Source organism: Saccharothrix mutabilis subsp. mutabilis, from assembly GCF_039521145.1.
Classification (GTDB): Bacteria; Actinomycetota; Actinomycetes; order Mycobacteriales; family Pseudonocardiaceae; genus Actinosynnema; species Actinosynnema mutabilis.
Window position 1 is genome coordinate 57672 of the sequence record NZ_BAAABU010000015.1, and the last position, 57671, is coordinate 115342.

General features: G+C 73.3%; 50 protein-coding genes (2 of these 50 cut by a window edge). 27 read left to right on the top strand and 23 right to left on the bottom strand.

Annotated elements, in window-relative coordinates:
• The 6 genes from ABD126_RS26640 to ABD126_RS26665 all read right to left on the bottom strand — a co-directional run.
• On the bottom strand, positions 1-378 hold the start of the coding sequence (locus tag ABD126_RS26640; RefSeq protein ID WP_343936677.1) for an ATP-binding protein. The gene continues 4167 nt to the left of window position 1, outside the view; only the first 378 of its 4545 coding nucleotides appear in the window; its start codon is at positions 376-378; its stop codon lies off the left edge, out of view.
• Positions 375-2489 carry a CHAT domain-containing protein gene (locus ABD126_RS26645; protein ID WP_343936678.1) on the bottom strand — a complete coding sequence of 705 codons (2115 nt, stop codon included), beginning with the start codon at positions 2487-2489 and terminating at the stop codon, positions 375-377. The genes ABD126_RS26640 and ABD126_RS26645 overlap by 4 nt, the downstream gene beginning before the upstream one ends.
• A 14-nt stretch (positions 2490-2503) precedes the next feature.
• Positions 2504-3841, bottom strand: a complete 1338-nt coding sequence (locus ABD126_RS26650) for a hypothetical protein (RefSeq protein ID WP_343936679.1) — start codon at positions 3839-3841, stop codon at positions 2504-2506.
• A 329-nt stretch (positions 3842-4170) separates the two neighbouring features.
• Positions 4171-5454, bottom strand: a complete 1284-nt coding sequence (locus tag ABD126_RS26655) for a hypothetical protein (RefSeq protein ID WP_343936680.1) — start codon at positions 5452-5454, stop codon at positions 4171-4173.
• Positions 5451-7877, bottom strand: a complete 2427-nt coding sequence (locus ABD126_RS26660) for a CHAT domain-containing protein (RefSeq protein ID WP_343936681.1) — start codon at positions 7875-7877, stop codon at positions 5451-5453. The genes ABD126_RS26655 and ABD126_RS26660 overlap by 4 nt, the downstream gene beginning before the upstream one ends.
• Positions 7874-9652, bottom strand: a complete 1779-nt coding sequence (locus ABD126_RS26665) for a caspase family protein (RefSeq protein ID WP_343936682.1) — start codon at positions 9650-9652, stop codon at positions 7874-7876. The genes ABD126_RS26660 and ABD126_RS26665 overlap by 4 nt, the downstream gene beginning before the upstream one ends.
• Before the next feature lie 597 nt (positions 9653-10249).
• On the opposite strand from ABD126_RS26665, the gene ABD126_RS26670 reads away from it, so the two are divergent.
• Positions 10250-11365, top strand: coding sequence for a hypothetical protein (locus ABD126_RS26670; RefSeq protein ID WP_343936683.1), 1116 nt, complete (start codon positions 10250-10252; stop codon positions 11363-11365).
• Positions 11366-11469: 104 nt separating this feature from the next.
• On the opposite strand, the gene ABD126_RS26675 is transcribed toward ABD126_RS26670, so the two are convergent.
• Positions 11470-11979 carry a MarR family winged helix-turn-helix transcriptional regulator gene (locus ABD126_RS26675; RefSeq protein WP_343936684.1) on the bottom strand — a complete coding sequence of 170 codons (510 nt, stop codon included), beginning with the start codon at positions 11977-11979 and terminating at the stop codon, positions 11470-11472.
• A gap of 80 nt (positions 11980-12059) precedes the next feature.
• Between ABD126_RS26675 and ABD126_RS26680 the strand changes: the two genes are divergently transcribed.
• The 3 genes from ABD126_RS26680 to ABD126_RS26690 are packed head-to-tail and all read left to right on the top strand — an operon-like array spanning position 12060 to position 13506.
• A complete protein-coding gene (locus tag ABD126_RS26680; RefSeq protein ID WP_343936685.1) occupies positions 12060-12587 on the top strand; it encodes a cupin domain-containing protein in 528 nt (175 codons plus the stop codon).
• Positions 12580-13134 carry a dihydrofolate reductase family protein gene (locus ABD126_RS26685; protein WP_343936686.1) on the top strand — a complete coding sequence of 185 codons (555 nt, stop codon included), beginning with the start codon at positions 12580-12582 and terminating at the stop codon, positions 13132-13134. The genes ABD126_RS26680 and ABD126_RS26685 overlap by 8 nt, the downstream gene beginning before the upstream one ends.
• A gap of 27 nt (positions 13135-13161) precedes the next feature.
• Positions 13162-13506, top strand: coding sequence for a DUF1801 domain-containing protein (locus tag ABD126_RS26690; protein WP_343936687.1), 345 nt, complete (start codon positions 13162-13164; stop codon positions 13504-13506).
• Between the two features lie 66 nt (positions 13507-13572).
• Here ABD126_RS26690 and ABD126_RS26695 read toward each other — a convergent pair whose 3' ends face one another.
• Together ABD126_RS26695 and ABD126_RS26700 are read right to left on the bottom strand one after the other, a co-directional pair.
• Positions 13573-14439, bottom strand: a complete 867-nt coding sequence (locus ABD126_RS26695; RefSeq protein WP_343936688.1) for a hypothetical protein — start codon at positions 14437-14439, stop codon at positions 13573-13575.
• Positions 14440-14739: 300 nt separating this feature from the next.
• Complete coding sequence (locus ABD126_RS26700) at positions 14740-15390, bottom strand: DUF2202 domain-containing protein (RefSeq protein ID WP_343936689.1); 651 nt, start codon at positions 15388-15390, stop codon at positions 14740-14742.
• A 145-nt stretch (positions 15391-15535) separates the two neighbouring features.
• Here ABD126_RS26700 and ABD126_RS26705 point away from each other — a divergent pair, with 145 nt between their 5' ends.
• Entirely contained in the window at positions 15536-16225 is a 690-nt protein-coding gene (locus ABD126_RS26705; protein WP_343936690.1) for a response regulator transcription factor, read from the top strand.
• Positions 16215-17543 (top strand): HAMP domain-containing sensor histidine kinase, encoded by a 1329-nt coding sequence (locus ABD126_RS26710; protein WP_343936691.1) that lies wholly within the window; start codon positions 16215-16217, stop codon positions 17541-17543. Before ABD126_RS26705 ends, ABD126_RS26710 begins: the two co-directional genes overlap by 11 nt.
• On the opposite strand, the gene ABD126_RS26715 is transcribed toward ABD126_RS26710, so the two are convergent.
• Positions 17527-18042, bottom strand: coding sequence for a DUF302 domain-containing protein (locus tag ABD126_RS26715; protein ID WP_343936692.1), 516 nt, complete (start codon positions 18040-18042; stop codon positions 17527-17529). The two genes, ABD126_RS26710 and ABD126_RS26715, sit on opposite strands and share 17 nt — an antisense overlap.
• A gap of 414 nt (positions 18043-18456) precedes the next feature.
• Here ABD126_RS26715 and ABD126_RS26720 point away from each other — a divergent pair, with 414 nt between their 5' ends.
• From ABD126_RS26720 to ABD126_RS26730, 3 genes are read left to right on the top strand one after another with little or no spacing between them, the layout of a single operon-like run.
• Positions 18457-19362, top strand: coding sequence for a hypothetical protein (locus ABD126_RS26720; protein ID WP_343936693.1), 906 nt, complete (start codon positions 18457-18459; stop codon positions 19360-19362).
• Positions 19363-19379: 17 nt separating this feature from the next.
• The gene (locus tag ABD126_RS26725; RefSeq protein ID WP_343936694.1) at positions 19380-19958 is read left to right on the top strand and encodes a hypothetical protein; all 579 of its coding nucleotides are present in this window, start codon (positions 19380-19382) and stop codon (positions 19956-19958) included.
• A 12-nt stretch (positions 19959-19970) separates the two neighbouring features.
• The gene (locus tag ABD126_RS26730) at positions 19971-20810 is read left to right on the top strand and encodes a hypothetical protein (protein WP_343936695.1); all 840 of its coding nucleotides are present in this window, start codon (positions 19971-19973) and stop codon (positions 20808-20810) included.
• On the opposite strand, the gene ABD126_RS26735 is transcribed toward ABD126_RS26730, so the two are convergent.
• Positions 20775-21380 carry a nucleoside monophosphate kinase gene (locus tag ABD126_RS26735; protein ID WP_343936696.1) on the bottom strand — a complete coding sequence of 202 codons (606 nt, stop codon included), beginning with the start codon at positions 21378-21380 and terminating at the stop codon, positions 20775-20777. The genes ABD126_RS26730 and ABD126_RS26735 overlap by 36 nt on opposite strands.
• 980 nt (positions 21381-22360) lie before the next feature.
• Between ABD126_RS26735 and ABD126_RS26740 the strand changes: the two genes are divergently transcribed.
• The 3 genes from ABD126_RS26740 (at position 22361) to ABD126_RS26750 (ending at position 25182) form a co-directional block, all read left to right on the top strand.
• Positions 22361-23392 (top strand): hypothetical protein, encoded by a 1032-nt coding sequence (locus ABD126_RS26740; RefSeq protein WP_343936697.1) that lies wholly within the window; start codon positions 22361-22363, stop codon positions 23390-23392.
• A 264-nt stretch (positions 23393-23656) separates the two neighbouring features.
• A complete protein-coding gene (locus ABD126_RS26745; RefSeq protein WP_343936698.1) occupies positions 23657-24334 on the top strand; it encodes a hypothetical protein in 678 nt (225 codons plus the stop codon).
• A 56-nt stretch (positions 24335-24390) separates the two neighbouring features.
• Entirely contained in the window at positions 24391-25182 is a 792-nt protein-coding gene (locus ABD126_RS26750) for an MBL fold metallo-hydrolase (RefSeq protein WP_343936699.1), read from the top strand.
• A 57-nt stretch (positions 25183-25239) separates the two neighbouring features.
• On the opposite strand, the gene ABD126_RS26755 is transcribed toward ABD126_RS26750, so the two are convergent.
• The 5 genes from ABD126_RS26755 to ABD126_RS26775 form a co-directional block, all read right to left on the bottom strand.
• Positions 25240-25632 (bottom strand): hypothetical protein, encoded by a 393-nt coding sequence (locus tag ABD126_RS26755; protein ID WP_343936700.1) that lies wholly within the window; start codon positions 25630-25632, stop codon positions 25240-25242.
• Between the two features lie 70 nt (positions 25633-25702).
• Positions 25703-26758 (bottom strand): AI-2E family transporter, encoded by a 1056-nt coding sequence (locus tag ABD126_RS26760; protein ID WP_343936701.1) that lies wholly within the window; start codon positions 26756-26758, stop codon positions 25703-25705.
• A gap of 70 nt (positions 26759-26828) precedes the next feature.
• Complete coding sequence (locus ABD126_RS26765) at positions 26829-27239, bottom strand: Hsp20/alpha crystallin family protein (protein ID WP_343936702.1); 411 nt, start codon at positions 27237-27239, stop codon at positions 26829-26831.
• Between the two features lie 207 nt (positions 27240-27446).
• Positions 27447-28814: a hypothetical protein gene (locus ABD126_RS26770; protein WP_343936703.1), complete on the bottom strand. Its 1368-nt coding sequence runs from the start codon at positions 28812-28814 to the stop codon at positions 27447-27449.
• Positions 28815-29077: 263 nt separating this feature from the next.
• Positions 29078-31813, bottom strand: a complete 2736-nt coding sequence (locus ABD126_RS26775) for an AfsR/SARP family transcriptional regulator (protein WP_343936704.1) — start codon at positions 31811-31813, stop codon at positions 29078-29080.
• A 95-nt stretch (positions 31814-31908) separates the two neighbouring features.
• Here ABD126_RS26775 and ABD126_RS26780 point away from each other — a divergent pair, with 95 nt between their 5' ends.
• From ABD126_RS26780 to ABD126_RS26810, 7 genes are all read left to right on the top strand, one after another.
• Positions 31909-32346 (top strand): RICIN domain-containing protein, encoded by a 438-nt coding sequence (locus ABD126_RS26780; protein WP_343936705.1) that lies wholly within the window; start codon positions 31909-31911, stop codon positions 32344-32346.
• 273 nt (positions 32347-32619) lie between these two features.
• Positions 32620-33738: a hypothetical protein gene (locus ABD126_RS26785; protein WP_343936706.1), complete on the top strand. Its 1119-nt coding sequence runs from the start codon at positions 32620-32622 to the stop codon at positions 33736-33738.
• A gap of 405 nt (positions 33739-34143) precedes the next feature.
• Positions 34144-34263 (top strand): lasso RiPP family leader peptide-containing protein, encoded by a 120-nt coding sequence (locus ABD126_RS26790; RefSeq protein WP_343936707.1) that lies wholly within the window; start codon positions 34144-34146, stop codon positions 34261-34263.
• A gap of 16 nt (positions 34264-34279) precedes the next feature.
• A complete protein-coding gene (locus tag ABD126_RS26795; protein WP_343936708.1) occupies positions 34280-36124 on the top strand; it encodes an asparagine synthase-related protein in 1845 nt (614 codons plus the stop codon).
• The gene (locus ABD126_RS26800) at positions 36121-36381 is read left to right on the top strand and encodes a lasso peptide biosynthesis PqqD family chaperone (protein ID WP_343936709.1); all 261 of its coding nucleotides are present in this window, start codon (positions 36121-36123) and stop codon (positions 36379-36381) included. Before ABD126_RS26795 ends, ABD126_RS26800 begins: the two co-directional genes overlap by 4 nt.
• Complete coding sequence (locus ABD126_RS26805) at positions 36378-36830, top strand: lasso peptide biosynthesis B2 protein (protein ID WP_343936710.1); 453 nt, start codon at positions 36378-36380, stop codon at positions 36828-36830. The genes ABD126_RS26800 and ABD126_RS26805 overlap by 4 nt, the downstream gene beginning before the upstream one ends.
• An 11-nt stretch (positions 36831-36841) precedes the next feature.
• The gene (locus ABD126_RS26810; RefSeq protein WP_343936711.1) at positions 36842-38578 is read left to right on the top strand and encodes an ABC transporter ATP-binding protein; all 1737 of its coding nucleotides are present in this window, start codon (positions 36842-36844) and stop codon (positions 38576-38578) included.
• A 76-nt stretch (positions 38579-38654) separates the two neighbouring features.
• On the opposite strand, the gene ABD126_RS26815 is transcribed toward ABD126_RS26810, so the two are convergent.
• Together ABD126_RS26815 and ABD126_RS26820 are read right to left on the bottom strand one after the other, a co-directional pair.
• The gene (locus ABD126_RS26815) at positions 38655-39521 is read right to left on the bottom strand and encodes an ABC transporter permease (protein WP_343936712.1); all 867 of its coding nucleotides are present in this window, start codon (positions 39519-39521) and stop codon (positions 38655-38657) included.
• Positions 39518-40402: an ABC transporter ATP-binding protein gene (locus tag ABD126_RS26820; protein ID WP_343936781.1), complete on the bottom strand. Its 885-nt coding sequence runs from the start codon at positions 40400-40402 to the stop codon at positions 39518-39520. The genes ABD126_RS26815 and ABD126_RS26820 overlap by 4 nt, the downstream gene beginning before the upstream one ends.
• A 207-nt stretch (positions 40403-40609) precedes the next feature.
• On the opposite strand from ABD126_RS26820, the gene ABD126_RS26825 reads away from it, so the two are divergent.
• Positions 40610-41344 (top strand): MerR family transcriptional regulator, encoded by a 735-nt coding sequence (locus ABD126_RS26825; RefSeq protein WP_343936713.1) that lies wholly within the window; start codon positions 40610-40612, stop codon positions 41342-41344.
• Here the strand turns inward: ABD126_RS26825 and ABD126_RS26830 are convergent.
• Both ABD126_RS26830 and ABD126_RS26835 read right to left on the bottom strand, forming a co-directional pair.
• Entirely contained in the window at positions 41326-41778 is a 453-nt protein-coding gene (locus ABD126_RS26830; protein ID WP_343936714.1) for a winged helix-turn-helix transcriptional regulator, read from the bottom strand. The two genes, ABD126_RS26825 and ABD126_RS26830, sit on opposite strands and share 19 nt — an antisense overlap.
• Before the next feature lie 11 nt (positions 41779-41789).
• Positions 41790-43385 carry a (2,3-dihydroxybenzoyl)adenylate synthase gene (locus ABD126_RS26835; protein WP_343936715.1) on the bottom strand — a complete coding sequence of 532 codons (1596 nt, stop codon included), beginning with the start codon at positions 43383-43385 and terminating at the stop codon, positions 41790-41792.
• Positions 43386-43547: 162 nt separating this feature from the next.
• Here ABD126_RS26835 and ABD126_RS26840 point away from each other — a divergent pair, with 162 nt between their 5' ends.
• A complete protein-coding gene (locus tag ABD126_RS26840; RefSeq protein WP_343936716.1) occupies positions 43548-45311 on the top strand; it encodes a non-ribosomal peptide synthetase in 1764 nt (587 codons plus the stop codon).
• 73 nt (positions 45312-45384) lie between these two features.
• Here the strand turns inward: ABD126_RS26840 and ABD126_RS26845 are convergent, their stop codons facing one another.
• Positions 45385-46653, bottom strand: a complete 1269-nt coding sequence (locus tag ABD126_RS26845) for a cytochrome P450 (RefSeq protein WP_343936717.1) — start codon at positions 46651-46653, stop codon at positions 45385-45387.
• A gap of 148 nt (positions 46654-46801) precedes the next feature.
• Here ABD126_RS26845 and ABD126_RS26850 point away from each other — a divergent pair, with 148 nt between their 5' ends.
• From ABD126_RS26850 to ABD126_RS26865, 4 genes are read left to right on the top strand one after another with little or no spacing between them, the layout of a single operon-like run.
• A complete protein-coding gene (locus ABD126_RS26850; RefSeq protein WP_343936718.1) occupies positions 46802-47551 on the top strand; it encodes a thioesterase II family protein in 750 nt (249 codons plus the stop codon).
• Positions 47544-48302 carry an SDR family NAD(P)-dependent oxidoreductase gene (locus tag ABD126_RS26855; RefSeq protein ID WP_343936719.1) on the top strand — a complete coding sequence of 253 codons (759 nt, stop codon included), beginning with the start codon at positions 47544-47546 and terminating at the stop codon, positions 48300-48302. Before ABD126_RS26850 ends, ABD126_RS26855 begins: the two co-directional genes overlap by 8 nt.
• A gap of 26 nt (positions 48303-48328) precedes the next feature.
• Positions 48329-49594: a pyridoxal phosphate-dependent aminotransferase gene (locus ABD126_RS26860; protein ID WP_343936720.1), complete on the top strand. Its 1266-nt coding sequence runs from the start codon at positions 48329-48331 to the stop codon at positions 49592-49594.
• Positions 49591-50286 carry a tryptophan 2,3-dioxygenase family protein gene (locus ABD126_RS26865; RefSeq protein WP_343936721.1) on the top strand — a complete coding sequence of 232 codons (696 nt, stop codon included), beginning with the start codon at positions 49591-49593 and terminating at the stop codon, positions 50284-50286. Before ABD126_RS26860 ends, ABD126_RS26865 begins: the two co-directional genes overlap by 4 nt.
• 220 nt (positions 50287-50506) lie before the next feature.
• Here ABD126_RS26865 and ABD126_RS26870 read toward each other — a convergent pair whose 3' ends face one another.
• Positions 50507-50992: a winged helix-turn-helix domain-containing protein gene (locus tag ABD126_RS26870; RefSeq protein ID WP_343936722.1), complete on the bottom strand. Its 486-nt coding sequence runs from the start codon at positions 50990-50992 to the stop codon at positions 50507-50509.
• 326 nt (positions 50993-51318) lie between these two features.
• Here ABD126_RS26870 and ABD126_RS26875 point away from each other — a divergent pair, with 326 nt between their 5' ends.
• The gene (locus tag ABD126_RS26875) at positions 51319-52392 is read left to right on the top strand and encodes an ornithine cyclodeaminase family protein (RefSeq protein WP_343936723.1); all 1074 of its coding nucleotides are present in this window, start codon (positions 51319-51321) and stop codon (positions 52390-52392) included.
• A gap of 247 nt (positions 52393-52639) precedes the next feature.
• Here ABD126_RS26875 and ABD126_RS26880 read toward each other — a convergent pair whose 3' ends face one another.
• Entirely contained in the window at positions 52640-53797 is a 1158-nt protein-coding gene (locus ABD126_RS26880) for an LmbU family transcriptional regulator (RefSeq protein ID WP_343936724.1), read from the bottom strand.
• On the opposite strand from ABD126_RS26880, the gene ABD126_RS26885 reads away from it, so the two are divergent.
• On the top strand, positions 53796-57671 hold the 5' portion of the coding sequence (locus ABD126_RS26885; protein ID WP_343936725.1) for an amino acid adenylation domain-containing protein. It continues 6837 nt past the right edge of the window; only the first 3876 of its 10713 coding nucleotides appear in the window; its start codon is at positions 53796-53798; its stop codon lies off the right edge, out of view. The two genes, ABD126_RS26880 and ABD126_RS26885, sit on opposite strands and share 2 nt — an antisense overlap.

The following is a 57671-nucleotide window of genomic DNA, read 5'->3' on the forward strand; positions in this document are numbered from 1 at the left end:
GCGGATCAGGTCGCACAGCCGCTCGTACTCCTGCCGCACCACCGCCCCGCCGAGCCGCTTCCGCACGTGATCGCCGACTTCCCGCCGGCGCCGGGCGCGCACCCAGAACGCCTCGTGCGGTGCGCCGGAGCGGTCCCCGCCTTCCGGGTCGATGCCGCGCTCGACCAGCCCGGCCGCCTCCAGGCGGGACACCAGGTCGTCGAAGCCCGGGGCGGGCACGAGCCCCAGATCGGCCGCCAGGTCGGCGTTCCACCGCGGCACCAGGCTCGCCCGGCACAGCGTGCGTGCGTCGAAACGGCCGAACGAGTCCGCGTGAGCCTCGCGGTTCAACCGGGCAAGGCCTGTGCGCAACTGCTCGCCCAAGCCGCCCGCGTTCACGAGTAGCGCTCCTCGTACCGCGACCACGCCGCCTCGTCGTCACCGGTCACGAACACCTCGACGCTCTCCAGCAGCCTCGCCACCTTGTACAGCACCGGATCGCGCACCACGGTCGGCCTGCCGTCGAAGATGTCGAAGGACTGCGCCAAGACGTCGTACCGGGCGTCGGGACGGGCCGCGTAGACCGTGGCGTCGTCACCACCGCGCGGCGACGACGGGTTGAGCAGCACCCATTGGAAACCGATGACGGCCTCGTCCACCGGGAGCGGCCCCAACTTGGGGAACACATAACCGGGCATGTTCGCCATCCGCTCGCAGAACGACTTGACCGCCGCGCCGCTGGGCACCCCGGTGGAGGCGGTGAACACCATCGGCACCGGCGAACCATGCCCGCCGAAACCGTTGCGGCCGAACGACCTCAGGTGGTCGAGCAACTCGGGGAGCACGCCCCACCGGTGGATCTCGTCGCCCAGCAGCACAACGCTGGTGTGCGCGCCGAACGGCTCGGGCAGTCCGCGCGCGGCGGTCGCCAGGGCACCGAGGTCGGCGGCCAGCATCGTCGTGGCAACGCCCCGGTCCAAGGGGGCGGACAGCGCGCCGAATCCCGCTTTGGCCTCCTGGAACGCGAGGCGCGACCCGTACGGGTCGTCGGCGGCGGTGGTGTAGTGGGGCTCGAGGAGCCTGAACCGGGGCAGGGTGATGTCCAGTTCGGTGGCGAGCAGGCCGACGCAGTCCAGCAGGGCGAGCAGCATCGCCCGCAGGTCGTTCGGTTTGGTCGTCGTGGGGTCGAACGGGCCCAGCAGCAGCGGCAGGTGCCCGCGCAACAGCAGCAGGTAGCCCATCTCGCGCAGCAGGCGCGTGCCACCGAGGCCGGAGATGTCGTCGCCCACCGCGCCGATCACCGAGAGCCTGCGGTTGGCGTCGGACGCGAACAGGTCGTCCACCAGGTCCAGGATGCTGGTGCGGCCGATGAACAGCGGCCACTCGCGCAGCTTCAGGCTGTCGGCGACGTCCACGATCCGGCGGGCGCCCGCGTCGACCGGGCGGAACGACGAGGGAACCGACTCGGCCACGAACAGCGACGGCATCGCCCAGTCGAGCTGGTCGCGCGGGCTGGTCGAGTCCAGCAGCGCCGCCCGCCGGCCTTTGGCCGCCGCCACCGGCAACGGGGTCCCGTCGCTGATCGCTTCCACCAGTCGGCGCGTGTAGAGGCGGCAGGCCTGCTCGCTGACCTCGCCGGACACGGCGGAAACGATGGGGATGCCTTGCTCCACCAGTTCCGCCGCGAGGGGGCCGCCGCCGGCCGCCGAGGACGACCCGCTGCCGCAGGCGCTGAGCACCACGGCGAGCGGCCGGTGGGCGGCGGTGAGCGCGGGCGCCAGCTTGTCCGCGGTGACCTGTTCGTCCTCGCCGAGCACGATGCTGCCCCGACCGTCGACCGTCTCGCCGTGCGCCACGAGGTGCACCAGGTCGGGGCGGAACCGGGCGCAGTGGTCGGTGAGGCTGCGCAACGACACCGTGTGCGCCGCCTTGGCCGAGCACACGCCCCGCGCGTCGAACCCGCGCAGCAGTCCCATGAACATGGCGCCGGGGCGGATCACCTCGTCGACCAACGACCCGCCGACGGCGAACAGCACGCGCGGGGTGCGCTCGATCGTCTCGACGGCGGCCGTGGAGACCGGCACGACACGTGTGATCGCCACCAGCAGGTCGGGGTCGCCCGCCAACGGCCCCCGGTCGTCGTGCACGGCCTCCCAAACCAGGCGGTGCAGGTCGGACTGGTCCACCGGCCAGCGCAACGCCAGTTCCACACCGCGGGCGGCGAGGACGGCGGGCGCGGTGCGGACCCGTTCCCACACCGGGCCCAGCAGCCCGTCGAACAGCCAGCGGCCGTAGCGGCGCACGTCACCGTCCTGAGTGGACCGTGTGGCGACCCGGTCGAGCAGGTCCGCCAAGTCCTGGGCGGGCATCGTCGAAGCGGGTACCCACTGCGCCCGCACCCCCGCGCCGATCCGTTGTGCGGGCAGGAGGTACTCGGCCTCGACGCCGGCGCCCCGAACCCGCACCGACCAGCCGCCCGCGTCGGCCGTGGGCGCGAGGTCCAACACCACCCGCGGTAACGGCATCAAGCGCCGCCCAGCAGCAGGTCGGCCAAGTCGTCGGCCAATCCGCCGAGATCACGGTCCGGGGTACCGGCCAGGAGTCCGGGCGCACCGCTGCGGGTCAGCGCAGCCACCAGGTTGCGCCCCGACAGAGGGGGGTCGGCGTCGTCGGTCGTGCGGTGCCGGTGCACAGCGGCGGCCAACAGCACACGGGGTGCGGCACGGGTGTCCAGCGGCGTGATCACGGGCTTGACTCGGCCCAACTGCTCGGCCCACCTCTCGACGCGGCTGGTGTGCGACAGGACATCCCGGTCCACCAACGAGCGTAGTGCCTTCTCTCCCAGGGGAATCCCCAATAGTGCGGAGACGACGTCGGACACCGCGGCCAAGTGCCTCAGCGCCCGGTCCCGCAGCGGGCCGGTCCGCCCGGTGAGCCACTCCCGCGCCGCGTCGACCCCGGCCGCCGGCGTTCCCATGCCGATGAGCACCTCGCCGAGCACGGCGGAGCGCACCACCGGGGGAGGGTACGGCCCCACCGGCCGCAGCAGGTGGTCCGGCGACCCGAATTGCAACTCCTCGACCGCCCACGCCGCGGCGCCACCCACCATGAGCACGGAGAACACGTCGGCGAACACCTCACCGCTCCACGTCCGCCACTCGCGCTGGAGGTCGGCGGGTGCGGCGTCGCGCACGGCGTCCACGGTGGCGGTTACGAGGTCGAGGTCGTGCTGGACGTGGTGCCCGGTCTCGTGCGCCGCGACCACCAGCCACCACGGCTCCCGGGCGGCGACCTCCGGCAGCGCGACCACCGGCACGGGCAGGCGCGCGACGAACTCGGCCAGCGGGTCGTCCTCGGGGACGCGGAAGTCGGCCGGCACCGAGCACCGCCGCACCGAATGGCCGTCGGTGCCGGTGTCGAGGAAGCACACGGGACCGGTCGGCGGGGTGACGCCGGCGACGACGAATGCCGCCTGCCAACAGCCGCGCACGACCTCGTCCGCCGCGCGCATCAAAACGGCGTGCGGGTGGTCGTCCAGCCGCTGGTCGTACTTGACCGCGTACCAGTCGAACAGGCGGCGCACCACGGCGAGTCGCCCATCCAGCCACCGGCACCGCTCGTAGCACTGGCCCGGGTCGGGCGGCGGGTCGGCCAGTTCGGCGTCGAGGCGGTCGAGCATGCGCAGGAGCACGGCTTCGAGAGCGTCGAAGTGCGCGGTGAAACGCCGGAACCGCCGATCGGCTCGTCGTTGTGCCAACCACGCGGCCACCTCGGCCCGCAGCGCCGCTGACGAACCCGCGGTGCGGCGCAGTCTCGCGGCAGTGCGCGGTGCGCTGAGGGCGACCATCTTCGTCCCGTCCATCTTCTCTTCAGTCGCGCCCGGCTCACCGTCGGTTACGGCGCGGGGACGGCCCGATCGGGTGATGTTGTACGCACACCTGATGCGCGGCTGTTCAGCGGTCGGTGTCTCTACGAAGGGTCGAACGTCTCGTCGAGTTCGGGGAAGACCTCCGCCACAGCCGTCCGGCAGACCTCCGGGTGCCGGCGGACGGCCGGGGCTTCGACCGGCGCCGCCCGAACGAAGGCTGACTGCCGGTATCACCGGACAGGAGTCGGCGGTGTGCCCGAGCACCGCGCGCGGAGGCCTTCGGCTCCGAGCGACCACGCGGATCTCCACGTTGACCGCAGGGGTCACGGTAGTCGGCCGCTTCGACCGGGGTTCCCGCCGTGGCCGATGCGCTCGACTATGTACGCCCGCACATCACGAAGGTCCGGCGGAACGCTCTCCCGGGGCATCTCGACGAGTCGCCGCAGCCCGTCGTCGTAGAGCGTTCGCGCGGCGTCGGGGTCGGCGAACCGCAGGAACCCGTAGGTCTCCGCGAGGATCTTGTACGTCGTGGCGTGGCCCCGTCGGTAGTAGTGCTCGGCAGTGGCCAGCGCGTCCCAGCACATCGCCACGGCCTGGTGGCGATGGCCGGCAGCCGCGTAGGCGTAAGCGAGGTCGACCTGGATCTCCAGGGTGACGGGATGCGCGGGTCCCACGACGTAGCGGCTGCGGTCCAGCAGTCCGACCACCTTGTCGACGGCGGCATGGAGGTCGTCCGCCATGTACCGCCTGACGGCGTGCCAGGCGGTCAGGAGCGCCTGCACCCGGGTGTCCGGGCGGGGAACACCGAGCGGTGTCGCCGGGGGTTCCGCCGTCGCGGTCGGCGCACCGCGTCGAGGCAGCTCGACCTCGTACATGTAGCGGCCGGTCACCCGGTACCGGCCGACATGCTGGGTGAGGTCGGCGAGCCGGTCGAAGAAGGGCTCGTCCGGGTCGGTCGCCCGCCGCCGCCAGTCGGCCAGCCACAACGCGAAGCGGAGGAGGTGCTCGTCCAGAGCGGCGTGTTCGGGATCGGGGGCGCGGTCGCCGGACGCGTCCACGGTGAACATGATCAGCACACCGGCCACCCTGAGCAGTTCCGCGCGGTGGCGGTCGAGAACGGCGCCGGGAAGTTCGATGAACGTGCCCGGGTTGAGCGTGGAGTTCCTGATCATGGCGGCGTAGTACGCGAGCTGGTTGAGCATGACTCCGAGGTCGTAGTAGCGGCGCCGGATGCGCGGCAGGAGCGCGCGGACGTCCCCGATGAACGCGTCCAACCGCTGGGCGACGTCCTGCTGACCTGCCATCCACTTGTCGAGGTCGGCGAGGCGGTGATCGCCCTTGCGCGTCAGCCGCCGGATCGCGAGGTTCAAGACCTCAAGGCGGTCGGGACGCATCCCGAGGTCGGCCAGGTGGTTGGTCAGCCGGCGTCCCTTCTCGGCCAGCTCGTCGACCTGGTGGGAGTGGATGCCCCGGGTCAGGAACGTGAGCGTCCCGGCGTAGTGCTGGTAGAGGTGCTCGAGGTCCCACCCGATGACCAGTTCCACGGCACGGTCGGGTCCCGGGCGTGCGGGCTCGGGCGGCTGGAGGTCGCGGTCCGGTCCGGTCACGGGGCACCGAAGATCCGGAAGCCCGCCCAGTGGCGGGGATCGGCGGTGAGCGGGTCGGACCGGAGCCGGCTCCGTGCGTCGCGCAGCGCCGCGGCGCTGTCCCCGGTGTGGGCGAAGGCGCGGTGGAAGTGGTCCATGAACGCCGCGGTCACCCGGTCGTCGACGGCCCACAGCGGGGCGACGACGGCACGGGCGCCCGCGGCGAGGAACGCGCCCGGGAACCCGACGTACTCCTCGCCGGGCAGGACCCGCCCGGTGCCCGCGTGGCACGAGGCGAGGACCACGAGCCTGGCGTTGAGCCGCAGCCGTGCCAGGTCCGCGTACCAGAGCACCTGCGGTCGGTGGATCGGCCCGGCCAGGTGCAGGGCGGCGAAGTCGGGGTGCTCGGGGAAGGCCAGGCCGTGGCAAGCCAGGTGGAGGACGTCGGCGTCGGCCATGTTGGCGACCACGGGGTTGAACTCCAGGTCGTCGCCGACGCGAACCATGGTGTCGACGAAGAACTCCGCTGCCCCACGCAGTTCGTGCCGTGCGTGGGGCAGGCTTCCGTCGGGGTCCCCGAACCCGACGAAGCGCGGTATCAGCCGTTTCAGGCGTGGTGCCGCCAGCACGTGCCCCAGCAGGGTCAGGTTGGGCACGCAGCTCACCGCGTGGGAGTCGCCGAGCGGGGCGGCGCCGAGGTGTTCCAGCGGTACCCGCCACAGGTCGCCCATGGGGACCAGGAAGACGCGAGAGCCCGCTCGGAGGTGTTCGCGGAGCGGGTCGACGACGCGTTCCTCCAACCGGCGGTCCTCCGCTGCCGGCGGCTGCGTCCCCGTCAGGGTGGGCAGGACCTCCTCGACGAGGTCACCCATCTCCTCCGGCTCGAACGTGGCGATCTTCCGAGTGTCGTCGTGCGTAATCAGGTAGATCACGCCGGTGCCGCCGTAGACGACGACGCGATCGTCTTCTCGCAGCAGCGAGCGCAGTCTGCCCGTCGGCAGCGGACCGCTGATGATCGGCGCCGTCCGGTCGTCGTCGGTCAGCGCCAGTTCCTGCCGTTCACGCCGCACGCGCTCCCGGCCGAACGCCGCCATGAGCACACTGCGGTTGCCGACGCTGCGATCGGCCAGGTACCGGCCGAGGCACTCCTCCAGCGCGGTCGGCCGCGGCTCAGCGCGCGACCACGGGTGCGCGAGCGCGTCGGCCCACAGCTCGTGCGACCACAACTGGGCGACCAGCGCCCGGCTGGTGGCCGCCTGGATGACGTCGACCGCCTGTTCGCCGCCGACCAGCCGATCGAGGTTGCGCGCGTGCAGCCGGTAGGTTCCGGCGTATTGGCCGGACAGTTGCCGCTGGACGCGCTGAGTCCGGTTGCGGCGGCGGAGCTTCTCGGCCTCCCGCACCAAGGCCTCACCGCGCGCGATGACGGCACGCCCGCCCTCCTCGTCCCGGACACCGACCTCGCCGAGGAGGGTGACCGCGGCGAGCGCGGGCGTCTGGTCGGGCACGACGTCGCCCGGTCGGAACTCCAGGGCCGCGAGCTTGCCCTCGCACATCCGCCGGTAGAACTCGGCCTGCCCGCCCAGCAGGTCGGCGGAGTCCCGGCACCACCGGAGGCGCTCGATGAGCGTTTCGACCTCCCGGGCGCTCATGGCCTCGACGTACTGGTGCCACCACCGCGCGACAGGTTCGTTGGCGACTTCCAGACTGGTCAACACCTCGCCGGCCGCTGTCCAGTGGTTGTGGTCGACCAGGACGGTGAGCTGGGCGACGAGCGCGTTCTGCACGCCCCGCTCGTCGTCGGCCGCGCGGTAGGCGGCTTCGGCCGCCCTGGCGTGCGCAAGCATCAACGCCCACTGCTCGGACGGCTGCGCGGTCCGCTGCTCACCGACCCCGTGCCCGGTGCGCATCCAGACCTTGAAGAGCGCGATCTCGGCGTCACCCTCCACGTCGGGCCGGCCGGCGGCTCGGGCGGCCGTCACCGCTCGGAACAGGGCGGCTTCCGCCGCGTCCAGCCTGCCGTCGTCGAGCAGCCGTCGTCCGTGCTGTTCGATCACGCGGGGATCGTCGTCATCCGGAGTGGGGAGCGGCTGCCCGCCCTGGATCCGGCGGACCAGGTCCGCGTCCAGTTCCCCGGCCCGGACGGCCTCCACCAAGCCCAGCGCGCCGCGCAGGTACGCGCCGACCTTGCCGTCGGCGAAGACGTCCCTCGACCGCTGCGCGTGGACCAGCGCGACGCACCGCGCGACGAGCCACTCCGCCTCGTCGGTGCGCAGCAGGGGGTTGCGCTCCACGAGCGCGACTTTCGACTCGGCGTCGGGCGCGGTGACCAGTTCGGTCACAGCACGCACGAGACCGGGCCCACCGCCCAGCGCCCCGAGGTCCTCGTTGGCCCGCCACACCACCGCCGTGAGCAGCTCCAACCACTTCTCGTGCCTGATCACCGGGTCACCTCCGGACTGCCGGCGGGGTGCAGCGGGAAGTCGATCCTGGCCGCGCGGAACCCGACGGGCAGCGTGTCGTGCACCGCGACCTCACGGAGGTTCGAGACCGGGCCGGAGGTGCTCTCCAGGACCGACAGGTCCACCGGCCGGTACGCCGCGAGGACCAGCAGGGTCTCCCGCCGCGGGCCGGACCGCGGCGCGTCCGAGGGCCACGACAACACCATCCCCCGGCGTCCACCGACCGTGTGGACGTCGTCGGGTGCGCCGGCCAGCATCAGCGGCCTGCCGTCCGGCTGGTCATTGGTGAGCAGGGTGACGCGGCCGTTCACGCCGATGTCGAAGAGCCAGGTGTAGAGCCGGAACGGCGACAGGTTGGCCAGCCGGACCGCCAGCCGGTCACCCGGGTGGAACGCGGTGCCGTCGGGCACGTCCACGCCCACGCCGTCGACGCAACGAAGAAGACGCAACGCCACCACCGGCGGCTCCTCCGCGACGTCGGCCAGTGCGCGGACGCGTTCGGCGTGGACGAGCCCGTCGAGCACGTGCCGCACGCGCTCGACCGATCCGGGGACGGTGGTGTGGAGCGTCCGTCCGCCGGCGTTGCGGATCTCAAGGCCGTCGGAACCGACGGTGAGGGTGAAGGCCGCCTCGGCCGCGGTGTCGACGAGTGCGAGCTGCGGGGACTCGGTCACCAGCCGCCGCAGGTCCGACCCGAGCCGGTCGTCCACGTGGACGGTGAAAGGGCGAGCGCTGGTCACGACACGGGCGGACACCGCGTCGTCCGCCGGACCGCTCGCCTGGAGCACCGCGTCGACCCCGGTGAACGCGGCCACCACCGCGTCCTGGCCCGCCGCGGTGGTCTCCGAGGCGACGAGCTGGAGCCGGTCGCCTTCGTGCAGGCCGAGCAGTCGCCCGGCTTCGACCACCAGCCTCCCGCCACGTCGGGACACCGGGAACGCACCGGACGCCGGTTCCTCGTCGAGGGAGAAGGGGTGCCGGGCCGACGGTCCCTTGACAGCGGGGCGCTGTCCCAGCGCCCGTTGCCGCATGTCTTGTCGGACGCGGTGCAGCACACGCCGCCACGAGATCCGTCGATCGTCGACGTCCTCCAGCACACCGACCAGGACGTCGGTGAACAGGCCGCAGCGTCGCCCTCCTCGACCGGGCCCCTCCCACGCGACCTGATCGGGTTCGGCGGCCACGAGCCGGACCGCGTGCGGATTCACCCGTTCGGCGACGTCCCCGAGGGAGGCGTCCCGGTCGAGCAACGCTCTCACGGGCACCACGCGCTCCAGCGACCGGGACCGCAGCAGGGGCTCCCGGCTCATCGCGCCGGCGAAGCAGCAGTCGAGGACCATCGTGACGTTGCGCGTCCGCTCGGTCAGCCTTGCCTGGACGGTCGAGAGCTCGGCGGACAGCACACCGCGGAAGTCGTCATCGGTGGAGTCGTCGAAGTCGATCGGCACCAGGTAGGTGATGTATGCCGGCTGGCCGCGTGCCCTGCGCTGCACCCAGTCGGCCCGCAGCTGACGGCCGCCGTGGCCGGAGTAGTAGACCACCACGGCGTCACGGGGTTCGGTTGCGCGCGTCAGCCTGTCGAACGCGGAAAGGATGCCGCCGTAGGTGGCTTCCGGTCCTGCGCAGCGCTCGACGGCGAACCCCTTGGACCGCAGCAGCCCATCCATCGAGTCGAGGTCTCGGACCACCCCGGACAGCCCGAACGTCTCGGCGCCGATCAGCAGTGCTCTGCGACGCCCCGGCGAGCGACCTACCATGCCGGTTGCTGACGGACGAACGCCCACGCGCCGGCGCGCAGCGGAATTCTCGCCCTGCCTGTTCGCCGCGACGTCCGTGCTGGTTGGTCAGCCGGTCAGGCTGTCACCGGCAACTGCTCTTCGCGTCGCCTCTGCGCACATGCCACCAACGCCGACGCGGTGCCGTGCCGCTCGCGCAGTCCGGTTCCTCGATGGTTGTTCGCAGAGATCCGGCGTCACCGTGTGGCAGGTCCCGCGGCGGAAGTGCTTCGCCACGACCGCCTCTCACACGTCCCACCACCATGCGATGGATTCGACGGCAACTGGTGTGTCGGCGGTGTCGATCGGTTCTGCCGCCAACCCGGGCGCGGTGTCCCGGTGGTGTCGGGTGTAGCGGGTGACTCGGCTGGCCCAGTCGATGTTCCCGCGGATGGTGTACCCCGCCGATCGGGTGAAGCTGTGCCGGCTTGCGTCGGCCACGACCTCGCGCTCTTCGGGGGACTGCGTCGACGAGATCGGGAGCGCGTCAGCGGTGCGCCGACAGGTGGACGCACGGGGCGCCGGTCGCCGGTAGCGTTCGGGGCAGGGCCGCCAAGTCCTTCCAGCAACGGAGCGACCATGCCCTGGTTCAGACCCCTCGTCGCGGTCCTGCTGGCCGTCGTGCTGCCGGTGCTCGCCGCGCCGGCCGCGCGGGCGGCCGACCGCGTGCCGGCCACCGCACTGCCCGGCCTGTCCGCGCAGGACCCGACCAGGGTCCTCGACCTCAACGACGCGGGCCAGATCATCGGTGAGAGCGGCTCGACGCCCGTGCTGTGGCGGCGTGCACGCGTCACCGCGCTGCCCGGCAGCTTCGCGACCTCGATCAACCGTCGCGGCCAGGTGGTGCTCACCGACTCCCGGATCGGCGGCGGTGATTACGTCCAGCACCCCAAGATCTGGCACGACGGCACGACCACCGGCATCGCGCCCGAGGGTGCGGGCATCGTCGCCGCCGGCGCGATCAACGACCGCGGTTGGGTGCCGATGACCTACTCGGCGTCACCGGCGGGCTGGCACCTGGAGCGGGCCGCGGTGTGGCGGGACGGCCGCGTGCAGGTGCTCCCGGTCGGCGACGCGGGCCCGCACCTGTCCGCCCGGGTGATCAACCACTACGGCCTGGTCGCCGGCGCCCACACGCCGATGATGGGCGGCGCATCCTTCGGGTTCCGCTGCCGAGAGGGCTCCTGCGACCGGTTGCCCGACGCGCCGGGCACGTCTGGCTCGTACTCGGTGAGCGCGGTGAACGGCTCCGGCGTGATCGTCGGCAGCCGCGGTCTCGTGCCGTTGCGCTGGCAGGGCGACACCGTGACCGTGCTGCCGGGTGGTGAGGGCCGGGTCGCGGACAACCGGCGCGCGGTCAACGAGCGCGGTGACGTCGCGGGGTGGACCAAGGACGCCGCGGGCGTCCGGCGGGCGACGGTGTGGCGCGGCGGACAGCAGGTCGTGATCCCGGTGGCCGGGCCCGCCGAAGCGCTGGCGGTGAACGACAACGGCGACGTGGTCGGCCGCAGCACGGCCTCGGGCGCCGATCGCGCGTTCCTGTGGCGCAACGGGCGCGTGATCGACCTGGGCACGCTGGGCGGTGCCTACAGCACGCCGGTGGCGTTGAACAACACCGGCACGATCATCGGCCTGGCGACGACGGCGGACGGCTCGTACCGCGCGGTGCGGTGGCAGGTGGGTCCGGCCCGGTAGGGCCCGTCCGGGCGTGGTGTGCTTCGACGGCAGCCCCGGGATCGGGTCTGCCGTCGTCCACCGCCGCGGCTCGCCGGCTGTCGCCGGCCTCGTGACTCGCGGAACTAGGCTTCCAGAGAGCGCAGCAGGGTCCGCAGGAGTCCGTCGAGTGCTTGGAGTTGCTCCTCGTCCAGCCCCGACAGCAGCCGGGTGACGTTGGCCGTGTGCGCCGTCATCGCTTCGTCGACGATGCCGTGACCCTTGTCGGTGAGCCGGACGCGGAAGCTGCGGCGGTCCTCCGGGTCGAGGGTGCGCTCGACGAGTCCGGCCGCCTCCAGGCGGTCCAGGCGGTTGGTCATGCCCGCGCGGGTCAGCATCAGTGCCGCCGAGAGTTGTGACGGCCTCAGCGTGTACGGATCGCCGGAGCGGCGCAGCGACGCCAGGACGTCGAACTCGCCCTTTTGCAGCCCGAACCGGGCGAAGACCGCTTCCTGCGCGGGCAGCAGCAGGAGGCTCACCCGACCCAGGCGGCCGGCCACGGCGATGGCGTCGAGGTCGAGGTCCGGGCGTTCGCGTGCCCAGGCCGCGATCACGCCGTCGACGGCGTCGGGGTGCTCTTGGCTCGTCTCACTCACACTCGCACTCTATTCGACCCTGGCTCTATCCGACAGTTGATAGTTTGACACCGTACTATCAGTCGTGTGACTATAAGGCCATGAGCACACCACGTCCCACCGGTCTGGGGGTTCCGCCGCTGGTAGTGCGGCGGGGCGAGGCGGAACTCCTGGGAACGGGACCGAACACGATCTCGCTGCTCGCCGACGTGCCGGCGACCGGCGGTGCCCTCAGTGCCACGCGGACGACGCTGGGCAAGGGCCAGGACGGGGCCGTACGGCACTACCACGGCACATCGGCGGAGGCGTTCTTCGTCCTCGACGGAGTCCTCCAGGTACTCGTCGGCGAGGACGTCGTCACGGCGGGGGAAGGCGACCTGTTGTTCGTGCCGCCGCACACCGTCCACGCCTTCGCCGCGGCACCGGGCTCCGGGGCCGACCTGCTCATCGCGTTCATCCCCGGTGTCGAGCGGTTCGGGTATTTCCGGCTCCTCGACCGGGTCCGCAACGGCGACGCCACACCAGAGGACCTCTTCGCCGCCCAAGAGCGCTACGACAACCACTTCGTCGACAGCACCACCTGGCACAACGCCCGCCAAACCAAACGACTGGAGACAACCCGTGCGTAAGGTCATCAACTCCACCTACTCCACGCTCGACGGCTTCATCGACAACCCGCACGAGTGGTCGCTGCGCTACTCCAGCGAGGAAGCTCAGGCGTACGCCTTCGCGATGACCACGGCCGCCGACGCGCTGCTGCTCGGCCGTGTCACCTACGAAGGCATGGCGCAGGCGTGGCCGCACATGGGCGGGAACCCGTTCTCGGACCACGTCAACCGCATCACCAAGTACGTCGTCGCGTCGCAGCCGGTCGACACGTCGGCGTGGAACCCCACTGTCGTCATCCCCGGTGGTGATCTCGTCGCCCGGGTCGCGGAACTCAAGGAGCAGCAGGGCGGCGACATCCTGATCTGGGGCGCCGGCCGCGTCACCGACGCGCTGGCGGCGGCCGGTCTCCTCGACGAGTACCGGATCTGGCTGTGCCCGGTCGTCAAGGGCAAGGGCGAGCCGCTGTTCCGCGAGGACAGCGCCACGACCCTCGACCTGCTCGACGCGACGACGTTCGCCAACGGCGCCGTCGTCCTCACCTACCGGCCGACGACGGCCGCGTCCTGACCACTCCCCACCACGAAGGAGAAAGCCATGAACGACGAGGTCACCAACTACATCGACAAGACGCTCCCCTGGCAGGCGGAGGTGTGCGGCAAGCTGCGGGCGATGGTCCACGCGACCATCACCGACGCAGAGGAACAACTCCTGTACGGCAAGCCGCACTTCCTGAAGAACGGGAAGCACGCCGCCGTGATCCACGTGGCACCGAAGAAGGTGTCGTTCATGGTGTTCGAGGCCGGTGACGTCGAGCCGGTGAAAGGTGTCCTGCGTTCCTTGGGCAACGGCGACCGCAAGGCGGCCGACATCAGCGAGGGCGGGCACGTCGACTACGACCTGCTCGCCGCCGTCCTCGCCAAGACCGCAGGCAAGCTCTGACACCGGCACCGCCCGCATCCCCCTCGCACGGTCTCCGCGGCGGCCTTCGCGCCGGTTCCCGCCGCGCTACTCGCCCGCGGCGGAACGCTTCTCGCGGTGCCAGAGCATCACGGTGGCCGCTGCCAGGAACGCGCCGGCGATGACCGGTTCCAGCGGGTCGAAGGCGGTGGCTCCGGCGATGCCGGTTGAGGCCTGGACGACCAGGGCCACCATGTAGGCGACCTGGTGCAGCACCCCGGCCAGCAGCAGTGCCGTCGCTGCCGGGTACGCCCAGGCGACGCCTCGCCACAGCGCCACGGCCACCGCTCCGTAAGCGGGCACCAGCACCGCCAGGTCCACGGCCGCGCCCAGTTGGGTGAAGGCGGCGGGCACGACCAGTTTCGACGGCTCGCTCAGCGGGGTCTGCCCGGACACGGCTGCGGCGATCCTGGTCAGCCACATCGCTCCCAGGGAGACCGCCAGCACCGCCAGTACGACGGCGACGGCGCGAACGGGTGTGCGGCGGCGGTAGCGGGCGGCGATGACGCGGTTGTCGGTCGCGAGCAGCAGCGCGACCAGTCCCGTGACTGACAGTGCGACGACGGCCGCGTACAGGCCGAACAGGGCGTTCAGGCGGGCGCCGAACAAGTAGTAGGCGTAGTTGTATGCCGCGTAGGCCAGCATGCCCGCCCACAGCAGCACGGCGTGGACGGAGCGAGCGAACAGCGCGACGACGAGCAGCAGCACCGCCGCGGCCAGGGCGACGGCGTCGTAGGCGCGGAACAGGGCCACGATCTCGTCGGGGTCGCGGTAGACGGGGGAGAGGAGGCCCGCGATGGCGCAGACGGCGATGGCCAGGGCCGCAGTCGCCGACACGGCACGGGCGACCCGCACTGTCGTCCCCCGGTCGGCGGCCCCGGCGTCCGGGGCGGCGCGGAACAAGGGGGCGCTCACGGCGGCCACCTCCCACCCGTTGGTCGACCCGATGGCCACCTCGCACACTAAACGCCGTCCCGACGAACCGCCGGCGAGGACCGTGGGGAGAAACCCGTTGGAGGGCAGGTGGACCGTCGGGGCGGCACCCGGGACGGCTGCGCGTGGTGCTCTGCCGCGCTGTCCTGCGACGTGGCGGCCGAGGCCGGAGGGGAGGTGCAGTGGCCCGACCGCCGGAGGACGCCGACGATCGACGACGGAGCCTCGCCCGGGGACCCTTGAACGGTGGTGGCGGCCCGGAGGAGGGCCGCCACCACCGCCTCACCGGCTCAGATGACGGTCGAACGCGGCCAGGTGGTGCTGCGAGGCCGTCAGCAGGCCGTCGTAGACGCGCTGGACGTCGGGCGCGGTGAGGTCGTCGAGCGACTCGCGCAACAGCGCGATGTCCGCTGTCTCCACGGTGCGGCCGGCTTCGAGCGCGGCGTCCTGGCCCGCGGACCCCTCGGCCAGCAGCCGGTCGTAGGTCGCCTGCACGGCCGGTGTCGCGAAGTGACCGGGCGCCTGGTCCGCGGTGGGGTCGGCGATCCCGTAGCGGCTCAGCAGCGTCCGGACCGCCTGGAGGTGCGCGGTCTCCGACGCGGCGATGCGGTCGAAGACGCGCAGGTCGTAGCGGTTGGCGAACTCGGTGTACAGGTCGTGCGCCAGCTTCTCCTCCTCCGCGTTGGCCGCGAGCGCGGTGCGCTGGGCCTCGGTGAGCGTGCCGCTCGGGTCGACGATCGCGGGGACGGCGAGGCATCCGCCGTCACGCGGCCCGCCGCGCGGCATGGTCACCGCGCCGGGGTCGGAGCCGCGGCCGGCGCCGGGGCCGTGCATCGCCGGGGAGTCGTTCGCCAGCGCGAAGGTCGTGGCGAACGCACCCGCCGCGACGATTCCGGCCGCCGTGATCACGGCGATCCGGGTCCGGGTCTTCATGGCTCCTCCTTTCCTCGTTTCCGCTGTCGATCCTCTGCCGCGCCCGAGCAGGCCGTGTGCAGGTCGTGTGAAGGACCGATGGAGCCGGCCACGACGGGTACTTCGCCTCTCGAAGCGGCCTGACCTGCGTGCTTATCGTGAGTTCGTGGGAGACACCGTGCTCGTCGTCGAGGACGAGAAGGAGATCCGCGAGCTGCTGCGCCGATATCTGGAGCGAGCGGGTTTCACCGTGCTGACGACTGGTTCCGGTGCGCAGGCGCTGAACATGGTGGCCGACGGGGTGCCCGCGCTGGTGGTGCTGGACCTCGGGCTGCCCGACGTCGACGGTGTGGAAGTGCTGCGCGCGGCGCGGCAACGCGGACAGGCGCCTGTCATCGTGCTAACGGCACGCGGTGAGGTGGAGGACCGGATCCGCGGCTTGGAACTCGGCGCCGACGACTACGTCACCAAACCGTTCAGCCCCACCGAACTGGTGCTGCGGGTGCGGGCCGTGCTGCACCGCGCCGGCGCCACCGCACAGCCGGCGGCGGCGTCCTTCGGGGACGGTCGGCTGCGGATCGACCAGGGGCGGCACGAGGCGCGCTGGGACGGCGAGGTGCTGGACTTGACGCCGACCGAGTGGGGAATCCTGGCGGCGGTGGCGGCGGTCCCCGGCCGGGTCTACTCGCGCTACGAGCTGATCAACCGCGTGCGCGGCTACGAGTTCGAGGGCTACGAGCGAACCATCGACTCGCACGTGAAGAACCTGCGCCACAAGCTCGGCGCGAGCGGACCGGACGTGGTGCAGACGGTCCTCGGCGTCGGCTACCGGCTGGGGTTGCGCCGTGACCCGTGACGACGCCGCCGCGTGGGGGCCGTTGAGCAGACGGCTGCTGGCCGCGTTCGTGCTCGTGGCGCTGTCGTCGGTGGCGGTGCTGACCGGCGCCGCGTTGTGGGGGACCGGGCAGGGGCTGGAATCGGCGCAGGCGGAGGCTCGCCGGCAGGCGGCCGAGCGGGTGGCCGCGGCGGTCGCGACGGCCTATGGCGCCGCCGGCGGCTGGGACTCGGTGGACCTCGCCACCGCGACCGACCTGGCCACGGGTGCCGGTGCCCGGCTCGTCGTGCGGACCGCCGACGGCGCGAACGTGACCGGTCACGGCCGCGGCATGCCGATGAACGCCATGCCGGGAACCGGGCGGGTCGAGGTGCCGGTGGTGGTCGGCGGCGCCGTGGTCGGCTCGGTCCAGCTGGCCTTCGGTTCCCCGGCCACTCCCGTGGCGCGAAACATCACCTGGGGGTGGATCGGGCTCGCGGCGGGGATCGCGCTGGCCGTCGCCGGGGTCACCACCTGGTTCGTGGGTCGGCGGATCGTCGTGCCGCTCGGTCGCCTGACCCGCGCCGCGCGCCGCATCTCGGCGGGCGACCGCACCGCCCGCGCCGGGGTGCGAGCGCCGGGCGAGCTGGGCGAGCTGGCCGCGGCGTTCGACCACATGGCCGCGGAGGTGGCCCGGGCCGAACGGGCCAGACGGGACCTGACCGGCGACGTCGCGCACGAGTTGCGCACACCGCTGGCGACGTTGCAGGCGGGTCTGGAGGAGCTGCGGGACGGGATGGCGCAGCCGGACGCCGAACGCCTGACCAGCCTGCACGACCAGGCACAGCGACTGGGCCGGATCGTGCAGGACCTCAGCGAGCTGTCCGCGGCCGAGGCCGCCGCGCTGTCGTTGCGGCTGCGCGACGTCGACCTCGCCGAGGTGGCCGCGACGGCCGTCGAAGCGCACATCGCGCACCTGCGCGCCGCGAGCCTGGAAGTGCGCACCGAACTCGCGACCGGTGTCGTGGTGCGAGCCGACCCCGATCGCCTTCACCAGGCGCTGGGCAACCTGCTCGCCAACTGCGCGCGCTACGCCCGGCCGGGTGACGTGGTCACCGTGCGCGTCCACCGCTCGGCCGACACGGCGTTCGTCGACGTCCACGACACCGGGCCGGGCATCCCCGCGGCGGAGCTGGGGCACGTCTTCGAGCGGCGCTGGCGCGGCCGGGCGGGACGCGCCGTCGCGGGCACGGGTATCGGGCTGGCCGTGGTCAGGGAGCTCGTGACCGCGCACGGCGGAACCGTCACCGCCACGTCCGACGGCGGCGGCACCCTGCTCACCGTCAGCCTTCCGCTGTGACCGACGACGCGAGCGAGTCCAGCGCGGCGCGCAGGCGCTCGGCCGCGTCTTCGGCGACCGGGCGCAGCTCGTCCCGCCCGGTCAGCTCGGTCATCACGTTCGGGTCGAGCGCCTGCACGAGCGTGCGCCCGCCGCGGTCGCGGACGACGACGTTGCACGGCAGCAGCAGGCCGATCGTCCGGTCGACCTCCAGCGCCCGGTGCGCCAGCGGCGGGTTGCACGCGCCCAGGATCACGTAGGGCTCGACCTCGGCATCGAGCTTCTCGCGCATGGTCGCCCGGACGTCGATCTCGGTCAGCACACCGAAACCCTGCTCCTCCAGCGCGGTCGCGGGCAGCGCGCCCGGTTGGGCGTAGACCCGGCCGCGGCCACCCTCGGTCGGGTACCCCAGGGGGTATCCAGTCCAACGTCGGCCACCGGCTGGTTGTTCCGACATCCGGGTGTGGACGTGGGCGAGGACGGCGGTGGCGTGGCGGGCTGCGAATTCGGCTGCACGCACACCGCGTCCTCTCCACTGTGCTCTTCAATTTTCGGATAGGGCTCGCAGTGCCCCGTCCAGCGGAATGGACGCACTCTTTCGGGTGCCACGATGCCGAAGCCACATAACTGCGGAATTCGGCTCCGTCGCGTTGCTAGCATCGGCGTCACGCTGGTCGGGGGTGGGTATGGGGGTCGGTTCGCGGCTGGAAACTTGCCGAGGTGGGTGATGGTCGCCTCGGTGACATCGGTGTCCGCGAAGCGGACGCAGCTCGTCGCGAGTGTTCGCGACGCCTACGTGGCGGGCCGGGACATCCACTTGGGTGTCCAACCGGCCAGCGCTCCTTACAGCCGGAACCGGCCCGTCTTCGTGCAGTATCTCAACCCGGAGATCCTGCGCTGCTACGGTTTCCCCGCTCGAAACGGGAAACCGCGATTGACCACCGCCCAGGCGTTGTACGCGACGCGACTGGCCGTGCTCGCGACCGACGCGTACCTCGTGATGCCCGCTTCGTACCTGTTCGAGGTGCCCGGCCTGCCCCGCATCCTGGAACGGCTGCGCGAACTGGTCTCACTGCGGCAGGTCGCCTACTGCGCGCCGACGCGGGACGTGATGCGGTACGGCGAGCGGAAGGCCGCCGAGTACCGCGCGGACCCGCGGAACCCCTACGTGGCCCCAACCTCTCTCGCCGTGGCGCGAGACCTGGTCTGGAGTCCCCGGGGTGCCGGCTCCACCGCCGATCACATCGCCCACCGGTGGGAGGCGGCGCTGGACCGGGACGAGGAGTTGGGCAGGCTGGCGGTGAGCCTGGCGAGGCACTGGCCGCCCGGTCACCGCAAGCCCGAGCGCGAGTTGCGAGCCGTGCCCGAGCGGCTGGGGGAGCAGGCGTTCGTCAGCAGGTTCATCGCGCGGGTGATCCCGGTCCGACCCCGACCCGACGAACTGGCGCGCATCGCCTGGTTCGTCTCCCGTGCCTACTTGTCGAGCTACCTGCGAGAGCTCGACGCCATCGTCCTGAGTGACTTCCCGTTCGGCGGGCTGTCCTGCGGCGTGGAGGCGGAGCCGGGCGTTTCCGCCGTGTCCGGACGGGCTCTCGACCGCACGCTCCACTGGCTCGGGTTGAGCGATTTCGTCCACGCCACCGCCACCTGGGCCGATTTGGTGCAACTGCGGTCCAGCGCGGAATTCGGCTCGGTGGCCGTGGCCGACCAATCCCCGGATCGGGTCGATGGTTTGCGCCGGGCGGTGGTGCGCTCACGCGCGTCCCGACCGGTCGAGGTGAAGTCCCTGGCTCAAGCCGAGTTCGCCGTCCGAATGGCGGCGGATGCGTTGTACGGGTGATTCGAAATGGGAGATCGATGATCGTTTCGGTGTACTGCTCGGGTTCCATCGCCAAAGGCGTGGGCGATGAGCGGAAGTTGTGCTGGACCGACCGGGAGCGCGAGCGGGTCCAGGAGGGGGCACACCCGCTGGAGGTGGTGTTCCTGAACCCGGACGACCCGATCACGGACCCGACCAACGTGCTCGGCCAATTCGGTCGCGACATGTACCAGGTCCTCATGGCGTCCGCGGTGGTCGTGGACGCGCGGGAACGGCGGGGTCTGGGCATCGGCGTGGAGATGGCCGCCGCGGCCGCGCTGGGCACGCCGGTCATCGTGGTCGCGCCGCGCAACTCGAAGTACCGCCGCGACCACCTCGTCTACCGGGGAGCACGCGTCGAGGGCTACGTGCACCCGCACGTCGCGTCGCTGGCCGTGGCGGTGGTGGACGACTTCACCGAGGCGGGTGAAGCGCTGAAAGGGCTTCCGGTCGCTCCGCGCGGCTCCCTCGTCACCCCCGCGTGGCTGCGGGAGCCGATAGACGAGTACCGGTCCAACGTGTTGGCGGGCGACCGGCCCATGCTCGACGCCCTGCACCGGCTCGGCGTCCACCGGTGACGGCGCTCAGCGATGCGCCCTGACGTGGGGGAGAGCCGGGTCCGCACCGTCGGTCCCGGCCTCCACATCGTGGAGAACGAGCCGTTGGAGCGCATCCTGTTCGAGCGGGGGTTGATCGGCCTGCCCCACCGGAGGGCGTGCTTCGCGGCCAGCCGGTTGTTCCTGGCGCACCTGGCCGATGACCTGACCGACGCCGCCGAACTGTTGATCCTGAGCAAGGGACTGGCCTACCAGCTCGCCGCGGCGGCCGACTCCGTCGAGATCGACCTGCCGACGAACCTCGTCGCGACGACGAGGGTGGACGTCGTGGCCGACGACGCCAAGATCGACGTCTCGTACGCCCGGTTCGACGCGGGCAAGCCGTGCCTGGTCGTCGGCGACACCGTCGCGTCCGGCGCCACGGTGGTCGCGGCACTCGACGCGTACCGGCAGGTGCACCGCCTCGAACGGCTGTTCCTGCTGTCGTACGCGGGCAGTGCCGTGGGGGCGCGGCGGATCGCCGAGTTCTGCGCCCGGTCGCGGATCGAGTGCACGATCCTCTACGGCTTGGCGGCGTTCGGGCTGGGAGCCAACGGGTTCGACCTGTCGTTCACCCATCCGGACACGGTGACCGCCGACGTCTACCGCGAGCGGGCCCGGCGGCTCTACGGCGACCGGCAGGTGTCCAGCGTCGGCTGGGACTTCGGGTCGCAGTCCATGGCACCGGACAAGTACCGCGAGCTGTCCTGGCTGGAAGCACGCGCTCACGGCCTGCTGGACAGCCCGGAGTTCTCCTTCGCCCGCGAGCCGCGCGACCTCGCCCGCCTGGCTCGCGAGTCAGCGGCGTTCGGCGACCCGGTCGACCCGTGCTGAGAGCGCCGCCAAGGCCGCGTCGACCACCTGGGCGATGCCGTCGGTCGCGTCCAGTTCGACGTAGGGCCAGCGCGTGGCGAACGCGGTGGCGATGTCCGTGGATCGCCGGACGTGGGTGGACAGCCGCGTCCGCGCCAGGTGCGCGGTGTCCTCGGCCCGCTCGCCCCGGCGGCTGATCCGGTCGATCGACACGGTCGCCGGCACGAGCAGCCCCAAACCCAGCACGTCGGCACCCGGCACCCCGGCCGCGTCGAGCACGGTCGGGATGGCGAGGCACTGCTCCAAGGTGCGGGGGAAGCCGTCGAAGACCACACCCTTGTCGGCGGGCCCCACTTCGCGCCGCACGACCCGGCAGTACAGCGGCACCGGCATGGTCTCGTCCCGGGACAGCCGGTCGGCGACGTCCCGACCGACCTCGTCGTCCTGCTCCGCGGTGCGTCGGAGGACGTCGCCGCTCAGGAACTCCGCGCACCCCAAGCGCTCGGCGAGGTGCCGGGCAACGGTGCTCTTGCCTGCTCCCGGTGCTCCGACGACGAACACGACGAGCGGCACGGCTTCCCCTGATCGCACGACGCCATCGAACCATCGGCCGACGGGGAAGTCCGTCGCCTGATCAGGTGCCCTTGATCAGCTCCGGTGACCGGTGGCGGCCGATCGCACCGGGGTCGGCGGAGGGGTGCCTTGCTGGACAAGTCCGCAGCCGAGCGTTGCCGCGTCGTCCAGTCGTGAGGTGGAAGGGGACGCGGTCCCCGCACGTGCCGTCCGACTCGGCTCAGCCGCCGGGAACGCCGCGACCTCCAGCGGGCCGCAGAACCATCATGGCGGCTGAACCCCAAGCCCTGGCGGCAACAGGGCAACGCACCGCACCAGGCGCAGCCGCCGACTGCGTCGGTGGCGATCGTCAGTCGCCGCCCTTCGCTCATACGGCCGGTTGCGGTGGGAACGCGGGATCCCGCGCTCCCACTCGTCGATCACGGGTAGTAGACGGTGCCCTTCGCGTGGACGAGCGGTCCGCCGGGCCCGCGCGTGGGGTTGGCCTCGAACTTGTACTCCCGCCGCTGGTGTGCCAGATCAGGTCGTCCGCGCCGTCGCAGCCGTTGGCCGTCTTGGTAGCCAGGCTGTACCAGGACCGCGTCCTGCCGGGCGGCAACACCGCACCTGGGAGAGAGGTGAAGGCGAGCCCGCGCCGTCATGCGAAGGTTCGGCGGCAAGAGTTCATGCGCAGCTGGCCGGTCTTGTTGTCCATTGCCACGAATCGCCGCGCCGAGCAGGAGATCGACCCCGTCGCGTCCCTCGCCGGCAACGGACGCAGCGCAAGACCACACTGCCGATCGAGGCGGCTTGATTTTCAGCGGTAGACCGGCCCAGGGCGCTGACCGATGCTCGCTCCAACGAACACCTGGTTGATCAGCACCGCGCGGCCACGGCCTGACATGCACCCGACTTCCGGGCTGAGTGGCACCGGGCGGTCAGGGACCTTCGCCCCTGATCGGCCGGATTCGGATCAACCATACTCAAGCGAACGGGGTGGCTCGTCGTGGGGAGTGGCCATGGTCTACTGGGTTGATCAAGTCCGATATGAGGAAGATGACAGCAATCACCCCGGATCGGGCGAGACCGAGAACCAGACGTGCTCCATCGAGTTGCAACCGACTGACACGCCGGTGTGGCCGGAAGACGAATCGCGTGAAGACGAGCAGCGAGCCGTAGACCATCTCCCGCCGATTGAGCCGGCACCTCCCGGCGACGTGCCGGAGATCCTGAGAATGTTCGATCTTCGTCTGCCGAAAGTGCTGACGGTCCATGAGGAGGCCGGCGCGGCACCCGGCCGCCGTCGTGTCAAGGTTCAGATTCCGGTCACCGTCATGCTGTACAGCGACTACATCGTCGCACGCAGACTCGCTTTCACGGTGCACCTCCAGACGGGCTCCGGGGACACGGTGGCCATCGCGTACGAACTGGAGCCGCCGTCAGACTACGACGAGTCGGTCACGCCGGTGGGCGTCGAACTCGAAGTCAAGGCCCTGGACGTGGCCTCGGCCAAGGTCAAAACTTCGCTCGACGTCAAGTCGGGTACTCCGCGCGTACAGGTCGGCGGGATCAACACTTCCGACTGCCGGTGGATCGTCGCCGACCAGAAGAAGATCCTCGGTTTCGAACCCAAAGTATTCGTGGAAATCCCGGACCAAGAACAGTTGCGGCTTGAGGCGGGGCTGCACATCGAGGTGCATCGTTACCTGCTGAGGGCGGTTCACGTGCCCATCCACCGTGCATACGGGATCAGTAGAAGTCCTCACGCGTATGTGTCCACGACAAGCTTCACTGAAATGCTCACGGCCGAGGTTCTTTCCGTTGACGACCTCGCGCACGAGGCGAAGTTCGAGACATTGCTGGAGTTCATCAATCGAACCGCCGGGCCGCCAACTCGCGTGGCACCCTCTTACCGCCGCCCCGCGACGACCGCTGCTCGCTCGGCGCCCAACCACGAAAAACGTCGTCGAGTGCTGGTCTGGGGGATTGTCGCACTGTTTGTCATCGTTGCGGCGCTGGCCATCATTCTCGGCATCGTCCAAGGGGTGTAGCCCTTCATCGACAACCCGCACGAGTGGCCGCCCCCGGCGAGAACCGGAGGCAAGCACCGCACGCACCGTCCTCGCGCGCGGTTGTCGGTTGTGACCAGCAGCGCCACCAGGGCCGTCACGGTTGGCGTCACGGACCTGGTGCTCTGGTGTCGTGGGCCGGAATGCCCTCCTCCCGCCACCGCCGGGCGAGGACCGTGGGGAGGAACCCGTTGGAGGGCAGGTGGGCCCGCAGCGCTCTCCGTCCACGATCCGAAGGGGGACGACATGAGTTCCTCGGTCGTACCAGGCGTCGGTCCGGCGACCCGGAGGACCGTCGCGGTCCTCGGGGTCGTGGCCGGGTTCGCCGCGGTGGAGCACGGGGTTGGCGAGATCGTGCAGGGGCCGGTCGCCGCCGGTCCCGTCATCGAGTCGTGGCCGGATGTCGAGGCGTTCGAGGTGCTCGACGGTGAGCCGGCGATGACGCTGGTCGGGAACATGCTGCTGTCCGGGGTGCTGACGATCGTTGTCGCGCTGGTCTTCTCGCTGTGGTGCGCGCGGTCGGTGGCCAGGCCGCGCGACGGTGCTGTCATCGTCGCGTTGTCGGTGCTCCTGCTTCTGGTCGGTGGTGGGTTCGGGCCGCCCCTGGTTGGTCTCCTGCTTGGCGTCGCGGTGATGAGCGGCGACGTGACCAAGGGCCGCGCGCGGTCTCTCGCGCGTCCGGTCGGCCGTCTGTGGCGGCCCGCGCTCGTGGTCGCGGTCGCCGCCTACCTCGCGTTGTTCCCGGGGACCGTTCTTGTGCGGTGGGCGCTGGGCGTGGGCAGTCCTGTGACGGTGGCGGTGTTGGCCGTGCTGGCGTTCGCCGCTCTGACGACCGCGCTGGTCGCGGCTGTCGGCCGGGATCGGGCCGGGGCCGGACCCGACCGGGCCGCCGCCGGACCGGGACGGCGATCGCGGGCCCGGTGAGGTCACGACGCGGGCCGACGCCCTCGATGGGGCCGACGGCAGGAGGTGGGACGCGCATGGGTTCATCAGCGGCACGTCCGGTGGAGATCGCTCCCGGCGTGCACCGGCTGGGCACGGGCCGGGCGGTCACCGAGGCGAACGTGTACCTGGTCGGGTCCGCGGCGGCGTGGGTGCTGGTGGACGCCGCCTGGCCGGGCCGGGCGGCGGTCATCCGCGCCGCCGCCGATGCGCTGTTCGGCCCCGGCAGCCGCCCCACGTCCATCTACCTGACCCACGTCCACCCCGACCACTCCGGGGCCGCGGCAGAGCTGGCCCGGACGTGGCGGGTGCCCGTCCACCTGCACCCGGAGGAAACGCGGTTCGCGGCGGGCGAGTACCTCCCCGAGTACGCCCACCCCCTCGACCGTCGGCTGATCGCCCCCGCCCTGCGGCTCGTGCCGCGACGCAAGCTGGCCGCGATCCGGGCCAGGGACAGCCTTGAGGGCATCGCGCGGGCCTACGACGCCGAACGGGAACTGCCCGGCCTTCCGGGCTGGGAGTGCGTCCCCACGCCGGGGCACACGGCCGGGCACGCGGCGTACTTCCGCCGCCGGGACGGTGTGGTGATCACCGGGGACGCCGTGGTGACCGTCGAGTTGAACTCGGTGTTCGGCCTGTTCCGCCCCAGGTCGCGGCCGTGCGCGCCGCCGCGCTGCACCACCTGGGACTGGGGGCGCGCGGCCGAGTCGGTCGCGCGGCTCGCGGCGCTGGACCCGGCGCTGCTGGCGCCCGGACACGGCGCGCCGCTGCGCACGTCGGGCCGGGAACTGCGGGAGCTGGCCGAGCGGATGCGCCGATCCGGCCACTGAACCCGCACCTGTCGGGCTGGTGGCCGGTCGCCGTCATCGGCCGGCGTGAGTGCTCGTTCACCGCTTCCGGATGCCGCGCAGCCCCGCGAGCAGGACCGCGACCCCGGCCGCCGCCATCACCGGCTGCAACCAGGAGAACGTCCGGATGACCACAAGCTGAACCGCGATCCACGCGACGAGGCAGGCGCCCGCGAACACGGCGGTGCCGGCCCAGCGCGGGTGGCCGGTCGCGGCCCGTCGTGCGGCGACCGCCATCGGCGCGCCGACGACGAGCACGAGCGCGAGCCCGGCCAGGACGGGGCTGTGCGAGGGCAGGCGGTCGGTGACCACCGGGCCGAGGTCGATGACCCCGGTGGCCAGCGCGACCCCGCCCGCGAAGGCGTTCAGGGCGACGAAACCGCTGCCGGCGGCGAGCGCGCGGCGGGTTCGTGGCGATGTCGTGGTGCTCATGGGACGACGGTCCCCGACCGCGGCCAGCCGCGACACCAGCCGAAGACCCCGGCGCGCCGGGACTTCCGCCTCACCGGGCCCTCGACTCCAGCACCGCGCGGGCGACCAGGACCACGGGCACGGCGAACAGCGCGCCCACCAGGCCCGCGACCACCACGCCGACCCCGATCGCGACGACCACGACCAGCGGGTGCAGCCGGACGACCCGGCCGAGCAGGAACGGTTGCAGCACGTCGCCCTCCAACTCCTGCACGCCGATGTTGAGCGCGAGGACGAGCAGCGCGGTGACCGGTCCGCCCGACACCAGCGCCACCAGCACGGCCACGGACCCCGCGACGAACGCGCCCACGTAGGGCACGAACGCCCCCAGGAACACCAGCGACGTCAACGGGACCACCATCGGCACGCCCAACAGGGCCAGGCCGGTGCCGATCGCGGCGGCGTCGACGACCGCGACCGCGAGCGTGGCGCGGGTGAACCCGGTGAGGGCGTGCAGCGCGCCGCGCCCCGCCGCGTCGGCCTCGTCCCGCAGCCGCGCGGGCACCAGCCGCAACGCGCCCAGCCAGATGCGCTCACCGTCGGCGAGGAAGAAGAACAGGGCGAACAGCGCCAGGACGAGACCGGCCAGGAACCCGCCCAGGGCGGTGGCCGTCGCCGTCGCCCCGCCGACGATGCGCTCGGTCTGTCCGGTGACGACGCCGACGAGGTCCTCCACCAGCGCGTCCACCTGCGTCTCGCGCAGGCTCAGCGGCCCGTGCACGAGCCAGTCGCGCACCCGGGCGACCGCGTCCCGCAGCGTCGTGCCGAGATCGCCCGCCCCGCCCACCAGCGCGTCGACGCTGAACGCGAGCATCGCGCCCAGGGCCGCCAACGACACCAGCAGCACGAGCCCGGCGGCGAGCGCCCGGGGCACGCGCAGCCGGGTCAGCCACGCCACCAGCGGCCACAGCAGCGCGGTCAGCAGCACCGCCACCGCGAGCGGGATCAGCACCGGCGACAGCACGACCAGCACCCGCAACAGCAGGTGCGCCAAGACCGCGAAGACCAGCACGCAAGCGCCGGTCCACGTCCACCGCCGCACGACCGCCGTCCCGGTGGTCACCTTCCCGCGCTGGTCGTCCGGCATGTCACACCCCGGGACTGGTCGGGGCGGGTGGCGGCGCGCCCCTGCCGCACGTCCGCCACCCGCCCGCGTCTCATTCGGCTGCCACCCCGATGGGGATGGTGCGCCCCTGCGGCTCGTCGGCGAGCGGCACCCGGATCTCCAGGATGCCCTTGCGGTAGCTCGCCGAGACCGCGTCGGCCCGGGCGCCCGGCGGCAGCGTCAGCGTGCGGCTGAACTCGCCGTAGCGGAACTCCGTGCGCTGCTTGTCGTGGGTCTCCTGCTCGCGGCGGGCGTTGATGGTGATCCGTCCGCCGGACGTGCTCACCTCGATGTCGGACTCGGGGTCCAGCCCCGGCAGCTCCGCCCGCACGACGTACGTGCCGTTCTCGACGAAGTCCTCGACGTGCACGGCGTGCCGGGAGCCGAACGGCCAGTTCCCCTCCAGCAGTGAGACGACCTCGGGCGGGAACCACCCGCTCGGGAGCCTGGCGATCGTCGTCATGGTGCCTCCTCGCGTCGTGTCGCACCTCCAGCCTGTTCCCTGGCGGGCGGCGGGCACAGGGACCTTGGTCTCCGTTCGACGGGGGACTAACGCCCGGTCCGGTCCGGTCGTCGGCTGGTTGCGCGGCGGGACAGAGGACGCGACGGTGGCCGTCCTGGGATCGGCCTCGGCCTCGCGCGGACCGGAGCCGCACCGCGCAGCAGGTTCTCAGGAAGCGGGCCTGGATTCGTCATTGCCCTTGTACAGGCACAGGAGTTGTCCCTTCGCCGCCTGCTGCTCCGTGACGAAGCACAGCGCGGCACCGGCGGTGCTGCGGTGCTCGTCGGGCAGCTGCTCGTCCTGGCCCCACAGGACGACCCCGAACTGCTGCTCGGCCCTGCGCCCCTCCATCAGGTACAGGTGGTCGTCGTCGCCGGGGCCGCGGCGCAGGCAGTACAGGACGTCGTCGTGCGTCCACAGCGACGGGGTGGCGTCGCTGTGGCGCGCCGGGAAGGTCTGGGGCTCCTCCCACGCCAAGCGGTAGAAGGGACCGGGCCCGATCCGGCTGCCGACGATGTAGCGCATCCGGTCGGGCGCCTCGGTCGGCCGGTACATGACGACCAGCAGGTTGCCGAGCCAGGCCGCGACCGGTGGGTGCTTCGTCTTCGCCCCCGGGACCTCCACCGCGGTGTCGCCCCACCTGATCCAGTCATTGCCGGGGTTGTGGTTGTAGGGCAGGTAGCACAGTCGCCCGTCCCGGTCGGCGTCGGCGAACAGCACGTAGCCGCTCGCCACGGCGGGAGGGATGTGGCTGCGCACGGGTGTGCTGATCGCTTGGTCGCCGTACCAGTGGTTCCCCCTCCAGATGTCGTACCGCAGCTCCGGGGTCCCTCCGGAGGGCGTGCAGTAGACGCACAGCACGTGCTGGTTCCACCGGAGCGTGGTGATCGCCGGTTCGGCACGGCTGCGGTGGCCGGGCACAGGGGTGTCTTCCAGCCACTGCCTGCTCGCCGTGTCGTAGGTGGTGTAGAGGAGGCGTTCGTCGAGCTTGCCGCCGCGGTGGACGCACAGCAGCTCGTCATGACCGTCCGGCAGCCGGTACACGGTCACGGCCGGCCGGTCCGCGCTGTGGTACCCGGACAGTTCCCGCTGCGGGGACCACTGCCCCGTCTCCAGGTCGTAGACCGTCCACTTCAGGGACGGCTCCGGTGGGGCTGGGGGCTGCTCGTCCTCACCGTCGTCCCAGGACGAGGGCACCAACGCACCGGGCACCGCCCACGGGGATGTGATCTTGCAGCCGGTCTCGCCGTGGTGGGTCACCGCCTCGATCCAGAACTTGCGGGTGTAGACGTAGGCCTCGACCATGACGTCCGCGGGTTCGGGCAACAGCTTGGCGGCAGCCTCGATCACCTCCAGCATCAGGTCGAAGGCTCGCACGGCGTACCTGTTCAGGTAGAGCTCGTAGCCCCACCACGCGCTGTCGGCGGTGACCTTGGGCTCGCCGCCCACCATGTCCGACCACGGGGCGCCCTGTTCGAGGTCCGCCACCTCGATCTGGATCGATGTGGCGCTGATCTGCCGGGTCCTGGTCTTCATCAAGACCTCCACGAGGCGAGTTCGGCGGCAGGTCGACGGTGCGCGGCCCCGGGAAGCGGGATTGCACCCCGTCAGCAGCCGAAAACGGCCAAGGACGGCACGCGACCCCGCAGTACGTCCGGTTCACTCGATGCGTTGACGACACGGTCGGCGACAAGTGCCCGTAGCGACAGATCCGCTGACCGCCGCTGTGCCCGTCGCCACGGACGGGCGGCGAGCGGCCGTCGTGTCCGAGCGCCGGGGGCAGGCCCCGGGATCCCGGTTCAGGGCTGGTCGGCGTCGAGCGCTCGCAGGCGCGCCGCGACGCGTTCCACGTCCGCCACGCGGTGCTGGGTCCGGAACAGGCCGCGGGCTCGTTCCCACGCGGCGCGTGCCGCGGCGTGGTCGCCGATCTCCGCCAGCACCTCGGCGAGCACCTCGACGGCCTTCGCCTCCCGGCGCGCGTTGCCCACGTCGCGGAGCAGGTCGCACGCCTCCTGGTAGAGGGCGCGCGCGTCGTCGAGGCGTCCGGTCGCGCGGGCGACGTACCCCAGCGCGCTGGTGGAGATGGCCTGGCTGTCCCGGTCGCCCCGGGCTCGGAACACCTCGACGGCGGTCCGGCACGCGTCGAGCGCGGTCGGGTGGTCGCCCAGGCGCGCCGCCAGCCAGCCGACCTGGCTGAGCGCCTGCGCCTCGAACACCTCGTTGCCCTGCCTGCGCAGCAGTTCGTGCGAGCGCCGCGCGTGCCGCATCGCCCCGGCGAGGTCACCCGTCCACTCGACCAGGATCGACCGGGAGTTCTCGGCGATGGCCTCGACCACCTCGTCGCCGACCCGTCGCGCGAGGACGAGCGCCCGGTGGAGGTGGTCCAGCCCCTCGTCCAGTCGGCCGAGCTGGCCGCAGGCGTAGCCCAGCGCCAGCAGCGCGTCGGCCAGCAGGTCGTCCCGCAGGAGGGCCCGGGAGGCCGGGACCGCGAGCTGCCACGCGTCGACCACGTCCTGGAGGAAGCCCGCCCGGTCGTAGAGGGGTGTCAGGTGCCGGGCGAGCTGCCACACCCGGCTGTGCAGCCCGAGGTCCGACGCCGCGCGAACGGTCGCGGCGAGACAGGCCCGCTCGGCGCGGAACCAGGCCAGCGCGGAGTCCAGGTCCCCGGGCACGTGGGTGTGGCGGCCCGGTGGCACCGGTCCGAGGGGACTGGCCCGGCGGAACGGCCAGACCACCGCGGTGGCCGCCGCCGCGGTGTGCGCGTGCAGGTCCACGACGCGGCGCGTGGCGTCGTCCCGCTCCCGCCGCGGGACGTCCTGCTCGGCGGCGTGCAGGCGGACCAGGTCGTACATGCGGTAGCGGCCCGGCCGGTGCTCCTGCACGAGCGAGACCCGCTCCAGGGCGCGCAGCACGGCCGTGGCCCGCGCGAGCGGCAGGTCGGCCAGGCAGGCCGCGGACACGGGGGTGCAGTCCGGGCCGGGTGCGGTGCCGAGCAGGGCGAACACCCGTGCCTGCTCCTGGTCCAGCGCCTCGGTGGACCACGACAGGACCGTCCGCACGCCCACCACCGGGTCGTCGTCCAGTTCGCTGAGCCTGGTGGTCACGTCGTGCAGCTGGGCGGCGAACGCGGCCAGCGGGAACGTGGGGTGCGCCTGTGCCCGGCCGGCCACGACGCTCAGCGCGAGCGGCAGGCCCGCGCAGTGCCCGACCAGGTCGGCCACGGCGGCGGGTTCGGCGGCGACGCGCGCGGCCCCGACCCGCTCGGCCAGCAGCGCGCGGGCGTCGGCGGCGGGCAGCGCGTCGAGGTGCACCGAGAGCGCCCCGTGCGCGGCGACCAGCGCGGGAAGCCGGTGCCGGCTGGTGACGAGCGCGACGCACCCGCTGCCGGGCAGCAGCGGCCTCACCTGGTCGGTGTCGGCGGCGTTGTCGAGGACGACGAGGACCCGGCGGTCGGCGGTGAGGCTGCGGAACAACGCGGTCAGCGCGTCGAGGTCGGCCGGCGCGGCGTCACGCTCGACACCCAGCGCGTCGAGGAAGCCCAGCAGCGCGGTCGCCGGCGGCACCGGGCTGCCCGAGGGGTCGAACCCGCGCAGGTTCACGTGCAGCAGGCCACCGGGGAAGCGGTCGGCGTGCCGGTGCGCCCAGCGCAGCGCGAGCGTGCTCTTGCCGATGCCGCCGCTGCCGGAGACCACGGCCGTCCCCGGGTGGTCGACCAGGTCGTCCAACGCGGCCAGTTCGTCCAGGCGGCCGGTGAACCAGCGCGGCGCGGCGGGCAGTTGCCGGGGCACCGGGTGCGCCGGCGCGCTCGCGCGGTCGTCGGCGAGCACGCGCCGGTGGATCTCCCGCAGCTCGGGGCTCGGGTCGACGCCCAGCTCGTCGGCGAGCCGCCGCCGCAGCGCCTCGTAGTGCGCCAACGCCTCGGCGTGCAGCCCGCTGCCCGCCAGCGCGAGCAGCGCCAGCCGGGCGACCCGCTCGTCCAGCGGGTGGCGGGCGGCCAGCGCGGTCAGCGGTGTCACCGCCCGCACGTGCCCGCCCAGCCGCAACCCGACCTCGTGCCGCTCCAGGCGCGCCGCGAACACCTCGCCCTCCACCGCCTCGCGCACCGCCGCGGCCCACGGCGAGTCCACCCCGGTCAACGGCGTGCCGACCACGAGGTCCAGGGCGGCGGCGAGCGACACCACGCGGTCCCGGTCGTCACCGCCGCACGCCACCAGTTCCCGGAACCGGTGCAGGTCCACCGCTCGCGGGTCGACGTCGAGCACGTACCCGCCGGACCGCTTGCCCAGCCCGGCCCCCGGCACGTCCGCGAGCACCCGCCGCAGCCGCGACACGTAGCTGTAGACCGCGTCCCGGGGCCGCCGCGGCAACCGCTCACCCCACACCCGGTCCGCCAGCACGTCCACGTCGACCACCCGGTTCGCGGCCACCAGCAGCACCGCGAGCACGCACCGCACCCGCGCGTGCCGGACCGGGGAGAACCCGCCCGCCGCCGACACCCGGACCTCGCCGAGCAACTGGAACCGCGCCGCCCCCACCGGGCGAGTATCCATCACGGCGTGCCAGGTCCGTGCCAGGTTCGGCCGGCAGGGTCGCCCCGGTAACGCCAAACCGCACCTCACAAGGGGGATGGATGAAGTACGGACGAGTCGCGGCGGTGCTGGCCGTGATCATGAGCGTGCTCGGGGTGGCGGCCCCGCAGGCGTCGGCGGCCGAGGTGTGGCACTGGCAGAGCGAGTGGGACAGCGGCTACCTCGACCACAACGCCTTCAACGGCGTCCACACCCGCCCGTGGAACGGCGGACCCCACCAGGAGTGGGAGGTCAAGCGGTACAGCGACGGGACCTACCGGTTCATGAACGTCGCCACCAAGTTGTGCCTGGACAACAGCGAGTACGGCGTGCGCGCCTTCGGCTGCAACGACGGCGCTTGGCAACGCTGGGACATGAACGACTGGGGCAACGGCAAGTGGGAACTGGTGAGCATGTGGAACCGCCACTGCCTGGACAACAGCACGTACGGCATCCGCACGGTCGGCTGCAACGGCTTGAGCTACCAGCTGTGGAGGTGACCTCCGGGTGACCCCGTCGCACCGCGACGAGGCCCGGTAACGTGACAGGAACCGCCGATTCCCGCGTTCGCCGGGGATCGGCGGACCTGGTCCGTCCACTGTGGACTCCGGTGCGCGATGACTCGCGGGCCGGTCGGGACTCGGATGTCGACCGGTCCGTCCCCGGTGGTCCCCGAACGCCGTCGGTCCCCGCGCACGCCAGTGCCGAACTCCGCCACAACGCCGAGCCGTTGGACCCTGGTCGAAGCGGGCGGACGGGTCGATCGTGTGCCCATGAAGAGCACACATCTCGCGGCCCTGATCCCGTTGGCCGCGATCGCCTTGACCGGTGCCGCCCCGCCCCCGGACCAGACCCGGGTCGAGATGGTGAGGCTGGCCGAGTTACCCGGTTCGACGCTGAGCGGCGCGGAGGCGGTCAACGACGCCGGGGTCGTCGTCGGGTACGGCATCGCGACCGGTTTCACCGTCTACCCGCTGCGCTGGGACCGCCCCGACCGCCCCGTCCGGCTCCCCGTGCCGCCGAACACCCGGTCCTCGCTGGCCACCGGCGTCAACCGCGCCGGTGTCGTGATCGGCCGAGCGGTGACCACGAACAACGTGGTGCTGGCGTTGCGGTGGAACCCGGACCAGCGCCTGGTCGAACTCCGACCACTGGATGGCGGCTCGTCCGAGGTCGCCGCCGTCGACGACCGCGGCACGGCCGTCGGCTGGACCCGGTCGGCGACCGGCGTCCGGGCCGTGCGCTGGGACGACGAGGGCAACCCCGCGGATCTCGGCACCCTGCCCGGTGGCACCCAGAGTTCGGCCAACGCCATCAACGACGGGGGCCTCATCCTCGGCTCCGCCGACGACGCGGACGGTCAGTGGCATCCGGTGGTCTGGCAGCGCGACGGGTCCATCTCCACCGTTCCCCTCACCACGGCCGTCGCGGTCAACAACCGCGGCACGATCGCGGGCACGCTGGAGCACGCCGTCACGTTGCGCGCCGACGGCCGGGTGACCGATCTGGGACTGCCCTTCGGCGCCACGAACAGCTACCCGATCGCGATCAACGACCGCGGCACCGTGCTCGGCGGTATCCGGACCCCGGAAGGGCGGCAGCGGGCGGTTCGGTGGGACAAGCGCGGGCGGGCCGTCGACCTGGGCGCGTTGACGCCCGAGTCCGGGAGCTGGGCCGAGCGGATCAACGACCACGACGAGGCGATCGGGCTGTCCACCAGTTCGGGCCAGACGGACCACGCGGTGTTCTGGGACCGGCGCGGCAGGCTGGTCGACCTGACCCCCGACCCGTCGACCGCCAGCGACGCCTACGACCTGAACAACCACGGCGTGGTCGTCGGCGTGCTGGGAGGCGCCTACGGGAACGCGGTCCTGTGGCGCACCCGCAAGTGACCCGGCCGACTCGCGGACCGTCGGAACAATCGGCAGACCACTCACCGGCCTGCGGTCGACCGTGCGTCACCGACCGCGGGCCGGATCACCTCACCGAGGTGTTCCCGCGCCACGAATTCACCGACTGTGACGCTGTCCGCACCGGTCTGTCCATAAAGGACTGAAGCTGTGTGCGACGTCCTGCGCGCCCGCGACCGCCGTACCTGAATGCCCCGTCGGGGGCATCCGTTGTCCTGTCCGCACAAGCTGTTCGGGTGGGACTCCTGTGCGCTCGGTCATCCCGGGACGAGCCGCGCACCACCGATCCGGAGGGATGTCCGGCACCGTCGTGTGGCAGGCCCCGCCACCGCCCCTTGGCTGTGCCACCGTGGATGCACGGTTCCCCCAACGGAAAGGAAGTGCACGATGGACGGCAAGTCGCGTGTCTACGTCAAGCCGGTGCTGGTCGAGGTCGGCCGGTTCGCCGAGGTGACGCTCGGGTCCCGCGGTTCGCAACGGGACTCCCGGCGCAGGCAGAAGAACTGACCCGAAGGCGCCGGTGGTGGACGTGGATTCGCTCACCGGCGCCGCGCGCCGCGGCGAGGAGTGGTTCGTCGTCCTGCCGGACTGCGACGCCGCCCTCGCCGTGGTCGCGGCGCTCGATCCCGACGCGCGGTGCCGGCGGCTGCGCCACCCGTCCGGGCGGCCGTGGCTGCTCGGGCACTGGGACCCGCGCGACCTGGTGCTCGGCGCGGCCGGTCGGGTCGTGGTGGCGCTGTTGGGCTGCTGCCCGGTCTCCGCCGAGGAGGTCGTCGGGATCGCCCGCCGCACGCGGGCGCCGGCCGACCTCGACCGGGCGGCCGGCCGCCTGCACGGCGCCTTCCACCTGCTCGCGACCGTCGACGGTGTCGTGCGGGCGCAGGGCAGCGCGTTCGGCGTGCGCCGGTTGTTCCAGGTCCGCGTGGGCGAGGTGGACGTGGTGTCCGACCGGGCCGACGTCGCCGCCGGGCTCGTCGGGTCCGGTGTGGACGAGCGGTGGCTGGTGCGGTGCCTGATGTTCCCGGCCGCGCCGCCCGCGCTGGTCGGGGCTTCGCTGTGGCGCGGGGTGACCGCCGTGCCCGAGGACTGCTGCGTGCTGCTCACCGACCGGGGACGCGCGCGGACCGTGCGCTGGTGGGAACCCCCGCGTCCGGTCCGGACCCTGCGCGAGGGCGCGCCGGCGGTCCGCGACGCGCTCACCGCCGCCGTGTCCGCCCGGGTCCGGTCGCGGGACGTGGTCAGCGCGGACCTGTCCGGCGGCGCCGACTCCACGGCTGTGTGCGCCCTGGCGGTCGCCCGGACGGGGCGGCTGCTGACCTTCACCGTGGCCTCCCAGGACGCCGGGGACGACGACGCCGAGTGGGCCGCGATCGCCGCGGCCGAGCTGCCCGGCCTGGAGCGCCTGGTGCTCACCGACGACGACCTGCCCCGCCCCTACGCCGACATCCTCGAAGCCGGCGTGCCCCGGGACGAGCCGCCCGTGGACGTCCACCTGCGCGCCGAGGACGCGGTCCGCGCCCGCCTGCTCACCGGACGGGGCGTCGAACTGCACCTCACCGGCGACGGCGGTGACGAGGTGCTGCACGCCGCCCCTTCCTACCTGCGCGAGTTGCTGCCGCGCCGGCCGCTGACGGCCTGGTCGCACGTGCGGGGCCTGCGGGCCCTGCGCGCCTGGCGGTGGTCGCGGGTCTGGCGGCTGCTCGCGGCGCCGCGCGACGAGCGGCGCGAACTGCTGGCCCAGGCCAGGGGCCTCACCGCGCCCGCCGCCCGCGCGCCGTACGCCGTCGGCCTGCCGCCGTGGGCGACCCCGCACGCGGTCGACCTCGCGCGCCGCTTGCTCGTGGAGGCCGCCGAGCGGGTGCCGCCGACGACGCCGGACAAGGCCGTGCACGACGTCGTGCAGCTCGTGCGGCACGCCGGGCGGTATGTCCGCCGCAACGTCATGGCCGCCGTGGCGGACGGATTGCCGGTGGCCGCGCCGTTCCTGGACGACCGGGTGGCCGAGGCCTGCCTGGCCGTGCGCGCCCACGAACGCACGACACCGTGGCGCTACAAGCCGTTGCTGGCCGAGGCGCTGCGGGGTGTGGTGCCGGACCGCTCGTCCACCCGCGCCACCAAGGGCGGCACCACGCCGGAGTACGCCGCCCTGCCGCACTACCGCGCCGACCTGCTGGCCCTGACCACGCGGGGGCGCCTGGCCGAGCTGGGGCTGATCGACGTCGACCGGTTCCGGTCCGCGTTGACCGGCGTGTGGAGTACCGACGCCACTCCGATCATGGTCGAGCACACCGTGGCCTGCGAGCGGTGGCTGCGCGACCTGGACCACGCCGGCCGCACCGCCGGTCTCGTGAGGGGAGCACCGGGATGACGCTGCGCCTGGCCGACCACGTGTCGTTGACCGGGACCGGGGACGGGGACGTGCTGCTCGACGAGCGCACCGGCCGGTACTGGCAGCTCAACGCCACCGGCTCGCTGGTGTTGCGGACCCTGCTCGACGGCGGCGACGACCGGCGGGCGGTGGAGTTGCTGCTCGCGGACGGCGACGCCGACCCCGACGCGGTGGCCGCGGACGTCGCCGAGGTCGTCGGGCAGTTGTGCTCGGCGGGGCTGGCGGTGCGCCGGTGAGCGAGCAGACCGCGCTGCCGGAGCGGTCCCGGCGGCTGGGCGCGCGCCTGCGGGTGGTCGGCTGGGTGGTCACCGCGGTGGCGCGGGCGCTGGCCACGCTGCCGCCGCGCCACATCCGGGCCGTCCTGACCGCCGTCAGCGCCGGGGCGAGACCGGCCGGCCACGCCGAGGCGCTGGCCGCGCGCGACGCGGTCACGGCGGTCAGCCTGCGCTGCGCCGGCCCCGGCTGCCTGCCCCGCTCCATCGCCACCGCCCTGCTGTGCCGGTCGCGCGGCACGTGGCCGACGTGGCGGGTGGGCGTGCGCACCGCGCCGTTCGCCGCGCACGCCTGGGTGGAGGCCGACGGGCGGCCGGTCGGCGAACCGGCGGGCACCGAACTCCTCCACGTCCTGATGACCGTCCCGGCCCGCGCGACGCGCCGGGAACCACCACCGCGCCCGAAGGGGTGAGCACCCACCCGATGACGATCACCGCACCACGTCCCGACACCGCCGAGCCACCGACGCCCGAGCAGCCGCCGCGGGTCAGCCTGCGCGACCTGGCCGCCACCACGCGCGGCCACCGGAGGTCCATCGCCGTCGCGCTGTTGTTCACCCTGGCCGGTGCGGGGTTGGGGCTGGTCCAGCCCCTGGTGGCGATGCGCACGCTCCAGACCGTCACCGAGGGCGGCGGCGTGGCGTGGCTGCTCGCGCTGCTCGCCGTGGTGTTCGTCGCGGCGGCCGTGACCGACACGCTCGGGCGTTACTGGCTGGAGCGCACGGGTGAGAGCATCGTGCTGAGCCTGCGGCTGCACCTGGTCGACCGGCTGCTGCGGCTGCCGATGCGGTCCTACGACCGGCACCGGCTGGGCGACCTGCTGTCCCGGACCACCAGCGACACCACGCTGTTGCGCGACGCCATCGCCTACGACCTGGTGGACCTGGTGGCGGGCGTGTTCGTCGTCGTCGGCGGCCTGGTCGCGATGGTGCTGATCGACCCGCTGCTGTTCCTGGTCGTCGCCGTGGTCGTGGGCGGGATCGGGGGCGTCACGCTGTTCGTGCTCAGCGGCATCCGCAACGCCACCGGGCAGGCGCAGGACCACCTGGGCCTGCTGTCCGCCGAACTCGAACGCGCCCTGACCGCCATCCGCACCGTCCGCGCCATGCGGGCCGAGGACCGGGAGCGGGACCGGATCGGCGACTGCGCCCGCGCCGCCTACCGGCACAACCTGCGCTCGGCCCGGCTGGACTCCATCGCCGGGCCGGCGGTCACCCTGTCCGCGCACGGGTCGTTGATCATCGTCCTGGTCGTCGGCGGCATCCGGGTCGCCGACGGCCACCTCGCGCTGGCCGAGCTGGTGGCGTTCCTGCTCTACGTCAGCTACATCGCGATGCCCGCCGCGGGCCTGTTCGAACTGGCCGCGAACCTCCAGCGGGGACTCGCCGCACTCCAGCGCGTGCACGACGTGACCTCCCTGCCGGTGGAGGCGGGCCGCCCCACCCGCGTCCGCGACCGCGCCGCCACGCCGGGCACGACGACCCGGCAGGCGCCGGCGCTCGAACTGCGCGACGTCTGGTTCGGCTACCAGCCCGACCGGCCGGTGCTGCGCGGCGTGTCGCTCACCGTCCCGCGCCGGGGGCACGTCGCCCTGGTCGGCGGCTCGGGCGCGGGCAAGTCCACGGTGTTCGCGCTGGTCGAGCGCTTCTACGAGCCCTCTCGGGGGACCATCCTGCTCGACGGGCACGACCTCCACGCCGACCTCACCACCGAGCAGGCGCGCCGGCGGATCGGCCTGGTCGAGCAGACGTGCCCGATCATGCACGGCACGGTCCGCGACAACATCGCCTACGCCGTGCCCGACGCGACCGAGGACGAGATCCGCCGCGTGCTGGCCATGACGAACCTGGTCGACATGGTCGACCGGCTGCCCGAAGGCCTGGACACGCCGGTGGGCGAGCACGGGAGCATGGTCTCGGGCGGCGAACGCCAACGCCTGGCCATCGCCCGCGCCCTGCTGCCCCGTCCGGACCTGCTCCTGCTGGACGAACCGACCGCACACCTGGACGCGACGAACGAATCCGCCCTGGCCCGCACCATCGAGCAGGTCTCGACCGAATGCGCACTGCTGGTCATCGCCCACCGCGACACCACGGTGCGCCTGGCGGACACCGTTCTCGTGCTGGAGGAGGGACGCATCCGGTCGGGCGAGACGTCTTGACGGACCGGCCGCCGCCGTCAAGTCCGCTGCGGCAGCCGGCGGCGAGCGGGTTCACGGTTCGGCGCGGAACGTTGGCCTATGCGGCGCGTTGCGCGAGTTGTTCGCGGCGTGCCGCCACCGCGGAGCCGGACTCACGGCGGGCCATTCGGCGCAGGACCACGGGCGCGAGCACGAAACCGATGACCGCCCACAGGCCCAGCACGCCCACCATCTCCCACTCGCGCCAGGTTCCGCCGATCTCGGCCAGCGCCAGGTCGTCGGGCAGCAGGGCCGACCGCAGCCCGAGTCCCAGCCAGTACACCGGGAACACCTGGCCCACGAACTGCAACCACGCCGGCAGTGCCGTGATCGGGTAGAACACCCCGGAAACCGCGACCAGGGCCATGATGAACAGGGTTATGAAGCCCAGTGTCTGCACGTTGGCGAACAGCGACCCGAGCACCGCGCCGATCGGCAGGGTCGCCACCAACCCCAGCAGCAGCACCAGCACCAGGTCCACCCACGACGACACCCGGTCCAGCTGCAACCCGTCGAACAGGAAAGCCGTGGGCACCAACAGGATCACCATGGTCGCCACGGTCATGCCGGCCTTGCTGAGCACCTTGCCCACCAGGTACGCGGACATGCCGTGGGGCGTGGCCTTGGCGCGGAGCAGGGTGCCGTCCTCGCGGTCGGCGGTCAGTGCCATCGCCAGGCCCAGCAACGCGGTGAAGACCACGTTCATCCCGAGGATGCCGGGGATGGCCTGCGCGCCGAGGGTGACCCCCGTGCCGGGCACGGGGTCGTCGCCGATGAAGTACATGACGGTCAACGCCGCCAACGGGATCCACAGCCAGGCCAGCAGCTCCGCCACGCTGGTGACGGTCTGCCGGAACTCGATCCAGGCCCGGTCCAGGCCCGCGCGCAGCGTCACCGCGCCCTTGTCCACCGCACCGCCGGTCATGACTTCGCTCCGCTCAACTCCCGCGGCACCCCGGCCGGCTGACCGGTGAGGGCGTCGCGGACCATGGTCAGGTAGACGTCTTCGAGGTTCGCGCGGCGGACCTCCAGGTCCCCGACGGCCCGGCCGTGCCGCTCGAACAGCTCCCGGACGTAGTCCGTCGCGTCCTCGACCGACCGGACCTCGGGACGGCCGTCGATGCTGTAGCGCACCTCGGCCTTGCCCGCCACCCGGGTCGCCAGCTGGGCCGGGCTGCCGTCGGCGACGACGACGCCGCCCGCCAGGATGAGGATCCGGTCGGCCAACTTCTCCGCCTCGTGCAGGTCGTGCGTGGTCAGCAGGACGGTCATGTCGTCGGCCGCGGCCAGCCGCTGCACGACGTTGTGGAAGTCCTGCCGGGCCTCCGGGTCGAAACCGGTGGTCGGCTCGTCCAGGAACAGCAGGTCGGGGCGTCCCACCAGACCGATGGCCACGTCCAGCCGCCGCCGCTGGCCGCCCGACAGCGCGCCGACGCGGCTCTCGCCCTGCTCGGTCAGGCCGACCATGGCGATCAACTCGTCGACGTCGAACGGGCGCGGCCGGTCGGGGGTGCCGTAGGGGCGGTAGTAGCGGCCGAAGTGGGCGAGCAGTTGGCGCACCCGCCAGCGGCTGTGGTCGCGCCAGGACTGCAGGACGATGCCCAGGCGGGCGCGCCACGCCTCGTCGCCGCGATCCGGGTCGACGCCGAGCACCTCGACCCGACCGGCGGAGCGCTTGCGGAAGCCCTCCAGGATCTCGATCGTGGTGGACTTGCCCGCGCCGTTGGGGCCCAGCAGTGCCACGACCTCCCCGCGCCGCACGGTGAAGTCCATCCCGGTGAGGACGTCCTTGGTCCCGTAGCGCATGCGCAGGTCGTGCACCTCGATGGCCGGCGCAGTGCCGGTGTCGGCCGCGCCCGCGCGCGGTCGAGGAACGTCGTTGCCATCCATGGGTTGAAGAATATCGTTGAACAACACGTTGAAACTTTTCCCGGAACTTGCCTGACCCACCGATTGGCCGCTGCGCTAACCTTCAAGTCGGAGACGAACCGAGCCGGAGCGGGGGAGTGGCCGGTGGGCAAGGACGGGACCGCGCTGCGCCCGGTCGACCTCGCGCGGGCGGCGGGCATCTCGACCCAGCAGGTCCGCAACTACCTCGACGCGGGGGTGCTGCCCCCGGCCGAGCGGTCCGAGTTCGGCTACCGCCGGTTCGAGGAGCGCCACCGCCGAGCCCTGCTCACCTTCCGCGTGCTGGGCAGGGGCTACGGCTGGGACGCCGCCCAGTCCATGATGCTCGCCGCGCACGCCGGTGACATCGCCCGAACGCTGGACCTGGTGGACCTCGGGCACGTCCGGCTGCACGAGCAGCGCCAGTCGCTGCAGGCCGTCGCCGAGGCGCTGGAAGCCGTCGCGGAGGGCGCGCAGCAGGCTCCGCCGGTGCCCCGGGCGGGCATGCGCATCGGCGAGGTGGCCAACCGGCTCGCGGTGCGGCCCTCCGCGCTGCGGGTGTGGGAGTCGGCGGGGCTGCTCACCCCCGACCGTGACGCCGACGGCCACCGCCGCTACACCGCCACCGACGTCCGCGACGCGCAGGTCATCAGCATGTTGCGCCGGGGGAGGCACCCGCTGCCCCAGGTGAAGTCGATCATGGAGCACTTCCGGCGCACGTCGAGCAGCGAGGCGCTGCGCGAGGCGGTGCACCGGCAGCGGGCCGCGCTCACCCGGCGCGCGATGACGATGCTGGAGGGAGCCGCGATGCTGCACCGCTACCTCACCGAACACCTCACCGATCAGGCGCCCGCGGGGTAGCGGGCGCGCAGCGCGAGGCTCGCGGCGGGCCCGGCGGCGAACGCGAAACCCTCCGTGTCCACCCGCCGCCCGGTCCGCCGGTCCACCACCACCGGCTCGACCTCCGCCCCGGTGGCCCGGTCCACCAGCACCAGGCCGCGTTCGGCCGGCGCCAGTCCGGCGTTGCCCAGCGCGGCGAGGACCAGCAGCACCGGCCGCACCCGGTGGGCCAGGCCGGTGGGCACGACCCGGTCGTCCCGCACGGCCAGCAGCCCGCGCCGCACCAGGTCCTCGACCCGCTCCCGGACCACCCGCGGCGGCAGGTCGAGGTTGCGGCACACCTCGTCCAACCGGGACCGGCCGTCGAACGCCTCGTGCAGCAGTTCCAGCGCCCACCACGACCCGATCAGCGCGACCGCGCGGCCGAGCGGGCAGTCCGCGATCCTCGGCGCCATCCGGCCTCCCGTCACGGCGCCGACGCGACCGACGCGCGCAACGCCACCTTGTCCACCTTGCCCATCGCCGTGCGCGGCAACCCGGTCACCGCGACCACCCGGTCCGGCACCTTGAACACCGCCAGCCCGCGCTCCCGCAGGTACCGCTTCACCGCCGCCGCGTCCAGACCGCCGCCGCGCGGCACGACGAACGCCACGGCCCGCTCGCCCAGCACCGGGTCGTCCACGCCGACGACCGCCGCGTCCAGCACCCCGGGGTGGGTCAGCAGGTGCTCCTCCACCTCGGCCGCCGGCACCTTCTCGCCCGCCCGGTTCACCACGTCCTTGAGCCGACCCACCACCACGAGGTTGCCGTCCGGTCGAAGACGCACCAGGTCGCCGGTGCGGAAGAACCCGTCCTCCGTGAACGACTCGGCGTTGCGCTCCGGGGCCCGGTAATAGCCGCGCACCGTGTACGGGCCGCGCGCGAGCAGTTCGCCCGCCTCGCCCGCGGGCACCGGCCGCCCGTCGGGGTCGACCACCCGGATCTCGTCGGCCGCCGCCAGCGGCCGACCCTCGGTGCCCGCCACGACCTCGTCCGGGTCGTCCAGCCGGGTGTGGGTGAGCAGGCCCTCGCCGATCCCGAACCACTGGCTCAACCGGCCGCCCAGCACGTCGCGCACCCGGCCCGCCCACGCGGGGTCCAACTTCGCGCTGCCGACCTGGAGCAGCAGGTCGGGCAGCCGGGCGCCGGTGCGCTCGGCGGCGTCCAGCCACAGCCGCAGCACCGACGGCACCACCGTGGTCAACGTGACCCGCTCCCGCCGCACCAGCTCGAACACCTCGTCCGGCCGGACCCCGGAGGTCAGCACCACCGTGCCGCCCACCAGCAGCGCGCCCAGCAGGCCGGGGCAGCCCAGCGCCGAGTTGTGGCCCAGCGGGTTGACCGCCAGGTAGACGCCGTCCGCGCCGAACCGCAGGGCCTCGGCGGTGGCGCGCGCGTTGTAGGCGTAGTCGTCGTGGGTGCGGGGGATCAGCTTGGGCAGGCCGGTCGTGCCGCCGGACAGCAGCATCAGCGCGGGCTCACCCGGGTCCGGCCGGTGGGGCTCGGGCACGGCGCCGCCACCTTCCCAGGCGGTGAACTCCTGCGCGTCGCCGGCGACCAGCACGTGGCGCAGCTCCGGCGCACCCGGCCGCACCTCCCGGGCCACCTGCCGGTAGTCCACGCCCCGGAACCGGTCGACGATCGCGAGCGCGACAGCCCCGCTGTGCGCGCACAGGTGCGTGATCTCGACCCGGCGGTGTCCGGGCAGGGCCAGCACCGGTATCGCGCCGACGTGCAGCAGCGCCAGCAGCAGCACGGCGAACTCGGGCACGTTCGGCAGCTGCACCACCACCCGGTCGGTCGGCCGCACGCCCAGGTCGTGCAGGCGTGCCGCCAGCCGCCCGGATCGCTCGGCCAGGTCCCGGTAGGTCAGCCGGTGGTCGTCGTGCACGATCGCGACCCGGTCCGCGTGGCGCGCGCACGAGTCCCGCAGCAACGCGCCCAGCGGCCGGCCCGCCCAGTAGCCCTCGCGGCGGTAGCGGTCGGCGAACTCCGCCGGCCACGGCACCCAGTCTCGCATCATGTCGGCTCCCCACGTCGCCGTCAGCGTCCGCCGCCCCGCCCGACGGGGCGGCGGCCGGTGACAGATCCCGGACAGGACCTTTCGGTTGTCTGTCGGCGTCGTCGGGCCGGGCGGCGAGTGGCGGTTAGCGTCCGTGCGATCCGAGCGGAGCGGGGGTGGCGCGTGCGGACCGTGCCGGAACTGTTCGCGGCGGTCGCGGCCCGCATGGGTGACGCGCCCGCCGTCGTGCACTCGGGTGTGGCCACCGGCTACGCCCGGTTGGACGCCGACGCCAACCGGCTGGCCCGCCGGCTCATCGCCGCCGGCGTCGGCCCGGACCGGCCGGTGGCCGTCGCCGTGCCCAGATCGGCCACGATGGTCACCACGCTGCTGGCCGTGCTGAAGGCGGGCGGCGCGTACCTGCCGCTCGACCACACCTACCCCGCGGCCCGGCTGGCGCACATGCTCGCCGACGCCCGCCCGGTGTTGCTCGTCAGGTCCTCGGCGGTCGCGCTGCCCGGCGACGTGCCGGAGGTCGTCGTCGACGACCCCGACTTCCTCGCCGCCTGCGCGGGGGAGTCCGCCGCCGACGTCACCGACGCGGACCGGATCTCGCCGCTGCGGCCGGACCACCTGATGTACGTCATCTACACGTCCGGGTCGACCGGCGTGCCCAAGGGCGTCGCCGTGCCGCACCGGGGCGTGGCGGACCTCGTCGCCGCGCAGGCCGCCACCATCGCCCCGCGCCCGGGCGACCGCGTGCTCCAGTGGGCGTCGATCAGCTTCGACGCCGCGTTCTGGGAATGGAGCACCGCGCTGCTGTCCGGCGCGACCCTGGTCACCGCGCCCGCCGAAGACCTGCTGCCCGGCCCGCCGCTGCGCGACACCCTGAAGCGCGAACGCGTCACCCACGCCGTGCTGCCCCCGGTCGCGCTCGACGTCACCGACCCGACCGGTGTGCTGACCGGCGGCACCGTGATGTCCACCGGCGACCGCTGCACCACCGCCCTGGTCGCCAAGTGGGCGCCCGGTCGGCGCTTCTTCAACGGCTACGGCCCCACCGAGACCACCGTCGGCGCCACCATCAGCGGCCCCGTCGACCCGGCCGGCGAGGTCGACATCGGCAGGCCCTGGCGGGGCAACGGCGTACACGTCCTGGACGAGCGGCTCGACCCCGTCCCGGACGGCGAGGTCGGCGAGCTGTACCTGACCGGCAACGGCTTGGCGCGCGGCTACCTCGGCCGGCCCGGCCTGACCGCGACCCGGTTCGTCGCCGACCCGCACGGCGCACCCGGGGCGCGCATGTACCGCTCCGGCGATCGGGGCCACCGCGCACCCGACGGCCGGTTGCACTTCGCCGGCCGCGCCGACGACCAGGTCAAGCTGCGCGGCTTCCGGGTCGAGCTCGGCGAGGTGGAGGCCGGCCTGATCACCCACCCCGCCGTCGACCTCGCGGTCGCCGTCGCGCACGGCGGCCTCGCCGACGCCCGCATCGCCGCCTACGTCACCGCGCTGCCCGGTCGCCGCGTCGTCGGCGCGGAGATCCGCGACCACGCCGCCGCCACCCTGCCCGAGCACATGGTGCCCGCCACCGTCGTCGTCCTCGACGCCCTGCCGACGACGCCGAACGGGAAGGCCGACCGCGCGGCCCTGCGCGAGCGCGCCGAACGCTCGGCCGCCCGTGCCCGGGGCGCCGGGGTGCGGGAGGGGGCGCCGTTCGCGGAGGTGCTGTGCGCGGTCGTCGCCGAGGTGGTCGGCGTCCCCGACGTCACGCCCGACGACAACTTCTTCGACCTCGGCGGCCACTCCGTGCTCGCCACCGCGCTGGCCGGGCGGCTGGCGGCCGACTTCGGGCTGGACGTCCCGATGCGCGCGTTGTTCACCGCGCCCACCCTCGGCGACCTGGCCGCCGACCTGGAGGCGCCGAACCGGTCGGCATCGGGGTGAGGACGCGCCTCGCGGGCACGTGCTGGGGCAGCGCGGCATCGGACGTTCCGCCGCACCACCCCGGGCGGGTCGACTACGCCGGTCCCGCCCCCACCGCGGCGCCTGCCGCCCCCGTGGCCCGGGGCGTCCGCCGAGGTGTGAAGGACACCGGCAGCGCGCTGTAGCCGCGGAGGAAAGTGGAGTGGATCGGCGTCGGCTCGCCCCGCAGGTCCACCTCCGCCACGGACTCGCGCAGCGCGGCCAGCAGCGCCCGCAGCTCCGCCCGCCCGAGGAACGCGCCGAGGCAGAAGTGCGCCCCGTGCCCGAGCGAGAGGTGCCGGTTCGGCGTGCGGCCCAGGTCGAACCGGCGCGGCCGGTCGAACACCGCCTCGTCGTCGTTGGCCGAGGTGTTCCACAGCGTCACGACGTCACCGGCGCGGACCTGCCGCCCGCCGATCACCACGTCCCGCGCGGCGGTCCGGGCGAAGTGCATCGCCGGTGTCGCCCACCGCAGGACTTCCTCCACGGCGGTGTCGAGCCCCACCCCGCCGTCGCGCAACGCCCGCCACTGCCCGGGGTGCTCGGCCAGCGCCTTCACCGCGCAGATCGCCGAGACCCGCGACGACTCGTCGCCGCCCAGCACCAGGCTGTAGCAGTTGAGCGCCACGTCCTCCAGCGGCAGCCGCCGTCCCCGCACCTCGGCCGCGGCGATCGCGCTGATCACGTCGTCCCCCGGCCGCGCCCGCCGCGCCCGCGCCAACTCCGTGAGGTACCGGACGATCTCGTTGCGCGCCTCCACCGCCCCGTACGGGTCGACCTGGGCCCCGTCGGAGGACAACGCCGCCTTGTTCCACCGCAGCAACGCCGGCCGGTCACCGTCCGGAATGGACAGCAGGTCGCAGATGGTGTTCATCGGCACCCGGTCGGCGACGTCGGCGGCGAAGTCGAACTCCGCGCCCCGCGCCACCGCCGCGACCAGCCGGTCCGTCCGCGCCCGCACCGCGCGCACCACCTCGTCGAGCACCCGCGGTGAGAACGCCCGTCCCAGCACGCGCCGCAACGCCGGGTGCCGGGGTCGGTCGGTCACCGCGAGCATCCGGCCGCCCGCCGAGTCCTCGCCGCGCAACAGCACGTCCAGCACCGTCCCGCGCGAGGAGATCAACGACTCGTGGTCGGAGTAGGCGGCCCGCACGTCGGCGTGTCGCGCCACCACCCAGAACCCGGGCCGACGCCCGACGCCCGGCCGCCAGTGCACCGGCGCTCGCGCCCGCACCACGCGCCAGTACGCGTGCGGGTCGTTGTCGACGAACGCGGCGGGATCGGTGAGGTCGAGGTCGAGCCACGTTTCGCTCGCCGGGTCCATGGGCCCTCCTCGGCAGCGGGAACCGCACCGATCCTCACAGGCCCCACGCCACCACCCGGCCACATCTTGCCGATATCTGTCGCACCCGCGCCCCCGCCGGGGCGGGCCCCGCGAAACTGGCCGGGCGGACGAGGCACGAGGAGGCGCGGTGCGCACTGGTCAGCGGAGTTGGCTGCGGCGACTGCGGCCCGTCGTCCGTCCCGCCCTCAGGCTCGTCTGCTTCCCGCACTCCGGTGGCGTGGCCGGTGGTTTCCACGACTGGGGCACCGCCGTCCCGTCCGGCGTCGAGCTGGTCGCCGTGCAGTACCCGGCCCGCGCCGACCGCCTCGGCGAGGCGCCGGTGGACGCCGTCACCGAGATGGCCGACCGGGTCGCCGCCGAACTGCTCCGCCTCGACCCGGCGCCCACCGCCCTGTTCGGCCACAGCCTGGGCGCGCTCGTCGCCTACGAGACCGCACTGCTGCTCCGGGACGCCGGCGCGCCGGCACGCCACCTGGCCGTCTCCGGCTCGCCGCCACCCGCCGAGGCCGGCCGGGGCACCACCCACCTGGCGGACGACGAGGAGCTGTGGACGGCGGTGTGCGCGCTCGGCGGCACCGATCCCGACGTCGCCGCCAACACCGACCTCCGCGCCCTGGTCCTGCCCGGCCTGCGTGCCGACGTCCGGGCCAGCGAGCGCTACCGGCCCCGGCTCGGCCGCCCGCCGCTGGCCTGCCCGGTCCGCTGCTACCACGGCACCGGCGACCCCCTGGTCGACCCGGGTCGGTTGAGCGGCTGGGCCACCGTCACCACCGGTTCGTTCAGCCTGCGCGAACGCCCGGGCGCGCACTTCCACGTCCTGGTCGACCCGCCCGCCCTGGTCGCCGACCTGCTCACGGCGGTGCCCGGCCATGGCTGACCTCGACCCGCTGGCCGGCCGATCGGTCGTGGTCACCGGCGCGGGGACCGGCATCGGCCGGGCCGTCGCCCGCCGCGCGCTGGCCGCCGGCGCGTTCGTCACCGTCGTGGGCCGCCGTGAGCACCTGTTGCGCGAGATCGCCGAGGACCGGCCGGACGCGGTCGAGGCGGTGGCGGTCGACGTGACCGCGCCCGAGGCGGCGGACCGCGTCGTGGCGGCTGCCGTCGCCCGGTTCGGGGGCGTGGACGGTCTGGTCAACAACGCCGCCGCCGCCCGCTGCGGCACGCTCGCCGACCACGACCCGTCCGAGCTGGAAGCGCTGCTGGCGCTCAACACCGTCGCCCCGGTCCGGCTGATCCGGGCCGCACTGCCGCACCTGCGCGCCCGGCGCGGCTCGGTGGTCAACGTGTCCTCGGTCGCCGGTGTGCTGGCCATGCCCGGCCGCTCCTACTACGGCGCGGGCAAAGCCGCGCTCAACAGCCTGACCCGATCGCTGGCCAGGGAACTCGCGCCCGACGTCCGGGTCAACGCGGTCCTGCCCGGTCCGGTGGACACCCCGCTGTGGGACACGCTCGGTCTCACCGCGGAGGGCACGCGGCAGTTGCGCGTCGACCTGGTCGCGGCCACCCCGATGGGGCGCGTCGGCGCCGCCGAGGAGGTCGCGCGGTGGGTGTGCGGGCTGCTGGACCCGGGGTTCGCCGGCTGGGTCACCGGCGCGCTGATCCCGGTCGACGGTGGTCGCACCGCCTGACCGGCCAACAGGATTGCGGAGGGGACATGACCGTGTTCAGCGGAAGGGTCGGGTCGGCCGACCCGCCACCCGTGGCCGCCACGATCCCGTCGTCGTGGCTGCACGAGGTGTTCCGGGCGGCCGACGCCCGGGAACGCGCCACCGGCCTCCCGGTGACCCGGCTGCACGTCGGGGAACCCTACTTCGGCCCGCCCGAGGGCGTCGCCGCCGCGCTGGCGGAGGCCGTGCTGCGCGGCCACGCCGGCTACGGCCCGGTGGAGGGACTGGTGGCGCTGCGCGAGGCGCTGGTGGCCAAGCTCGCCACCGCCAACGGCATCGATTCCGCCGTCTCCCGCGTCTTCGCCACCCCCGGCTCCTGCCAGGGCCTGCTCGCGCTCCTGCTCGCCTTGGCCGAACCCGGCGCGGAGCTGCTGCTGCCCGAGCTGCACTGGCCGGTGCACCTGCAACAGGCGCTTTTGGCCGGGTACCGGCCGGTGTTCTACCCGCTGGGCCCCGACCACCGGCCGGACCCGGCGGCGGTGCTGGCCGCCGGCACGCCCCGCACCCGCGTGCTGGTGCTCAACTCGCCCGCCAACCCGACCGGCGCCGTGCTCGGCGCGGACGACCTGCGCGTCCTGGTCGACGGGGCCCGGTCCCGGGGCTGGCAGGTCGTCAGCGACGAGGCGTACGAGGACTACGTCTACACCGGCGAGCACGTCTCGCCCGCCGCGCTCGAACGGGACGTGCCGGTCGAGGAGAGGGTGGTGCACAGCGTCTTCAGCTTCTCCAAGAGCCTGGCCATGACCGGCTACCGGCTCGGCTACGTCGCCACCGCCACCGAACGCGCCGCGCGCGTGCTCGGCGTGGTGCAGGAGGCCAACATCATCGGTCCGGCCACGCCCGTGCAACACGCGGGCGTCGCCGCCGTCGCCTTGCGCGCCGAGGCGGCGGCGGCCAACCGCGACCGGGTGCGCCGCAACCGGGACACCGCCCTGCCCGCCCTGGTCGACGCCGGGCTGCTGCCGGCGCTGCCCGCGGGCGGCTGGTACGCGGTGCTCGACGTGACCCGCACCGGTCTGGACGCCGAGGTGTTCGCCGACCGCCTGCTGCGGCACCGCGGCGTCGCCGTCGTGCCGGGCACCGGGTTCGCCCTGCGCCCCGCCCCGGACGCCGCCGGGGTGGTGCGCTCGATCGCGCCCGCGCCGTGGTCACGGCACCTGGTGCGGATCGCGATGTGCGTCGCGCCCGAAGCGCTGGCGGCGGGGGTGCACGGGCTGCTGGAGTTCGTCGACGAGTGCGGCCGGCCGCGATGACCGGCCTGACCTACGCGGACTACCTGCGGATGGACGACCTGTTGTCCCTCCAGTCGCCGCGCACGCCGCACACCGCCGACCGCGCGGTGGTGCTCGCCGAGCAGTTCTTCATCATCACCCACCAGGCGTCGGAGCTGTGGCTCAAGCAGATCGCGTCGGACCTCGACGCCGCCGCCGAGGCGCTGCGCCCACCGCACCAGCCCGAGGACCTGGAGCTGAGCGCGGAGTTCCTGGCCCGCACCGTGGAGTTGCTGCGCGTGCTGCACGAGCAGTTGGCGGCGCTGGAGAAGCTGCCGGTGCGCTACTTCGCCGAGTTCCGGCCCTACCTGGCCGGCGCCAGCGGGGCGCAGTCGGCGCAGTTCCGCGTGCTGGCGGGCCTGCTGGGCAACGACCGGGGCGGCGGAAGCCTGTACCAGGCGTACCGGAGCGCGGCCGAGCACCTGGGCCTGTCGGTGGCCGAGGTGTGCGCGCGAGGGGTCGGGGCCGGGGTGCTGCACCGGCTGGCGGAGGCGTTGTTGGACATCGGCAACGGTTACTGGCGCTGGAAGGTGACGCACCTGGCGCTGGTGTCGCGCATGATCGACCAGCGCGACGGCACCGGCGGCACGAGCGGGGCCGGGCACCTGGCCCGGCGGATCGCGCTGCCGTTCCCGGAGTTGCGCCGGCTGCGCTCGCTGCGGTACCCGGACTGAGACCCGCTCACCCCGCCGCGGGCCGCACCGCCCCGCCGCGGGCCGCACCGCCCCGCCGCGGGCCGCACCGCCCCGCCGCGGGCCGCACCGCCCCGCCGCGGGCCGCCCCGCCCCGCCGCGGGCCGCACCGCCCCGCCGCGGGCCGCCCCGCCGCGGGCCGCACCGCCCCGCCGCGGGCCGCCCCGCCGCGGGCCGCCCCGCCGCGTCCGCGGCGGTGCGCTCACCCGGCGGCGGGGCCGGGTTCCAGGAGGTAGCCGCGGCCCCAGGCGGTGCGCAGCGACAGGTTCACCGGCTCCAGGCGCCGGCGCAGCCGCATGATGTGCAGGTCCAGCGAGTTGCGCGTCGGCCTGGGCAGCCGACGGGCCAGCCGCTGCTCCAACTCCGCCCGGTAGACGACCTCGCCGAATCGGGCGAGGAACAGCTCCATCAGCTCGATCTGAGTGGTCGAGACGGTCACCGAGGCGCGGCCGAAGCGCAGCGTCCCCGTCGGGTCCAAAACCGGAGTGCGGTCGCGGGCGCGCTGCCGCAACGACGCCACCCTGGCCTCCAGGTCGCGCCGCGAGATGGGCGCGCGAACCCAGTCCTCGTGCGGGTCGCTGCACATCGGCGGCTGCGCGCCGCCTTCCACCACCAGCAGTCGTGGAATTCCCTTCCCCGAGTATTGTCGGCGCAATTCGGCGTCCGCCGGCCAGCGGATGAACTTCACCTCGGCACCGATATCCGAAAACATGGTCCCCCCGGTGTGCTGGAACTGGCGCAAGCGGCGGACGGGGTATTCGGCTATTCGCGGCCACGCGCCTCCGACAGTAGTTCGACGGTCGGCCGGCGGGCAAGAAGGAGCAGGTCGACGGGCTACCGGGATGTCCTGTCGACGGGACAGCGGAAGGTGTCCTTCCCTCTCCGGGAGGCTATTGCTAACGTGGGTCGGGAATTCGTGTGAGCGGCGGCCGGCGGCTACCGCTCGTTGTGTCGTCCGCCCCATTTCACGGGTGCTGCCCGGGCGGATCCGTGTCCGGAGTGAAGGGGTGGTCCGTGGTGGACACCTGGCTGCTCGGCCAGGACGACGTGGCGCGCGTCGTGGAACTGGTCGGTCGGGACGCGCTCATGCGGCGGATGATCTCCGCGCTGGAACGCGGCTTCGGCGACCTCGGTCGCGGCCTGCGGCAGGATTCGCCCGTGCGGTCGGGGTTCACCCGCACCGGCGACGTGCCCGGGGTGATCGAGACGATGCCGCACCGCGAGCCCGGCGTCGGCGTCACGGTCAAGACGATCTCCTACAGCCCGCGCAACATCGTCGGCTCGCGGCTGCCGACGATCCTCGGCACGGTCGCCCGCATCGACGACGCCAGCGGTCGGCTGGTCGCCCTCGTGGACGCGGTGCTGCTGACCGCGTTGCGCACCGGGGCCGCCTCCGCGGTGGCCACGCGCAGGCTCGCCGAGCCCGGTTCCCGGGTGGTCGGCATGGTCGGCGTCGGCGCGCAGGCGGTGACGCAGTTGCACGGGCTCAGCCAGGTGCTCGACGTGGCCACCGTGCTGGTGCACGACGTCGACCCGGACCACCGGGAGAGCTTCGCGCGCCGGGTCGCGTTCCTCGGGCTGGACGTGCGGCCCGCCCCGCCGGAGCGGATCCTCGCCGAGTCCGACGTGCTGTGCACGGCGACCTCGGTCGGTGTCGGCGCGGGTCCGGTGGTGCCGGACGGCGCGCACCGGCCGCACCTGCACATCAACTCCATCGGGTCCGACGAGGTCGGCAAGACCGAACTGCCCGTCGGGCTGCTGCGCCGGGCCGTGGTGTGCGTGGACCACCGCGAGCAGGCGCGCCGGGAGGGCGAGTCGCAACAGCTGGCCGAGGACGAGATCGGGCCGTCGCTGGCACACCTGTGCGCCCACCCGGAGGAGGCGGCGCGCTACCGCGGGGTGCTGACCGTGTTCGACTCCACCGGATTCGCCTTCGAGGACCACGTGGCGCTGGACGTGCTGCTGGAGCTGGCCGACGAGTTCGGGCTGGGCACCAAGGTGTCGATCGAGGGTCGCCCGGACGACCTGTTGGACCCCTACTCGTTGCGGGTGTCGCACCGGCCCGTACGCGGTGCGGTCACCGGTTGACCCCGCCGCCCCGAAGCGCCACTCGGGTCCGGTGGTCGGTGGGTCGGGTTCGACGCCGAGCCCGGTGGTCACGGCGCGCGGGCGCGGCGGCGTGGGCGGTGGTCGGGTCGCATTCGGCCCTGCGCGTGGGCGGCATGAGCCGGTGGGGCGGTGACGGAGCCGCTCGCCGGGCTCCCGGGCGTCACCACGACCACCACACCACCGTCACCACCACACCACCGTCACCACCGTCACCACCGCGCCACCGTCAGTCGGTGTCGACGCGGGCCACGTGGATGCCGACGATGACGCCTTCGGACTCGTCGACCGCGGGCGCCGGCCCGTCCGGTTCCGCATCGGCCAGCAGCGCCTGCTCGGCGGCCTGGTCCAGGATCGCGGGCAACCAGTCGCTCAACCGGGCGCCCGACCGGGCCGCGGCCGCCTGCCAGCGGCGCAACCGGCTGCCCTGCACGTCGATGCGCGGAACCAGCTCACCCGGCTTGTCGCCGCTCTCGATGGTCCGCCGATCGTCGTGCACCCGGGCCCGTAGCTGCTTGGTCGACCAGCCGCCCTCCTCGGACCGGGTCAACCACTCGTCCTGCTCCTCGTCGGGCAACGAAGCCACCTCCGCGTGGTGCTGGAAGCTGAGCCTGCTCCGTCGCCGTTCCAGGGGGAACCGCCGGGACACCCACGAGTAGTTGCGCAGGGTCTTGTAGCTCAGGCCCACGGTCTTGAGCACCCGCTGGTAGCGGTCCGCGTAGTGGTCGGCTCCGTAGACGAGCCAATCGCCCAGGCTCCAGGCGGAGGAGTCCACGATCCCGGCCAGCTGGTGGCCGGCGCGTTCCCAATCGTCGAAGCTCAAATTGCTCGGGATGTGCAGCCCTACTCTGGTCAACAAGACCTGATCGGTCTTTCTCCGCTGTTCCCCGGTACTCTGCCCGGGAACCCTGTGGTCCGTGCCGATGTTGTCGCCAGTGCGTGCAACAACTGCGGACGTGCCGATCAAGATATCCCCCCCAGGAAATTTTCTGACAGCCAAAAGAAAGCGTTCGATATTGTTGAACGTATCATGGTCAATTGTGGTCGCATACCGCTGACCGAGTGTACGACGCCTTGGTCGACGCTGTTCCGCCGATACGCTCCGTTTTTGCGCGCGCACTACCGGGCGGGGGTCGGCCGTCGATCTCGAACCGGGCATGCCGCGCAAACCGGGGGTGCCCCGGTCCAATGGGGGTGGTTTCCGGTGGCCCGCCGCCGAAGTCCATCCGGGTGGGACACGACGATCTTTCCGGCGGGCTTCTCGCGGCCGAGCGCCCGGTGTCCCGGCGACGGGACAGTCGTTGACTGCGCGGCGAACGCGCACGAAAGTGATCGCCGTCGCGATGACCCACCGGCCGGCAGCCCGAGTCGAAGGGGGAACATGCATGTTCGGACACGCGCTTTCCGCTGCCCAGGAACGCTTCTGGTGGGCGCAGGGGATAACACCTGGAGTGCCCAACAACGTGTCCGCGTTGTGGCTGGTCGAAGGTGCCGTGGACAATTCCGTGCTGAGCTCCGCCGTGCGCGCCGCACTGGCCGAGGCGCGTACCCTCCTGGTCAATTTCCGCAATGACGCCGGTGGTGTGCGGCAGGTGTTCCGGGAACTGGGCGACTGGGCGCCCCGGATCGTCGACCTCACCGGCCGGCCCGATCCGGAGACCCCCGCCCGCCGGGTGCTGTCCGAGCTGGTGACCACGCCGTTCGACCTCGCGGAGGGGGTGCCGGCGCGGGCCGCGCTGATCACGCTGGCGCAGGAGCGGCACCTGCTGGCGTTGGTGTTCCCGCACATCGCCGTGGACGCGACCGGGTTGATCGTGCTGCTGTCCCGGCGCATCGCGGAAATCTGCACCGCATTCGTCGCGGGTTCCCCGGCGCCCGTTTGCGCTTTTCGGTCGCCGGCGGAGTTCCACGCGGTGGACCTCGCCTATCGCGCGTCCGACCGGTTCCGCGCCGACCACGAATTCTGGCGCGACTACTTGGCGGCGGGCGGCGACGTCGTTCGGCTGCCCAGCGGAGTCGCGGGCGTGCCGGTCGACCCGGTTGTCTCGCCGTGGCAGGGGTTGGCCGCCGAGTTGGGTATGGTCGAATACGAGACGGCGGTTCCGGGCGCCGAGTACGCGGCGTGGAACCGGATCGCCGCCGACTCCGGCGTCACCATCGCGTCGTTGCTCACCGCCGGCGCCGCCGTGTTCTTCCGGCAGTTGTGCGGTGGGGCGGAACCGCTGTTCTCGCTCACCGTCGACAACCGGTTCGGCGCCACCAGGCTGACACCGGGTGCGGTGTCCAACGTGGTGCCGGTGCGCGTTCCCGTGTCCTCGACCGCCTCGCTGGTGGAGTTGGCCCGCACGGCCGCCGCGCGCTCCCGCGAGGTGTTCCGACACGGTTCGCACCAAATGTCCGACGTGCGCCGCGCCGCGGGCATCAGTGGCGAGTTGCGCAGCCCGTTCGGCGTGATTTTGAACCTGATGCCGGCACTGCCGGAACTGCGCTTCGGCACGGCGACCGCGCGGTTCGCGGGCGGGTCGTTCGGCGTCACCGACGAATTGATGATTTCGGCCTACCCGGCGGGTCCCGACGGCGGCGAGCTGCGGATCCGGCTGGACGCGCCACGCTCCCTGCACGACCGCGCCGACCTCGCCGCGCTGGCCTCGCGACTGGTGGTCTGCCTGCGCGCGCTCACCGCCGCACCGCTCACCCCGGTCGACGCGGTGGACCTGCTCGCGCCCGGCGAACGGCCGGACGCGGTGCACGGACCCGACGTGCCGGTGCCGGACACCACGATCCCGGCGCTGTTCGCCCGGCAGGCGGCGGCGACCCCGGACGCGCCCGCCGTGCTGGCCGGCGGCGACACCGTCCGCTACGGCGACCTCGCCGCCCGCGTCGACCGGCTGGCCCGCGCGCTGGCCGCCCGCGGCGCGGGCCCCGAACGCGTGGTCGCCGTCGTGGTCCCGCGCTCGCCGGACCTCGTCGTGGCGCTGCTGGCGGTGCTCGCGACCGGCGCGGCCTACCTGCCGGTGGACCCCGACTACCCGGCCGAACGGATCCGGTTCGCGCTCGACGACCTCGACCCCGTCCTGGTGGTGGCCCCCGCCGACGCGGACCTGCCCGACACCGGCCGCCCCCGCCTGGACCCCGCGCGGCCCGACCCCGGCGGCCCCGCACCGCGGTGGCCCCGGCACGGCGCGCTGGCCGCCTACGTCATCCACACCTCGGGTTCGACCGGCACGCCCAAGGGTGTGGTGGTGTCGCACGCCGCGATCGTCAACCGGCTGCTGTGGGCGCAGCACGAGCACCGCCTCGGCCCGGACGACCGCGTCCTCCAGAAGACCTCCGCCGGGTTCGACGTCTCGGTGTGGGAGTTCTTCTGGCCGCTGATCACCGGCGCGGCGCTGGTGCTGGCCGCCCCCGGCGGCCAGGGCGACCCGCGCCACCTCACCGACCTGATCCGCCGCGCGGGCGTCACCACCGCGCACTTCGTCCCCTCGATGCTGGAGCCCTTCCTCGCCGAACCGGCCGCCGCCGCCTGCACGAGCCTGCGCCGGGTGCTGTGCAGCGGGGAGGAGCTGCCGGCCGCGCTGGTCGAGCGGTTCCGCACGGTCCTGGACACGCCCCTGCACAACCTGTACGGCCCGACCGAGGCCGCCGTCGACGTCACCTCGTGGCGCTGCGCGCCGCGCCCCGGCGGCATCGCGATCGGCACCCCGGCGTGGAACACCGGCACGCACGTCCTGGACGCCGGCCTGCGCCCGGTGCCCCGCGGTGTCGCGGGCGAGCTGTACCTGTCCGGCGTGCAACTGGCGCGCGGGTACGCGGGCCGCCCCGGCCTGACCGCCACCCGGTTCGTCGCCGGCCCGGCCGGAACCCGCCTGTACCGCACCGGCGACGTGGTCCGCCGCGACGCCGACGGCGAACTGGTCCACCTCGGCCGCGTCGACGACCAGGTGAAGATCCGCGGTTTCCGGGTCGAGCCGGGTGAGGTCGCCGCCGTGCTCACCGCACACCCTGGCGTCGAACGCGCCGCCGTCGTGGCCCGTCCGGGCCGGGACGGGCGGCGGCAGTTGGTGGCCTACGTCGTGGCGACGGCCGCGGGCGGCATCGGTCGCAGCGGTGACGGCGAGGCGGGCGACCTCGACCTGCGCGGCGGCGTGGACACGGGCGAGCTGCGCGAGTTCGCCGCCCGGCGGCTGCCCGACCACCTGGTGCCCTCGGCGGTCGTCGTGCTCGACCGGCTGCCGTTGCAGCCCAACGGCAAACTCGACCGGGCCGCCTTGCCCGCGCCGGTGTTCGCGCCCACCGCCTACCGGCCGCCGCGCGGCCCGGCGCAGGAGGCGTTGGCCGAGGTGTTCGCCGCCGTCCTCGGCCTGGACCGGGTGGGCGTCGACGACGACTTCTTCGCCGCCGGCGGTGACAGCATCCGGGCGATCGCGGTCGCCACCCGGGCGCGACCGCACGGTCTGGTCGTCACCCCGCGCCAGGTGTTCGCCGAGCGCACGGTCGCCCGCCTCGCCGAAGCCGCCGGCACGCGACCGGCTCCGCCCGCGCCCGACGACGAGGGCACCGGCCCGCTGCCGCTGCCCCCGGTGGCGCGGATGTTCCTCGGGCCGGGGTTCCGCCGTTTCGCCCAGTACACGACCCTGGACCTGCCGCGCGGCCTGACCGAGCCGCTGCTGCGCCGCTCGCTGGCCGCCGTCCTGGCCCACCACGACGTCCTGCGCGCCCGGCTCACCCCCGACGGCCTCGACGTGCCCGGTCCCGAGACGGCCCGGGTCGTGCTGCGCCGGGTGCCCGGTCCGCCCGCGTCGTGGCCGCGGCGGATCCCCGTGGAGGCCCGCGCCGCCGCCGACCTGCTCGACCCGGAGGCGGGCGGGATGATCCGGTTCACGTGGCTCGATCCCGGCCCGTCCGGACGCGGGCGGCTGCTGGTCGTCGCCCACCACCTGGTCGTGGACGGTGTGTCCTGGCACGTGCTGGCCGCCGACCTCGCCACCGCCTGGCGGGCGCCGGCCGCGGACGGCCCCGTCGAGCTGCCCCCGGTCGGCACCTCCTACCGCCGCTGGGTCCGCGCCCTGGCCGACAGCGCGCCGGCCCGCGCGGCGGAACTGGAGCGGTGGCGGCAGGTCGTCACCGCACCCGACCCGCTGCTGGGCGAACGCCCGCTGGACCCGGCGACCGACACCGCCGCCACCGTCCGCACCACCCGGGTCCTGCTCTCCGCCCGCACCACCCGCACCCTGCTGACGCGACTGCCCGCCGCCTACCGC

Excerpts from the sequence above, each read along its gene's own strand:
- ABD126_RS26650 (WP_343936679.1), bottom strand. The coding sequence starts at position 3,841 with ATGGACGGGACGAAGATGGTCGCCCTCAGCGCACCGCGCACTGCCGCG.
- ABD126_RS26665 (WP_343936682.1), bottom strand. The coding sequence starts at position 9,652 with ATGGTAGGTCGCTCGCCGGGGCGTCGCAGAGCACTGCTGATCGGCGCC.
- ABD126_RS26670 (WP_343936683.1), top strand. The coding sequence starts at position 10,250 with ATGCCCTGGTTCAGACCCCTCGTCGCGGTCCTGCTGGCCGTCGTGCTG.
- ABD126_RS26680 (WP_343936685.1), top strand. The coding sequence starts at position 12,060 with ATGAGCACACCACGTCCCACCGGTCTGGGGGTTCCGCCGCTGGTAGTG.
- ABD126_RS26690 (WP_343936687.1), top strand. The coding sequence starts at position 13,162 with ATGAACGACGAGGTCACCAACTACATCGACAAGACGCTCCCCTGGCAG.
- ABD126_RS26700 (WP_343936689.1), bottom strand. The coding sequence starts at position 15,390 with ATGAAGACCCGGACCCGGATCGCCGTGATCACGGCGGCCGGAATCGTC.
- ABD126_RS26725 (WP_343936694.1), top strand. The coding sequence starts at position 19,380 with ATGATCGTTTCGGTGTACTGCTCGGGTTCCATCGCCAAAGGCGTGGGC.
- ABD126_RS26730 (WP_343936695.1), top strand. The coding sequence starts at position 19,971 with ATGCGCCCTGACGTGGGGGAGAGCCGGGTCCGCACCGTCGGTCCCGGC.
- ABD126_RS26740 (WP_343936697.1), top strand. The coding sequence starts at position 22,361 with ATGGTCTACTGGGTTGATCAAGTCCGATATGAGGAAGATGACAGCAAT.
- ABD126_RS26745 (WP_343936698.1), top strand. The coding sequence starts at position 23,657 with ATGAGTTCCTCGGTCGTACCAGGCGTCGGTCCGGCGACCCGGAGGACC.
- ABD126_RS26750 (WP_343936699.1), top strand. The coding sequence starts at position 24,391 with ATGGGTTCATCAGCGGCACGTCCGGTGGAGATCGCTCCCGGCGTGCAC.
- ABD126_RS26755 (WP_343936700.1), bottom strand. The coding sequence starts at position 25,632 with ATGAGCACCACGACATCGCCACGAACCCGCCGCGCGCTCGCCGCCGGC.
- ABD126_RS26760 (WP_343936701.1), bottom strand. The coding sequence starts at position 26,758 with ATGCCGGACGACCAGCGCGGGAAGGTGACCACCGGGACGGCGGTCGTG.
- ABD126_RS26765 (WP_343936702.1), bottom strand. The coding sequence starts at position 27,239 with ATGACGACGATCGCCAGGCTCCCGAGCGGGTGGTTCCCGCCCGAGGTC.
- ABD126_RS26770 (WP_343936703.1), bottom strand. The coding sequence starts at position 28,814 with ATGAAGACCAGGACCCGGCAGATCAGCGCCACATCGATCCAGATCGAG.
- ABD126_RS26780 (WP_343936705.1), top strand. The coding sequence starts at position 31,909 with ATGAAGTACGGACGAGTCGCGGCGGTGCTGGCCGTGATCATGAGCGTG.
- ABD126_RS26785 (WP_343936706.1), top strand. The coding sequence starts at position 32,620 with ATGAAGAGCACACATCTCGCGGCCCTGATCCCGTTGGCCGCGATCGCC.
- ABD126_RS26790 (WP_343936707.1), top strand. The coding sequence starts at position 34,144 with ATGGACGGCAAGTCGCGTGTCTACGTCAAGCCGGTGCTGGTCGAGGTC.
- ABD126_RS26800 (WP_343936709.1), top strand. The coding sequence starts at position 36,121 with ATGACGCTGCGCCTGGCCGACCACGTGTCGTTGACCGGGACCGGGGAC.
- ABD126_RS26810 (WP_343936711.1), top strand. The coding sequence starts at position 36,842 with ATGACGATCACCGCACCACGTCCCGACACCGCCGAGCCACCGACGCCC.
- ABD126_RS26815 (WP_343936712.1), bottom strand. The coding sequence starts at position 39,521 with ATGACCGGCGGTGCGGTGGACAAGGGCGCGGTGACGCTGCGCGCGGGC.
- ABD126_RS26820 (WP_343936781.1), bottom strand. The coding sequence starts at position 40,402 with ATGCGCTACGGGACCAAGGACGTCCTCACCGGGATGGACTTCACCGTG.
- ABD126_RS26830 (WP_343936714.1), bottom strand. The coding sequence starts at position 41,778 with ATGGCGCCGAGGATCGCGGACTGCCCGCTCGGCCGCGCGGTCGCGCTG.
- ABD126_RS26835 (WP_343936715.1), bottom strand. The coding sequence starts at position 43,385 with ATGATGCGAGACTGGGTGCCGTGGCCGGCGGAGTTCGCCGACCGCTAC.
- ABD126_RS26845 (WP_343936717.1), bottom strand. The coding sequence starts at position 46,653 with ATGGACCCGGCGAGCGAAACGTGGCTCGACCTCGACCTCACCGATCCC.
- ABD126_RS26855 (WP_343936719.1), top strand. The coding sequence starts at position 47,544 with ATGGCTGACCTCGACCCGCTGGCCGGCCGATCGGTCGTGGTCACCGGC.
- ABD126_RS26860 (WP_343936720.1), top strand. The coding sequence starts at position 48,329 with ATGACCGTGTTCAGCGGAAGGGTCGGGTCGGCCGACCCGCCACCCGTG.
- ABD126_RS26865 (WP_343936721.1), top strand. The coding sequence starts at position 49,591 with ATGACCGGCCTGACCTACGCGGACTACCTGCGGATGGACGACCTGTTG.
- ABD126_RS26880 (WP_343936724.1), bottom strand. The coding sequence starts at position 53,797 with ATGCATGTTCCCCCTTCGACTCGGGCTGCCGGCCGGTGGGTCATCGCG.